Raw genomic sequence first — 56818 nt, forward strand, 5'->3', positions numbered from 1 at the left:
CCGGCCGGCCGCGTGGGCCGCCGCGTCGGTGACGCGGACCGTGCTGACGGAGATCATCGACGGCGCGAGAAGCGCGGCGGCCGAGGAGGCCAGGACGAGGCTGACTCCCAAGGACCTCATCTCGGCGATCGACCGGAACGTCGAGGTGGAGGTGGGATCGGCGTGGTACCTGCACAGCCCGACCTTCCACGGCCTGATGGGCGAGATGCGCAACGCCGATGGTGCGCTCGTGTCTCTTCGTGAGCGCCGCGGGGCGCGTACACCGAGTGGTGTGGCCGGCGCCCACCGGTTCGAGGCCGGGGTGAGAAGGCTGCTGGGGAGCCGGCGGGTGAGGGCCGTCCCGGCGATGGTCCGCGACCTGGACGGAATCGCGAGCGTGTTCCTGACGGCCCTGGCCCGGGACGCGGCCAAGGTCGTCCGCGAGGGCGGGGTCAAGCGGTTCGGGACGGTCAGTCTGGTGGTGCCGGGCGAGCCGGCCCCGGCCCCGCTGCTCAAGGATCCGCTCCTCGCCCTGTCCACCCGCTGCGGGGACGGGCGCACTGTTGGCGGGGGTGACGTCCTGGCCGCCGTCACGATGCAGCTGTTCGGCGATCTCAGACAACGCGCCATCACCGAGGCGGCCGAGATGACACGGAACACGTCGGCCAACTGATCGGGCCCGCCCCTGCGCTCTGTCCACTGCGCACGGTTCCCCCGTGTGCGGCTCCCGGAATCTGCCGCCCGCATTCGGCTCCGGCAGGCTCGCGAGAACGGGCTCGTCGCATGGGCGCGGACCGCCGGCCGCAGGCACCCCACGGGGAAGACCTCCCTTAAATGGCCGTGCGAGGACGCAGGATCAGTGCGCCGCCGAGGCCGGAGATCAGCTGCGCGGCGCTCACCACGGCGGTGGTGTCGGCGGTCGCGGCGAGCAGCCCTCCCGCGACCATGACCACCACACCGACGCAGAACATCCGCTTGCGGCCGAAGAGGTTGCCCAGCGTGCCGGCCGACAGCACCAGACTGGCCACCACCAGCGTGTGCGCGCTGGTGATCCAGATCAACGCACTCGGGCTGACGTACCCCTGGTTTCCCGAGGATGTGGTCGGAGTCGGTTGCTGGGCGCACCGCCGTTGGGGCGCCAGGGCGGTGCGCCGTCGGCCGCTATGCCTGCTGGTTGATGAGCCCGGCGTAATAGCCGAGGTTCCGCTCGATCTCATCGAGACCGACCTCGGCGATGGCCTTGCCCAGCTGCGGCACGCGCGCCTGGAATCCCGGCCAGTTGACCGACTCGGCGAACTCCGCCCAGGACGCGCGCAGGTCGGCCACCGGCGGCAGAGTCGACCGGTTGATCTGTGCCTTCGCGCCCAGGACGGACGCCCTGTCGAAGGACGCGATGCGCGCTGCCACGCCGTTGACGAGGTCATCGAGCTCGGCGTCGGGGACGGCCCGGGTCACCCATCCGTACTTCTCGGCGCGCTCGGCGTCGTAGTCCTCGCTGGTGAGGACCGCTTCGAGCGCGCGGTCCCGTCCCAGCAGCCGGGCCAGACGGTCACTGCCGCCACCGCCAGGGACAATGCCGATCGCGACCTCGGGCTGGCAGAAGACCGCCTCCTCGAGGCTGGCGTAGCGCAGGTCGAAGGCCAGGGTGATCTCGTCGCCCCCGCCCCGCGTACGCCCGCGGATGGAGGCGATGCTGATGAAGGGGGCGCTGCTCAGCCTGGTGACGAGTTCGACCCACGTCGGGGTCCCGTCCGCGGCGTTCAACGCCAGGAGTTCGGGCACCTGGCCGAGATCGGCGTGGTTGAAGAAATATCCGGGCGTACCGCTGTCGAAGACGACGACCTGGACCTTCTCGTCTCTGCTCAACTCATCGACGACAGTGATCAGTTGGATGACAGTGTCCGCGCCGACGACGTTCACGGGCGCATTCGTGAAAGTAACGCGGCGGATCTTCGGCGCCACGGTCTCGATGCTGAACATGCCGTGCTGCGTCATGGTGTGCTCCGGTTCTGAAGTGTTCGAGCGGGGTGGGAAGGGTTGCGTGGGCCGGCGTGAACGCGCGGTGCACGTACGCCGGGGGGAGATTCGGCCAGACGACCCGGCTGCGCTCCACGCTGGAGAACCGCGTCGCCGGCTCGGCCGCGAACCGGCGGGCCGGGGGAGTCCAGGCCGCGTGGACGTAGGCGAAGGTGCTGAACCGGCCGTCCGCGCGCAGTACGCCGGTCACCGCGTCGAGGATCCGACGCTGCCGCCGTGCGGCATGACGGTCCACGGCAGACCGGACACGACGGCGTCGACCGGATGGGGGACGAGCGCCGGCAGGTCCTCGGCGGAACCGTGGACCACCTCGACGGTGCTGTCCCGGCACCGGTCCGCGAGCCGGCGGGCGAAGACGGGGTTGAGCTCGACCGCGACCAGCCGTGTCCCCGGTGCCGGCCGTCGCCGTATCGCCTCGGTGATCGCACCGTGCCGGACCCCAACTCCACCACGGCGTCGCCGTGTTCCAGATCCAGGCCGGCGGTCATGGCCTGCGCCAGTGTCGCTGAACTGGGGGGCGACGGCGCCGGTGAGCCGGGGGCGGCGAAGGAACTCGCGCATGATCGACATGTCCGAAACCTAGGGAGCGTCTGGGTCGTCGGAAACCATCCCGAGCGCCCGACGGGGTCACCCGCCAGGACGAACCAGTCCGCTCTCGTAGGCCATGACGACGGCCTGAATCCGGTCGCGAAGGCGCAGCTTGGTGAGGATCCTGGCCACGTGGGTTTTGACCGTGGTCTCGCCGAGGAACAGCTTCCCGGCGATCTCCGCGTTGTTCAGCCCGCGGGCCACCAGGCTCAGCACCTCGCGCTCGCGGTCGGAGAGCACGTCGAGCGTTGCGTCGGTGAGCGGAGCGAGGGCACCTGTGATGTAGCGGTCGATCAGCCGCCGCGTCACCGAGGGGGCGATGACCTTGTCGCCGCGCAGGACGCTGCGGATGGCCACGAGCAGCTCGGCGGTCGGCGCGTCTTTGACGAGGAAGCCGCTCGCTCCCGCACGCAGCGAGGCGTAGACGTACTCGTCGCGGTCGCACATGGTGAGGGCCAGTACCTGCGTCCGGGGCAACGCGGCCCGAACCTGCTCGGTCGCCGAGATGCCGTCCAGGCAAGGCAGCCGTACCTCCATGAGGACGAGGTCCGGGCGCAGGGTGAGCGCCTGCGCCACTGCCGTCTCGCCGTCCCCGGCCTCGCCGACGACCGTGAGGTCCGGCTGGCCGTCCACGACCATGCGGAGGCCGGCCCGCATCAGCTCCTGATCGTCGCAGATCAGCACGCTGGCCTTCTGCGTCATGGCGCCCGGCCAAGACCCCGGCCGGCCCCGGTGACGAGGACGGTGTGAGTGGAAAGGTTCATGGAAGGCTCCGGTGAGTCGGTCGGTGAGCAAGCGCATCGGTGGAGGTCAGCGCGGTGGGATCGGCTTCGCACGCGCCCTCCCCGGCTGATGGCGGTCTTCGAACACGGCCAGCGCGACGACGATTGCGGCGGCGACGACGGCCGACAGCCAGGCCGGCACCGCTGTCGTGACCGCGCATCCGACGACCAGGGCGGACAGCGTGATCAGCCGTGCCGGGCTCAGTGCGTCGAACAGGGCCGCCCCGTGCCAGGTCTGCGCCCCGATGTAGAGGGCCGGCCCGCCGAAGAGGAGCAGGTTGGTGGTGATGCCGGCGTGCTCCACCGGAGGTGCGATGACCCGTTCGTCGCCCGCGGCGGCGGCGATGATCCCGGCGACGGAGGCCATGAGACTGAGGACGCCGCTGCGCCCGGCCCTGATGGGGTCCTCGGTCCGCTCGTAGTGGCGGACGACGTGTTCGGAGCGACTGAAGAACAGCCAGAACAACGCGACCGTTCCGGTGAGCGCCACACTGCTGGTCAGCAACGTCATCGGCGCGTACGGCGCCGTGGTGAGCGCGGTGCCGGTCGTCATGATCGTCTCGCCGAACGCGATGATCATGAACAGTCGGCCGCGTTCCAGCAGGTGGCCGCCGGCGAAGGCGACCTCTCGGGAGTCCAGCCTGCGGCCGGGCAGTGGATGCGCCGCCCAGGTGCCCGCCAGCTCGATCAGGATGGCGGCGGCCCACCAGGTCAGCCGCGCGCCGCCGTCGACCGCCGCGCCGATCAGCCACAGAGGTGCGGCCGCGACGAACCAGACCAGGACGCGGATGAAATGTTCCTGGTTGACCCGGTCGAGGCCGACGGTCAGCAGCCATACGGTCCGGCCGATGTGAATGAGCAGGAAGGTGGCGACGAAGACCCAGCCGGCGTCGCCGAAGGCTCGTGGGATCGCGGCGTTCATGAACAGCCCCGCGAGCATGACCCCCAGCAGCATCCGCCTGGTCCGCGGGTTCTCGGCCGGGACGAGGGTGACCGCCCAGGTGGTGTACGCCCACGCCGCATAGACGGCGAGGTAGAGCACGAGCGCCTGGGCGGCGCCGGTCCAGGTGGGATGTACGAGGAGCCGGTGCGACAACTGGCCGATCGCGAAGACGTAGACCAGGTCGAAGAACAGCTCCAGCGGCGTGACCTCCCGGCGCGCCGGGTCGCTGGTCACCTGCACGATGACTCTCCTCAGTGCGGGAGGCGTCCCGACTTTGTCGTGCCTCCTGTGGGGCCGGTGTCCGTGTGAACCGTCAGTCGGCGAGGAAGGCGCTCACCTGGCGGGCGAAGTCCTTGGCGTGCTGGAAGAGGAAGGCGTGCCCGGCGTCGCTGTAGGCGACGAGGGTGGCGTCGGGGACGTACTGGACAGCGGTGTAGGACGCCAGGGCGGGGATCATCGCGTCCTTGATGCCGGTGGCGTACAGGACCGGCTGCCGGATGGTCGCCAGGTCCGCGCGCACCTGCTCGAAGGGGATCGACGCATCCTTCTGGATCGCGGCGATCTGGCCCATGGCCGCCGCCTCGGACACGTCGGGGCGTCCGGTGGCCAGCCGGGTGGCGACCCGGGCGAGGTGTGCGTACCCGGCGGCGCGCCCGGTGTCCGTGTCGGGGAAGAAGAGGAACACCAGGTCGTCCCCGGTGACCTCGGGCTTGGTCATGGTGGCCCGCACCTTCGGGTCCGGGTCGGGAGCACCGGGCACCGTCCCGCCGGGGTTGGCGGCCGCCACGACCAGCTTGCGGACCAGGTGGGGCCGGGTGCGGGCGATGTGCTGGGCGACGGTGCCGCCCAGGGTCCAGCCGAGCAGGTCGACCTGCGTGAGGCCGAGGGCCTCGATGAACTCGACGGTGCCGTCGGCGAGTCCCTCGACGGAGTCGCGTGGGGTGCCGGTGGTGTAGCCGGTGCCGACGTTGTCGAACACGATCACGTCGTGGGCGGCGGCGAGGTGGTCCAGGAACTCCGGGTCCCACCAGTCGAGGGTCCCGCGGACCCGGTTCAGCAGGACCAGCGGGATGCCGCCCCGGGGGCCGACGCGCCGGTAAGTGAACGTCGTGGAGGGGCCTTCCACGGTGAGGTCCTTCGCCGCGTCTGCCAGATAGGTGCTCATGGCGGGCTTCGCTTTCCTGTCGCTGCGTTTCATGACGGTCTTGTGGGAGTGGTCAGGCGGGCAGGCGGTTGAGCTTGCGCAGCTGCTGATCGAACATGCGGGAAGGCACGATGCGGCGCATGGTGCGCACGCGCCCGGTCATGGCGCCGGCGGTGTAGCGCAGCTTCGGCTTGGCGTCGGTCGCCGCCGCGACGATCTCCTTGGCGACGACGGCGGGGTCGTCGCCGTCCTTGACCGCGCCGGCCATGTACTCCTCGAAGACGTGGCGCTGCTTGGCGTAGACGTCCAGGGGCTGGTCGGGTCGCACGCTGGCGGCGTCGAACGCGGTGTTGGTCCAGGCGGGTTCGACGAGCAGGGAGCGCACGCCGTACTCGCGGAGTTCGTGGTCGACGGACTCCGAGTAGCCCTCGACGGCGTGCTTGGAGGCGGCGTAGACCGCCATGTAAGGCTGCGGCATGAAGCCGACGATGGACGAGATGTTGATGATCCGTCCGCTGCGCTGGGCGCGCATGTGTGGCAGGACGGCGTTGGTCATGCGGATGACGCCGAAGACGTTGATGTCGAAGAGGCCCTGGGCCTGTGCGGCGGAGCTTTCCTCGGCGGCGCCCGCCGAGCCGATGCCGGCGTTGTTGACCAGGACGTCGATCCGCCCGAAGCGGTCGATCACCTCGCCGACCGCGGCGGTCACCGAAGCGTCGCTGGTCACGTCGAGGTCGAGGAAGGTCACGCCCTTGAGGGGGGTGACCTGCGCGGTGTTGCGGCTGGTGCCGACCACCTCGTGGCCCGCCGCCACCAGCGCGAGGGCGGCCGCCTTGCCGATGCCGGAGGACGCACCCGTCACGAGGGCTACCGGACGTGTTGTCGCCATTGTGGGCTCCTGACTCATGGACTGCTTCGTCTTTACGGGGGTGTGGGGGTCGCGGCGTCGGACGCGGACGCCCGTCATGCCGAGGTCCGTCGCCGTCGCCGCAACCTCCAATCGGTTTCACCAATGTATCAACTTCTCATTCAAAGGCAACATGACAGCATCAATTAAAAAGACATCCGTAGCGTTCACGTATCTCTTACGGAGGGTCACGACGTCAGCGGGTCCTCCCCCGGAGCGCCCGCACCGCACCCGAGGAGCGCCCGCTCGGGCACTGTGGGAGGCATGCCTCTGTGTCGGTGCCCGCCCCGCTGCTGCCCTCCGGATGGACCAGGTCGGCGGCCCGATGCACGGCGATGCCCCGCCGGGCTCGGCTCCGGCGGGGCATCGGGCATGAGGCCGGTCTGCGGTCACCGCTCCTGTCGGCGCCGGCGACCGTCTCAGAGGGAGGGGCTGTCAGCGGTCGAGGAAGGCGTTCACCTCGGTGCCGAACTTGACGGCGTACTGGTAGAGGAAGCCGTGACCGGCGTCCGGGTAAATGTGCAGTTGCGCGTTGGGGAGGTACTTGGCCAACAGGTGGGAGTTCTTGGCGGGCATCAGGATGTCGCTCTCGCCGTCGGCGACCAGAGTCGGCTGGAAGAGGGCGTTCAGGCGCACCAGCTTGGACTTGTCGGGGATGCCCCACTCGGACCACGCGGTGAGCTGGCGGTCGCGGGTGGCGAGGCTGGAGGGGGCGTCGGGGTCAGTGATGCGCTGCCCGAGGCGCTGGAGGAACTCGCCTCCCGCGGCCTGGCTGGAGGCGGTGTTCTTGAAGAAGAGGAAAAGGTAGTCCTCGGGGCCCGGGGTGTCCTTCAGGGTCCGACGCAGGATGTTCGGGTCGGATGCGCGCTGGTCCACTCCGCCCTGGGGGCCGGTGGCGGCCAGGACCACACGGCGGACCTGCCAGGGGCGGCGCAGGGCGACCTCCTGGGCGACCTCGCCGCCGAGGGAGAATCCGAACACGTCGTAGCGGGGCAGCTTGAGGGCGTCGATGAAGTCGATGGCGTCCAGGGCCATCTGCTGGACGGTGCTGGCGGTGGTGCCGGTGGAGCCGCCGACACCGACGTTGTCCACGAGGATGACCTCACGCTTGGCGGCGATGGTGTCGATGAGCTTGGGGTCCCAGCTGTCGAGAGTGCCGCGGAAGTGCTGGAAGAAGACCAGCGGCACGCTGCCCCCGCTGGGGTGGCCGAAGCGGCGGTACTGGTAGGTGACGCCGTTGGCGGCCTTGACGCGCAGGTTGGGGGCGGTGCTGGCCCTTTCCGCGTTCTGCGCCTGGGTGGCCGAGTGCCGCGTGCCGCCGGAGCTGCCGCTCACGGCATTGGCCATGCTCGGTGCCGTGACGACGACAGCCGCGACGACGGACATACTGGCCAGCGCCACCGCGGTCCGCCGGGAGATACGGGTACCTCGAGTGTTTGAGGACATGCCAATTCCTTGAGTCGGGCCGGAGATCTCCCCGGCGCGTTGAACCTGCCGTGCGCTCCGTGAATGCTCTGCGGGCGCACGGGAGTCGGGGCTATTCCTGACCCGGCGACTTCGTCGAACCGGGCTCGCCCCCGTACGCATGTGAAAGCCCCAACGGGTCCGGGGACCTCCCGCTTGGATGCAGACCAGAGGTCACGGACTGCGCGAGGGTGGGGGAACTGGGAGCGACGACGCCGGTGAGCCGGGGGCGGCGAAGAGACTCCCGCATGATCGACATGTGCTGAAGCTAGGGATCGGCAATGTCGTCGGGAGTCGTCCCGGGCGCTCGACTGCGTCATCCGCCAGGGTGAATCAGTCCGCTCCCTTGGATCACGACGACAGCCGCCGTCGGGTCGGGCTCGAAGCGTCGAGAGCATGACAATTGCGCGGGTCGTGACCGGAGGGTTTGCCCCGGAGTGGTGAGTGGTGAATCTGTCGTGCGCCGACATCGTGGGCTGCGCGAGCCGGTGCCGCCGGCTTCCGGCCGCTGTCGCGACGCACCTGTCGAGTGGGCGCCGGCGTGGAGGGCGAAAGCGTTGCCTGACCGGCGACTTCGTCGAGTCGTCGCCTGTCGGGCGGTGCGGCGCAAACTCCAATATGTATCATCTATGTATCAGATAGAGGCGCATGCGCGGCGGGAAAGAATCAGTTATCGGGATACCCGTAGCGTTCACGTATCCTCTACGTGGGGACGGAAGCGAACGAGACAGGGAGACCGCTATGGGCCGACCGCTGCGGGCAGATGCCGAGCGCAGTGTGCGTGCGATTTTGGAGGCGGCCGAGCGGGTCCTCGCCGACGACGCCGGTGCCTCCATGGAGCAGATCGCCGAGGCAGCGGGGCTGACCAGGATCACGGTGCACCGCCGGTTCGCGAATCGGCAGGCGCTGCTGGAGGCGCTCGCCGTCTCCGCGAAGCAGCAGCTCCTCGATGCCATCGGGGAAGCCCGGCCCGACTCCGCCCCCGCGCTCGTGGCCCTGTACCGCGTGACCGCGAACGTCCTGCGGGTCAAGGGCACCTGGCGCTTCACCCTCAGTCACGCCACGCCCCATACCAGCGCCGCAGCCGCCATCTGGGAAGAGATCGACACCTACACCCTCGAACTCCTCGCGCGAGCGCAGAACGAGGGACTCCTCGCCCCGGACGCGGACCTGGACTGGACGCGGCAGGTGTATTACGCCCTCCTGAGCGAAGCCCTCGACAGGCCGGGCGCCGACCAGGATCCAGCCGCGCAGGACCCGGACGCGCTGGCCGCACTCGTCATCGACACACTCCTGCACGGCGCGGGGCCACGCGGCTGAGCCGCGACTGCTCGACACGACGCCGGATCCACTGACCGACCGCCGACGCCGCCGAAGCGTGTCGGCGGCCCTCACTCACGCCTGGCGGCGCTGGTTGGCCCGCGTAGCCACGCGGACGCGCGGTGGGGCACCTCGGCCCCTTTTCCCTGTACCGAAACTTGTCTCCGCACGGTTATGAGTGGATCGACGAGCGTTTCCAACTGCCCGCCCCCGACCTGCCCTCACTCGGCAAACCCGACCCGGAGACGGCCGCCGAGATGGTCCGTACCCGATGGGAACTCGGAAACGCACCGGCGCCGAACATGGTGCACCTGCTCGAAGCCCACGGCGTCCGGGTCTTCTCCCTCCCACCGGATTCACTGGAGGTGGACGCCTTCGCGGTATGGCGGGGCAGCGTCCCGTTCGTCTTCCTGAACACGATGAAGACCGTCGAGCGCGGCAGGTTCGACGCCGCCCACGAACTGGGCCACCTGGTCATGCACGGCAGTGGCGAGCGCCTCTGCACCGGCCCGGACGCCGAACGTCAGGCGAACGACTTCGCCAGCGCGTTCCTCATGCCCGCCGCGGGTGTGGATTCGACGTCCGTTCCCGCAGTCCTGTCTGCGGGAACGGGCATGCCACGTTCAGGCATGCGGCAGGAGCTGCTCCACGCCGGCCTCCATCGCCGCTTCGTCCACCCAGGGCGGGTTCGCGCCGTGGACGGAACAGGTCACGGCGGCCACGCGAGCGGCGAAGGAGCAGGAGTCGGTGACGTCCTCGAGGCTCAGTGCGTCGAGTCGCCCGCCAAGGTGTCCGAGGGCGGCGAGGCGGTGGAGCAGGCCCGCGGTGAAGGAGTCCCCGGCGCCGACGGTGTCCACAACGTCCACGGCCGGGGCTGGGACGGTGACCCGCAGGCCGTCGAGGGAGGCAAGGGCGCCGCGCCCGCCCAAGGTGATGACGACGAGGCGCGCGCCAGCGGCATGCCAGGTGTCGCACGCCTCCTCGGGGTCGGCACCGGGAAGCAGCAGCGCGAGGTCGTCCTCGCTGAGGCGAAGGATGTCGGCGAGGGCGCACCAGCGGGGAAGCCGTTCGCGGTAGACGGAGGGCGGTACGAGCTGGGTCCGGACGTTGGGGTCGATGGACACGGTGACGTGCTCGCGCGCCCTGGCGAGATTGTCCTCGATGCGGCTGCCGCCGGGCTGCTGTATCAGCGCCAGAGAGCCGGTGTGCAGGCAGGCCGCATCGTCCAGCCGGGCGCCGGCGAGTTCGTCGTCGGTCCACTGCCAGTCGGCGGCGCTGTCGGCATAGAACGTGTAGGTGGCCTGGCCGGAGTCGTCGAGGTCGGCGACGGCGAGGGTGCTGGGCTCGGGGGCGGCGGTCACGCTGCCGGTCAGGTCGACGCCGGAGGCACTGAGGCGGGCACGGAAGAGGGTGCCGAAGACATCCGTGGAGAAGCGCCCGAGGAAGCGGGTGGGGGTGCCGAGGCGGGCGAGGGCGACGGCGGTGTTGGCGGGGCCGCCACCGGGCAGGGCGCGCAGCGCGAGTTCATCTGAGCTGGACCGGGCGGGGTCGGTGAAGCCGTCGGCGACGCACTCGCCGAGGACGGTGACGCTGCTGGGGGCCTGGGGTCGGGCCATGGTGGTTGCTTGCCTCTCTCGGGAAGAGCGGGGGGCGAAGGGCACCGGGCCGGTGGCCTGATGCGACCCATGCGCAGGTATTGACATGCCGCTCAAGACGCACGTAACTTCCCTGCCACACGGAAGTAACGCGCGTTATTAAAGCGCGAAACCGGAGGTGCTGTCTCACCTCCGGACGGCCGAAAGGGACTGGAAGTGGCCACGAACAAGACGCATCGCGTGACCATGAGCGATGTGGCGCTCTACGCGGGTGTCTCGCGGACCACCGTCTCCTTCGTCCTCAACGACAAGCCCGGCGCCGCCATCCCCGAGGAGACCCGTCGGCGGATCCTGGAGGCGATCGACGAGCTCGGCTACCGGCCCAACGCCGGGGCGCGGGCGTTGGCCGCGAACCGCAGCGGGTGGTTCGGGCTGATCACCGAGATCGTGACCGGTCCCTTCGCGGGGGAGTTGATCACGGGCGCGCAGAGCCGCGCCTGGGGTGACCGGAGGTTCCTGCTGATCGCCGCGAGCGAGGGCGACCCCGCCCAGGAGGCCGCCGCGCTCGACCAGATGCTGGAGCACCGCGTGGAAGGGCTCCTGTACGCCACGACCTGGCACCGCGCCGTCACGCTCCCCAAGGCCGCCCGGGAGGTGCCGACGGTGCTCGTCAACTGCTACGACGCCGAAGGGGAGCTGCCGTGCATCCTGCCCGACGAGGTGTCGGGCGGATACAAGGCGACCCGCCGGCTCCTGGACGCCGGTCACACCCGCATCGGGTTCATCAACCTCGACCCGGCCATCCCGGCCGCCATCGGCAGGCGCGAGGGGTACGAACGCGCCCTGCGCGAGGCCGGGATCACCCCCGACCCCTCCCTCGTTCTCCCTGGCTGGGCGACCGCCGACAGCGCCTATACCGCCGCCTGCGAACTGCTGGACCGCCCGGCCGGCGACCGGCCGACCGCGCTGTTCTGCGGAAACGACCGCATGGCGATGGGCGCGTACGACGCGATCAAGGAACGTGGGCTGCGCATCCCGCACGACGTGGCCGTGGTGGGGTTCGACAACCAGGAACTCATCGCCGCCTATCTGCGGCCGAAGCTGACGACGCTCGCCCTGCCCTTCGAGGCCATGGGCACCAAGGGCGTCGACATGCTCGCCGCCCTCGCAGCAGGGCAGCCGCTCGACACCCACCGGGTGACGATCGACTGCCCGCTGCTCGAACGCTCGTCGGTCTGACCACTAATCAGCCCGCCGAGGAATCCCATCCCGTCTTCGCCCTGTGTGTTGAAGAGAGGAAAAGAGTCTCCATTATGGCACCCTCCCGCATACCTTCACGGCGGCCACGAGCCGTCCTGAGAGCGGTCACCGCGACCGCCGCCGCGGCCCTGGTCCTGTCCGCCTGTACGGGTGGCTCGGGCGCCGCCGGCGCCGGTGACACTTCTGGCAACCAGCTGCTCACCATCCCGCGCGAGGATCTGGCGACGTTCACGCGCAACTTCAACCCACTCTCGCCGCAGGCCGCCCCCATGACCCTCCAGTCGGTCTACGAGCCGCTGGCGGTGCACAGCATGGCCGACGCCAAGGACACGCCGTGGCTGGCCACCAAGTGGGAGCAGGCCAAGGACGGCAAGTCCCTCACCTTCACGCTGCGCGACGGCGTCAAGTGGTCGGACGGCCAGTCGCTCACCGCCGACGACGTCGTCTACACCTTCGAGCTCCAGAAGAAGGTGCTCGGCGGCTTCGACTACCTCGACAAGGTCACCGCGGTCGACGCCCACACGGTGAAGTTCTCCTTCAACAAGGCGTTCTCGACCGCGTTCTACGAGATCAGCGGGCACTACATCCTGCCGAAGCACATCTGGTCCAAAGTGAAGGACCCGGCGAAGTTCACCAACCCGAACCCGGTCGGCACCGGCCCGTACACCAAGATCGAGAAGTTCCAGAGCCAGTCGTACGAGCTGCGGAAGAACCCCGACTACTGGCAGCCCGCGAAGCAGCAGATCGCCGGCATCCAGATGCTTGCCTTCTCCGGCAACGACAGCGCCAACATCGCCTTCACCAACGGCGAGGTGGACTGGACCCAGTCGTTCATCCCGGACATCGAGAAGTCCTTCGTCGCCAAGGACAAGAAGCACAACCACTACTGGTTCCCGGCCACCGGCGCCATGATCAACTGGCAGCTGAACACCACCAAGGCGCCGTTCAACGATCCGGCCGTGCGCAAGGCGCTCAGCATGGCCGTCGACCGTGACCAGATCACCAAGGTCGCGATGAACGGCTACGCCGAACCCGCCGACTGCACGGGCCTGGCCCGCACGTACGACAAGTGGCGCGACACATCGCTGGCAGCCTCCTGCACCTGGACGAAGTCCGACACCGACGCGGCGGCCAAGGCCCTCGACGCGGCCGGCTACAAGGAGAGCGGCGGCAAGCGGAAGCTGAAGAACGGCAAGAACTTCACCCTCGACATCTCCGTCGGCTCCGCCTCCTCCGACTGGATCTCGGTCGCCAACATCATCAAGCAGGACCTGGCGAAGGTCGGCATCACCGCCACCGTGAAGACGCCCGACTGGTCGGCGGTCTCGTCGTCGTACAACACCGGCACCTTCGACACCGGCATCGTGTGGAGCAACAACGGCGCCACCCCGTACGAGTACTTCCGCGGCGTGATGTCGACCAAGATGGTGCAGCCGGTCGGCAAGCAGGCCACCGAGAACTACCACCGCTTCGGCGACAAGAAGGCCGACGAACTCATCGACGCCTTCGCCGCCGCCACGGACGAGAAGACGCAGCGCGAGCAGATGAACGGTCTGCAAGAGCTGTACAACAAGGACGCACCCGTCGTCCCGCTGTTCACCGGCCCCGAGTGGGGCGCGTACACGGACGCCCGCTTCACCGGCTGGCCCACCGAGAAGAACCCGTACGCCACCCTCGGCAACCGCAACGGCAGCACGGTCCTCGTGCTCACCTCGCTGAAGCCCGTCAAGAGCTGACGCCGCCCGCGGACCGGCGGCCGCCCTCCTCCCCGGACGGCCGCCCCCGCGCACCGAGCCACACGTTCACCCCCCACCGACAGGGAGCACGACCCGTGCGTCTCATCCTGCGCAACCTGGGGTTCTATCTGCTCGCCTTCTGGGCCTCCATCACCCTGAACTTCGTTCTCCCGCGCTTCATGCCGGGCGACCCGGTCTCCCGGATGTTCGCGCAGGCCCAGGGCACCATGCAGCCCGACCAGATAGCCCAGCTGCGGAAACTCTTCGGCCTCGACAACCGCCCCCTCTGGGAGCAGTACGTCTCCTACGTCAAGAGCGTCTTCACCGGCGACCTCGGCATCTCCATCTCCCGCTTCCCCACCCCGGTCTCCGACGTGATCGGCTCGCAGATCGGCTGGACCCTGCTCCTCGGTGGCGTCGCGCTCGTCATCGCCGCCGTGCTCGGCAACCTGCTCGGCATCGTCGCCGCCTGGCGGCGCGGCGGCGTCCTCGACTCCGCCTTCCCGCCTCTGCTGATCTTCGTCGGCTCGTTCCCGTACTTCTGGCTGGCCATGGGCGCGCTGTACCTGTTCGGGGTGAGCCTGGGCTGGTTCCCCATGCGGCACGCCTACGACGTCGGACTGACCCCCGGCTTCAACGGCGAGTTCCTCTCCAACGTCGCCTCCCACCTGGTGCTGCCCGCGCTGACCATCGTGCTGGTCTCCATCGGCGGCTGGATGCTCGGCATGCGCAACACCATGATCGCCACAACGGCCGAGGACTACATCACCATGGCCGAGGCCAAGGGGCTCAGCCCCTCACGGATCATGTTCCGCTACGCCGCTCGCAACGCGATGCTGCCCTCCGTCACCAACTTCGGCATGGCCCTCGGCTTCGTCGTCGGCGGCGCCCTGCTCACCGAGGTCGTGTTCGCCTACCCCGGCATCGGCTACCAGCTGCTGATGGCCGTCCAGGGCCTGGACTACCCACTGATGCAGGGCATCTTCCTGACGATCACGGCGGCGGTACTGATCGCGAACTTCCTCGTCGACCTCGTCTACGTCCGCCTCGACCCGCGCGTCCGCGTCCGCTGAGGAGGCTGCCGACATGACCGCCATCGAAATCGCCACGGCCACCACGCCGACGGCCCCCGCACGTGCTTCCCGTCGGCGCGGACTGCTGCGCCAGCTCATCGACAGCAGGAAGGCACTGGCCGGGCTGATCCTGCTCGCCCTCTTCGCGCTCCTTGCCCTGCTCGCTCCCGTCCTCGTCCCGGGTGACCCGTCGCTCATCAACTCCACGGGCAGCCAGACCCCCTCGGCCGCACACTGGCTCGGTACGACCGCCAAGGGACAGGATGTACTCGCCCTCACCCTGTGGGGTGCGCGCAGCTCCCTCTTCGTAGGGTTCACCGTGGGGCTCGTGGCAACCGCGGTCGCCATCGTCGTCGGCTTGGCGTCCGCGTACTTCGACCGCGTCGTCGACGACGCGCTGACCCTGGTCACCAACATCTTCCTGCTGCTGCCCGGCCTCCCGCTGCTCATCATCCTGGCCGCGTTCCTGCCGCCCGGGACCTCCACCGTGATCCTGGTCCTCGTCGTCACCGGCTGGGCGGGCTCGGCCCGTGTCCTGCGCGCGCAGGCCAAGTCGATCCGCGGCAAGGACTTCGTGGCCGCCGCCGTCGTCACCGGAGAACGCCCCCTGCGGATCATGTTCCGCGAGATCCTGCCCAACATGGCGTCCGTGGTGATGACCACGCTGCTCGGCTGCGTGATCTTCGGCATCGGCGCCCAGGCCGGCCTGGAGTTCCTCGGCCTCGGCGACAGCAGCGTCGTCAGCTGGGGCACCAACCTGTACTGGGCCAGCAACGACGGCGCGCTGATGACCGGCGCATGGTGGGCCTTCGTCCCCTCCGGACTGTGCATCGCCCTCGTCGCCTTCGCCATCGCGCTGGTCAACTACGCGGTCGACGAGATCACCAACCCCAGGCTGCGCAACCGCCGTGCCCGCCGAGAGAGGAGGGGCTGAGCCATGGAACCCGTACTTGAGGTGAACGGGCTGCGCGTCGAATACCGCGGCGACGGACGAACCGTCGTCGGCGCCGACGACGTCTCCTTCTCCATCGGCGCCGGAGAGATCTTCGGCCTCGCCGGAGAATCCGGCTGCGGCAAGTCGACCATCGCCAACGCGGTGATGCGGCTGCTGAAGCCCCCGGCGGAGATCACCGCGGGCAGCATCCGCTTCCAGGGCAGGGACGTCCTCGCCCTGGACGCACGCGAGCTGCGCGCCTTCCGGTGGCGGGAGATCGCCATGGTCTTCCAGTCGGCGATGAACTCGCTCAACCCCGTCCTGACCATCGGCGAGCAGATCGTCGACATCTTCACCACCCACGAGCGGATGAAGAAGCGGGCCGCGCGGGAGCGGGCCGGCGAGCTGCTTCAGCTGGTCGGCATCGACCCGGGAAGGCTGAAGGCGTACCCGCACCAGCTCTCCGGCGGCATGCGCCAGCGCGTGGTCATCGCCATGGCCGTCGCACTCCGCCCCCGGCTGCTGATCATGGACGAGCCGACCACCGCGCTCGACGTGGTCGTGCAGCAGGAGATCATGGCGCAGATCCGCGACCTCCAGCGGGAGCTGGGCTTCTCCATCCTCTTCATCACCCACGACATGTCCCTGATGGTCGAGCTGTCGGACCGCATGGGTGTGATGTACGGCGGACGGATCGTCGAACTCGCCGACGCCAAGGACTTGTTCGCCCATCCGCTGCACCCCTACACCGAGGCGCTGATGAACGCCTTCCCGCCGCTGACCGGCCCGCGCCAGGAACTCACCGGCCTCTTCGACGCCCCGCGCACCGCCGACAGTTGCGGCTTCCACGTCCGCTGTCCCGAGGACCGCTCGGACTGCTCCATGAACATCCCCGACCTGCGCGAGATCGCGCCCGGCCGCTGGGTGGCCCGCAGCCTCGAAGGAGCCCCCCGATGACCGAACCCCTGCTGTCCGTACGCGGTCTGACCAAGGACTTCCAGGTCGGCACCGTCTTCTCCCGGCGCCGCGTCCGTGCCGTCAACGACGTCTCCTTCGACCTGCCGGCCGGCCGGATCACCGCCCTGGTCGGCGAGTCCGGCAGCGGCAAGTCCACCATCGCCCGCTGTCTCGCCCGCCTCGAACAGCCCTCCGCCGGACAGGTGCTGCTCGACGGCGAGGACATCCTGCGCACCGAGCGACGCCGGGCGTCACGGGCCTACCGCCGCAAGGTCCAGATGGTGTTCCAGGACCCCTTCGGCTCGCTCAACCCCGTCCACCGTATCGAGCACTTCCTCACCCGGGCGCTCGTCCTGCACGGCCACTCCGCCACTCCCGAGGCGCTGCGCGAGCTCATAAAAACGGTCGGCCTGACCGAGGACATGCTCCAGTCCTACCCGCACGAACTCTCCGGCGGCCAGCGTCAGCGCGTCTCCATCGCTCGCGCGTTGGCGGTGGAACCGCGCATCGTCCTGGCCGACGAACCGACGTCGATGCTGGACGTCTCCGTGCGCGTCGGCGTGCTCAACCTGATGCGGCGCCTGCGCGACGAGCGGAACATCGCCATGCTCTACATCACCCACGACCTGGGCTCCGCCCGCTACCTCGCGGACACCACGATGGTCATGTTCGCCGGCGAACTCGTCGAGGGCGGCGACGCGTTGGCGGTGATGGACGCCCCCGCCCACCCCTACACCCGCCTCCTTCTGTCCGCCGTGCCCGATCCCGAACGGGCCGGCAGCTACGACCCCGTCGAGCGCGCCCGCCTGCGCGAGGCGATCCTCAACCCCACGTCCTGCCCCTACGACGACGACGGCACGTGCAGCCGCACCGAGTCCGTCCGCCACATCGTCGGCGAAGACGACGGACAGCCCCACTGGGTGCGCTGCCACCTGCGCGCACCCGCCTCCGACATCGCCCGCCGCGTCCTCAAGGCCACCGACCGGCCGGACGGCGAGGCCACGGACGACACCGACGCCACCGAGAAAGCGGAGACCACCGCCGCATGACCCACGACCTCACCCTCCCCTCCGGCAGTCCCACCGCCGAGGGGCTGGCCGAACGCGCCCTGCGCGACCCCCACCGCCCCCGCTTCCACTTCACCTCGCCCGGCGGCTGGCTCAACGACCCCAACGGGCTGAGCCACTGGAACGGCGTCTACCACCTCTTCTACCAGTACAACCCGCTCGCCGCCGCCCACCACCGCATCCACTGGGGCCACGCCACAAGCACCGATCTCGTCCACTGGACCGACGAACCGGTCGCCCTCGTCCCCGGCACCACTGGCCCAGACCGCGACGGCTGCTGGTCCGGAGTCCTCGTCGACGACGGGGGAGTGCCCACGCTCGTCTACTCGGGCAGGCACGACGAGCATGAACTCCCCTGCGTGGCCAGGGGATCGGCGGACCTGAGGTACTGGACCAAGGACCCGGCCAACCCCGTCATCACCGCCCCGCCGGAGGGTGTCGACATCACGGCCTTCCGCGACCACTGCGTCTGGCGGGAGGGCTCGGGCGAGAACACGGTGTGGCGTCAGCTGGTGGGGTCGGGAATCCGGGGCGCCGGCGGAACGGCCTTCCTGTACGAATCCGACGACCTGCGCAGCTGGCGCTACGTCGGCCCCCTGCTGACCGGCGACGCCTCGCAGAACCAGGGCGAGCTCGACTGGACCGGCACGATGTGGGAGTGCGTCGACCTCTTCCGGCTCGGCGAGGACGAGGAGGCCGGCAGCACCGACGCGCTGGTCTTCTCCGCCTGGGACGAGGGCACCACCCACCACCCCCTGTACTGGACCGGCCGCTACCAGGGCGACACCTTCACGCCGACCGCCCTCCACCGCCTCGACTACGGCGGCCGCTACTTCTACGCCCCCCAGTCCACCCGTGACGAGCACGGCCGCCGCGTCATGTTCGGCTGGCTCCAGGAGGGACGGACGGACGAGGCGAACGCGCAGGCCGGCTGGTGCGGCGTGATGTCCCTGCCGAGGGTCGTCACGGTCGCCACGGACGGCGGCCTGCATCAGGCCCCGGTGCCGGAGCTGATCGAGCTGCGGCGGGAACGCGTAGAGGTGGCGGCGGGCCCGCTGGCCGACCCGTACACCTCGCTGCCCGCCGTGCGCGGGGACCAGCTGGACATCGAGACGACCCTGCGTCTCGCTCCCGGAGCGACCGCCCGGCTCGTGGTCCGGGAGACACCGGACGGCGTGGAACGCACGGTCGTGGAGGTGAGCCGGTCGCACGACGGAGCGAGCGGCACCCTCCGCCTGCACCGCGAGACCACCAGCCTCGACCCGACGGTCGACACCGAACCCCGGTACGGGCAGCTGCCGTTGGACCCCGACGGCCGGGTCGACCTGCGGGTCCTCGTCGACCACTCCGCACTGGAGATCTTCGCCAACGGGCGTGCCCTGACCGCCCGCATCTACCCCACCCGCCCGGACGAGGCCGTCGGCGTCGGTATCGGTGCCGACGGCGACGTGGCCCTGGAGCGGTTCGACGCCTGGCAGATGGCGTCGGCCTTCACCGACGGACCCCGGCCGCTGTGGCCGTGACGGTCTTACACACGGCCACGGCCCGCGGGGTGGACGTCCCCCCGGGCCGTGGCCCACCCCCTGTTCTCCCTCAGGAGCCGCCATGAGCGTGTCCCGCCGTTCCCTCCTGCTCGCCGGAGGAACCGCCGCCACCCTGCTGCCTCTCGGAACCATCCTCCCCGCAGCACAGGCCGCCGCCCCGAGCGCCGCCGGAGCGACCCCCGCCGCCACCCCGATTCCCGACCCCATCCCCGTCACCGGCACCTGGACCCGCACCTCCGACGGCGGCCAGAAGGCGACCGCCGACCGTCGCGGGCCCGCCCTCGCCCTGTCCGAGCAGCAACTCGCGACCAAGGGCACGTACGCGGCCCGCGTCACGCCCCAATCCTCCTCCTCCGTAGGCGCGTTGGTGATCCGGGCCGCCCTCGACGGCTCGACCGGATACGCGGTCGCCCTCGACCCCGGCCGCGCCCGCATACGGCTCTACGACCTGGCCGGCGGCGACACACTTGCCACCGCTCCGCTCCCGGGCGCGCAGGCCGAAAAGCCCTACGACCTCGAAGTGACGGTCGACGGACCCGAGCTGACGGTGCGTGTCGACGGCAAGCGGCTCCTCCACACCGAGGACCACCGCCACGACAGCGGCTCGTTGGGCCTGCTCGCCCAGGGCGGCAAGGTCACCTTCGGCCCGCCCTCCCTCTCCTCGGTCACCACCAACCTCACCGGCTGGACCACGAGCGGCGGCACCTGGACGGCGAGTCCGCTGGGCTGGCGCGCGGCACCGACCCAGGGAGCCACCGCCCGCGCCATCACCACGACCAAGACGTACGACACCACGCTCCAGGCCGACCTGCTCCTGCACGACGCCTCCGCCATCGCCTCACTGCTGGTGCGCACCGACGCCACGGCCACGCACGGCTACGGCGTCCAAGTCGACGCGGACCAGGGCAGGCTGAGGCTCTACCGCATCGACGGCGACGTCACCCTCGGCACCTGCGCGACCACCATCAAGGCCGACAAGGTCTACCGTCTGCGCGTCGAAGCCGAACACGACGAACTGCGCGTGCACTGGCAGACCGACTTCCTCTCTCCCGACGGCTACAGCCCCGTCATCACCGCCCAGGACTCCACCCACACGAAGGGCCGACTCGCCGTCACGGCTTCGGCCGGCGAGGTGTCCTTCGAGAACATCGCCGCAGCCGACCTCGCCACCGGCCTCCAGGGCTGGACGGCCCGCTCCGGCACCTGGACCCCCGACCTGCGCGGCATCCGTGGCGAGAACGGTCTGCGCACGGCCCCCTGCACCGACGGCGACCTGGTGGCGAGGGCCGACATCACACCCGGCGACCGCTCCTCCTCGGCCGGCCTCGTCCTGCGCGCGTCCGCGAACGGCTCCGGCGGCTACGAAGCCCGCCTGGAAGCCGGCCGTGACGCCGTCGTCCTGCTGGACCGCTCCTCCGGCACCCGCCTCGCATCCGCCTCCGGCCCGGTCCGGCGCATCGCGTCAGGCGGCACCTACCGCGTCGAGGCCCGCGCGACGGGCAGAACCATCGAGGTGTACGTGGACGGCGTACGGGCGCTGAAGACCCGCGTGTCCCGCACCAAGGGCGCCGCCTTCGGCACCGCGGCCGCGCACGGGACGTCGTACTTCCAGAACGTCGAAGTGCGCGGCACCGCCGACTACTTCACCGAGCCGTACCGCCCCACGTACCACTACTCCCAGCTCACCGGCCCCACCAGCGACCCCTGCGGCCTGCTGCACCACGACGGCGAGTACCACCTCTTCCACCAGGACGAGGGCCGCTGGGCGCACGCGGTCAGCACCGACCTCGTCCACTGGCAGCCCCTGCCGAGCGCCCTGCCCTGGAACGCCTACGGCCACTGCTGGACCGGCTGCGCGGTCGTGGACGCCGACGACACCTCCGGTCTCTTCGACGGCGGCTCGGGCCTGATCGCGTACTACACCAGCTACCACCCGGACAAGCCGGGCGGAAACGCCAGCGTGCGCATCGCCTACAGCAAGGACAAGGGCCGCTCGTGGCAGTGGCACGGCGAATCGACCCCGGCCGTGCAGAACCCGGGAGGCCCCGACGCCGGCTGGACCTTCCGCGACCCGAAGGTCATCCGCGACGAGGCTCACGACCAGTGGCTGATGGTCGTCTCCGGCGGCGACCACATCCGCTTCTTCACCTCCACCGACCTCCTCACCTGGACCCAGGTCAGCTCCTTCGGCTACGGCGACTGGGCCACACCCGGCGTCTGGGAGTGCCCCGACTTCTTCCCGCTCCCCGTCGACGGCGACAAGGACAAGGTGAAGTGGGTCCTCACCCTGAGCACCGGTGCCGTACGCGCCACGAACGGCTCAGCCGCCCAGTACTTCACGGGTGAGTGGAACGGCACCGGTTTCACTCCCGACCAGAAGGCCGGCTCGGTCCTGCGCGCCGACTCCGGCCGCGACTACTACGCCGCCATGTCCTTCTACGGCCTGCCCGACGACCGCCGCGTCTGGCTCGGCTGGATGAGCAACTGGGACTACCCCTTCAGCGGCCCGACCGGTGGCTGGAACGGCCAGCTGAGCACCCCCCGCGAACTGACCCTCACGGACACCGCCGACGGCGTACGCCTGGCGCAGCGCCCGGTCCGGGAGCTGACGGCCCTGCGCACGTCCACCACGACCCGCAAGGACCTCGCCGTCGACCCCACCTCCGCGAACCCGCTCGCTGGAGTCCGGGGGATCGCCTACGAGATCGAGGCCGAGGTCACCCTCGGCACCGCGACGGAGGTCGGCTTCCGGCTCCGGACCGACGACGACCAGCACACGGCAGTCGGATACGACGCCGAGGCGCAGGAGCTGTTCGTGGACCGCTCGGCATCGGGCCTGAGCGACTTCACGCAGTACTTCGCGGGCCGCACGACCGCGCCGATGAAGACGACCGGCGGCCGCGTGACCCTGCGCGTGTACGTCGACTCGTCCTCGGTCGAGGCATTCGGCGCGGACGGACAGGCCGTCGTGACCAGCCTGATCTTCCCCGGCCCGGACGCCGACGGCATGGCCTTCTACGCCAAGGGCGGCACCGCACACATCGACTCGCTCAAGGTGCACAGGCTCGACAGCACCTGCCGCTTGGTGGATCGGGTGAAGCCGCTGGTGGCCGCCCCGACCGGCGGTGAATTCCGCTCGGACGTCGGCAAGCTGACGATCACCCCCGCCGGCCGCTGGTCGACGGAGAGCGCGGGCCGCGCCGGAAGCTTCGACAAGGACTCCAACGCGATCTCGGCCCGCACGGCGACGGACCTGGACCTCACCACCCTGGTCCGGCTCGGCGGCCCCGACCCGGACACCGGCGGCGCCCTCTCCCTCCTATGGCGCGCCTCCTCCGACGGCACCGACGCCTACTGCCTCAACATCGACCCCGACCTGCGAGTGATCCGCCTGGTCGCCAAGGCCGACGGCTACTTCGACGACGCCAAAGCCCTCGCCCGCGTCCCAGCCCTGGTCCGCCGCGGCACGACGTACCCCGTCCGCGTCCTCACCGAGGGCGACCGCATCCAGGTGTTCCTCAACGGCACCCGGATCATCGACGTGACGGACACGACGTACACAAGCGGACACGTCGGCTTGAACGTGTTCGGGGGGAGGGCGGCGTACCAGGACACGTACGTGCGGGAGTAACCTGTGTGACCTGCAAAAACGTCATGAACGGACACTGATCGGCCAGGACCGCCAAGATCCTCAAAGGACTCACATCCGTCGGCCGTGGGTTCGAGTCCCACCCGCCCCACCTGTGCAGGCTTCTGACCTGCGGAAACGTGCATCTATGGGTGTCGGATCGTCAACTTTGCCTGAACGGACTGAAATCCGCTGCTCGCGACTTCGGAGCTGGGCGAGCCGGGTGATGGCCGCGCGGTAGGCGGTTGGGTCGGGGAGGACGGCGGGGCGGACGTTGAGGTCGACCGCGACCGCGTGCCCAGGGGCGTCGTGCACTCGGCGGCACGTCTCGACGACCCGGGTCGCCCCCGGCTCGACCACCCCTGCCAGCGAACCGGTGTGCAGCAGAGTCACGTCAGGGCCGAGGGCGAGGTCCTCGGGGTCCCAGCGGCCAGGAAGTCGTACGTGGCCGCCCCTGTGGCGGTGTCCACGTAGGCGAGGGCGACTGTGGTGCGGCGGGAGGCGCTGGGCAGGCGGTGGACCGGCACACCGGTGGTGGCGAGATGGGCGCCGATCAGGGCGCCGGGGGCGTCGTCGCCCCAGCAGCTCATCGAGGTCGCCGTCCTGCCCAGGCGGTGGAGGCCGACGGCAACGTTGGCCGGGCTTCCGCCGGGGTGCGGTGTGAGGTGGTCGGCGCCGGTGCGCCAGACCAAGTCGACGAGTACCTCACCTGTCACGGCGATGGTCAAGGCGGATGTCCTTTCTGATGGCTGCGGATCGTGCAAAGGGGGAGGGCGCGCCAGTAGCGGGGAGTTTGTTGACTGACGCGCCCGGTCTGTGTCCCGTCAGTCCTGCTGGAGCCAGACGGCGGTGTCCGCCGGCAGCAGGCCGCTGTCGAGCGGGCCAGACGCCAGCAGCACTGTGCAGGCTTCGGGAAGGGGGAGGGGCTGTTCGCTGAGGTTGACCGCGCAGGACACGCCGTCGCCTCGTTCGAAGAGCAGGGTGCCGTCCGGGCTGTCGAGCCAGCGGAAGTCCTCGCCCCGCAGGCCTGGGTGGGTGCGGCGCAGGCGCAGGGCGGAGCGGTAGAGCTGGAGCATGGAGGTGCGGTCGGCCTGGTTGGCCTCGGCGGTGTAGGACTTCCAGTTTTCGGGCTGGGGGAGCCAGGGGGCGGCTTCGGCGGTGCTGAAGCCGAAGGGTGGGGTGTCGCCGGTCCAGGGGAGGGGGACGCGGCAGCCGTCGCGGCCTCGGACGGTGTGGCCGGAGCGTTCCCAGGTGGGGTCCTGGAGCGCCGACTCGGGGAGGTCTTCGACCTCGTAGAGGCCGAGTTCCTCGCCCTGGTAGATGTACGCGCTGCCGGGCAGGGCCAGCATGAGCAGGGCGGCTGCGCGGGCGCGGCGGGTACCGAGGGCCAGGTCGGAGGGGTGGTGCCGGTCGCGCAGCGGGGTCGTCACGCCGGTGTGGGCGCGGCCGTAGCGGGTGACGTGGCGTGTCTCGTCGTGGTTGGAGAGGACCCAGGTGGCGGGGGCACCGACCTTCGCCAGATCGGTGATCGTGCGGTCGATCACCTCCCTCAACTTGTCGGCCTCCAAGGCGCACTTGAGGAAGTCGAAGTTGAAGGCGGTGTGGAGTTCGTCGGGGCGCAGGTAGTGGGCGAGGCGGCCGGGGCGGACGTGGGCCTCGGCGACGAAGACGAGGGGGTCGGGGTAGCCGTCGGCGACGGCGCGCCAGCTGCGGAAGATGTCGTGGACGCCGTCGCGGTCCCAGTGCGGGTGGTTCTCCTGGTCCTCGCCTGCGATGACGGAGAACTCCGTCAGGCCGAGGTCCGGGAGGGCCGGGTCCTTGACCATGCCGTGGGCGACGTCGATGCGGAAGCCGTCCACGCCCAGGTCGAACCAGAAGCGCAGGATGGACTCGAACTCGGCTCGGACCTCGGGGTTGTCCCAGTTGAGGTCGGGTTGTTCGGGGGCGAAGAGGTGGAGGTACCACTGTCCGTCCGGCGTGCGGGTCCAGGTGGGGCCGCCGAAGGCCGCGTGCCAGTCGTTGGGGGGCTCGCTGCCGTTCTCCCCTCTCCCGTCACGGAAGATGAACCGGTCTCGTTCCGGGGAGCCGGGCGCTGCCGCCAACGCCTTCTGGAACCAGGCGTGTTGGTCGGAGGTGTGGTTGGGGACGATGTCCAGGATGACGCGCAGGCCCAGCTCGTGGGCTTCGGTGATCAGCTTCCGGGCTTCGTCGAGGGTGCCGTACGTGGGGTGGATGTCGCGGAAGTTTGAGACGTCGTAGCCGCCGTCGGCCAGCGGGGACGGATACCAGGGGTTGATCCAGATCGCGTCGGCACCGAGGTAGGCCAGGTATTGCAGGCGGGAGCGGAGGCCGGCGATGTCGCCGGTTCCGTCACCGTCGCCGTCGGCGAAGCTGCGTATGTACACCTGGTAGATCACGGCGGAGCGCCACCAGGGGTCGTGTGCTGTGCTCACGTTGCCGGGTTCCTGACTGTGTTCGGTGTGCATGTGGGGGTTGGTGGGGTGCGTCGAGTCCCGGCGCGGCTCGTGTCAGCCTTTGACGGCTCCGCTGGTGAGGCCGCGGACGAAGTACCGCTGCAAGGTCAGGAAGACCAGGATGGGGACGAGTATGGAGAACAGGCCGCCTGCCGTGACGAGTTCCCAGCCGGCGCCCTGCTGTCCCAGCAGGCTGTTGGTCGCGACGGTGATGGGCTGCTTGTCGCCGGGGCCCACGAAGATGAGGGCGACCAGGAGGTCGTTCCAGACCCAGAGGAACTGGAAGATCGCGAAGGAGGCCAGTGCGGGGGTCGACATTGGCAGGATCAGTCGGTAGAAGGTTTGGAAGTGGCTGGCGCCGTCGATCTTGGCGGACTCGATGACGTCCTTGGGCAGGGTCGCCATGTAGCTGCGCAGGATGTAGACGGCCATCGACATGCCGAAGCCGATGTGCGCGAGCCAGGCGGCCGGGAAGGTGCCGTTGAGGTGCGCGGAGGCGTAGAGCTTGATGATCGGGACGAACGCGACGTAGTTCGGTACGACGAGCAGGCTCACGATGATGATGAAGAGGGTGTCGCGGCCTTTGAACGTCATGAAGGTGAAGGCGTAGGCGGCGAAGGCGGCGATGAGGATCGGCAGGAAGACTGCCGGGAGCGTGATGGCCACGCTGTTGAGGAAGGCCGAGCCGAGATCCGCCTGCTCGATGGCCTTGGAGTAGTTGCCGGTGGTCAGGTCGGTCAGTCCGCCGGGGTGGGCGAACAGCGTCCACCAGCCGCTGGAATTGGCGTCGTCGACGCTGCGGAAGGACGTGATGACCACCCCGAGGGTGGGCACGATCCACAGGGCGCAGACGAACAGCGCGCTCAGCCGTACCGGGAGCCGGCCGCGCGTCGTGCTGCGCCTGCCGCTCTCTGCGGGGGCGGCCTGGGTGCGGTTGCGGTGCTGTGCCGTCGAGGCGGTCTTCTGGATGGTCATGCCGACTCCTCCGCCCTGAAGTGGCGAATCTGGTAGATCATGATCGGCACGATGGCGATGAGCAGCATGACGACGATCGCTGACGCGTGGCCATAGTCGTAGTTCGTGTACAGCTGGTTGAAGAACTCCAGGCCGACGACATTGGTGTTGAAGGACCCGTTGGTCATCACGTAGATCACGTCGAAGATCTTCATGACGGTGATGAGGACGGTGACGAAGACCGTGATGAGCGTTCCCCGGATCTGCGGGATGATGATCCGCCAGAAGATCCGCATCTCGCCCGCGCCGTCCAGGCGGGCCGCCTCGAGGGTGTCCGCGGGGACGCCCTTGATGGCCGCGGACAGCAGCACCATGGAGAAGCCGGCCTGGCCCCACAGCAGCATGACCATGAGCAGCATGCTGTTGGAGTGCAGGGTGCTTTGCTGGAGCCAGGGGACAGGGTCGTGGCCGAAGGCGGTGACGACGCCGTTGAGCAGGCCGGTCTGCGGGGTGCCGGCCGGTTGGGTGGCGTACATGAAGCGCCATACCGTGGCGGAGCCCACGGCGCTGATGGCCATGGGCATGAAGATGATGGTCTTGGCCGCCTTCTCGGCGTTGGGCGACAGGCGGTCGGCGAGCGCGGCGACGAGTAGGCCCACCACGATGCAGGCGGCGGGGACGATGGCGATCCACAGCAGCGAGTTGAGCAGGGTCTGCCGGAAGGCCGGTGTTCCGAGGAGCTCGCTGAAGTTGTCCAGTCCGACGAAGCCCGAGCCGTCGCTGTTCTTGAAGCTGTCGACGATGGTGACGATGGTCGGGTAGACCAGGTAGACCCCGATCGCCGCGATGGCCGGCGCGATGTAGAGATAGGGCTTGATCCGGGTTTCCCAGCGGCCCGGCAGGGCTTCGGCGAGCTTGTTGAGCACCCAGTAGACGGCCAGGGCGGCGGTAACACCCGCCAGCACCGTGAGCACCGTCGAGAGTACTTGGCTGACCACTGCGGTCACCTTCCTCGAACGCTAGTTGGTGTCGGGTCTGTTCGGCGGCTGCCGAGGGCGGACGGGGGCGCTGCGGTCGCCCGTCCTCGGCAGCCCTGCCGCGCGGTCAGTTGGCGGGCCAGCCGGCATCGATGTTCTTCAGGGCCGTGTCCAGCGACTCCTCACCCGCGATCCAGGCCGTCATGTCCTTCCAGAAAGTTCCGGTGCCGACCGCGGTCGGCATGGCGTCGGAGGCGTCGAAGGCGAAGCCGGTGGAGTCGTAGGCGACCTTGGCGATCGTCTGGGTGGTCTTCAGCGGGTAGTTGCTGAGGGGGAAGTCCTTGTGCGGGGAGATGAAGGAGGAGCCGTTGCCCGCCGCGGTGGTGCCGAGGTCGGTGGCCGCGAGCAGCTTCATGACCTTGCGGGCGGCCGGGCTGTCCTTGTAGATGGAGGCGGTGTCGCCTCCGCCCTCCACGGGGTTGTCGCCGCCCGCCGTGGCCGGGGGCAGGCCGAACACGCCGACCTCGGTGTCCAGGTTCTTCTGGACGCTCTTGGGGAAGAACCCGGTGATGAAGCTGCCCTGCTGGTACATGTAACAGCCGGGCTTGCTGTTGAACATCGCGTTGCCGGCGGTGCCGAAGGCGTTGCTGGCAATCGACTTGCGGCCGCCGAGCACGTTGCCGTCGGTGAAGGCGATCTTTTCGAACTGGGCGGCGGCCTGGCGGACCAACGGCGAATCGAACTTGATCTTGTGTGAGATCCACTCGTTGTACTTGTCGATGCCGCCGTACTTCAGGACCAGGTTCTCGAACCAGTCCGTGGCCGGCCAGCCGGTCGCCGTACTGGACTCGATGCCCAGACACCAGGGCGTCTTCCCGTCGGCCTTGATCTTCGCCGTGAGGGTGTTGAGCTCGTCGAGGGTCTTCGGCGCGGCGTAGCCGGCGGTCTCGAACGCCTTCTTCGGGTAAAACACCAGGCCCTTGACGTTCATGCTGACCATCAGACCGTAGGTCTTGCCGTCGACCTTGGCGACGTCCAGCGTGCCCGCCGTCATGCTCTTCTGTAGCGCCGGGAGATCGAGGACGTCGTCCAGCGGGGTGACCTTGCCCTTGGATGCGAGGTCCTTGATGATGCCCGGCTGCGGCATGAGTGCGATGTCGGGTGCGTCGCCTGCCTGCACCTTCTGCACGAGCAGCTGGTTGATGTTGTCGACCTTGCGCCACTGGACGGTGATTCCCTCGGCCTTGGCCTGGGGGGCGAGCTTGGACTTGAGGCCGTCGATGATCGGCTGGTCCATGCCCGTCCAGATCGTGACGGTCTTCGTGCCGCCACCCGCGCTGCTGTCGGAGCCGGATGAGCAGCCGGTGGCGAGCAGCGTGAGGGCGCTGACGGCGCTCACCCCGAGAACCAGCTTCCGTGTGGGCATGTGTTCCTCCTTGGTCGGTGAGCCGGCGACGCAGGGGCCGACGTCTCGCACCTGAGGTGATCTCGCTGCTGGGGCGGGGGGCTTGCGCCGGGTCACCGCAGCGGTTACTAATTCGGGTTAGTTGCCGAAAGCTAGCCCTCACCTGTTTGTCGCGTCAATAAGCTGTTACGAGGGAGTTATCCGTGGATGTACGGGTGCGGCGGACCCGGCCCGGCTCAGCCCCTGGCGGGCCGCGCCGGGGCCGCAGTGGAGCCGCGTATCACGAGCGGGCAGTGCAGCAAGGTCCGTCCGGTCTGCACGGCGGGCCCGCCGGCGGCGAGTTGTTCGGCGGCCAGGCGGCCCATTGCCTCGTACGGCAGCCGTACGGTGCTCAGTGCCGGGTGTATCTCCGCGGCGAGCTGGAACTGGTCGTCGTAGCCCATCACCGACACGTCCTCGGGCACGCGGAGTCCCGCCTCCAGCAGGGCCAGGAGCACGCCGACGGCCATCCGGTCGTTGCCGCACATGATCGCCGTGGGCCTGGCGTCGCGCCGCAGCAGCCTGCGGGCCAGCTCGTAACCGGAGTCGGCATGGTAGTTGCCGGACAGCACGGTGTGATCCCGCGGATCGAGTCCGGCGCCGCGCAGTGCCTCGCGGAAGCCCCGCAGGCGGGCCTTGGTGGCCCAGGCGCTGGCCGTGCCGGTGAGGTAGGCGATGTCCCGGTGGCCGAGATCGAGCAGCGCCTGGGCGGCCTCCCGGCCGCCGCGCACCTCGTCGGGAAGGATCGACGGGGTGGAGTCGTCCGGGACGAAGCAGTTCACGAGGATCGTCGGGACCCGCCCGGCGCTCTCCGGGATCACCACCGACCTGGTGCCGGCCGCGGCGAAGATCAGGGCGTCGGTCTGCCGGTCGAGCAGTTCGCCGACCAGCTGAGCTGCCTGGCGGTTCGAACCGCCGGTGTTGACCAGGAGCAGCAGATTGCCCTGGCGTACCGACGCCTCGTGGGCCCCCTTGATCGCGGAGGCCGCGAACACGCCGAAGTCGGCGTCGTGGCTGACGAAGCCGATGGTGGCGCTGCGCCCCTGGCGAAGCCCCTGCGCGGCCCGGTTGGGGCGGTAGCCGAGTTCGGCGACCGCTTGCAGGACCCGCTGCCGGGTCTCGTCACTGATCGTCTGGCCGGCCGTCTTGTTGAGCACGAAGGAGACGGTCGCGGGGGAGACGCCCGCCAGGCGCGCGACATCGGTCCGGCGCGGTCTGCCCGCCCTCGGTCGGTGATCTTCATGGGTTGACACGCCGCCAGAGTACGAGACCACCCCGCACCTGAGAACCGGCTGTCACGCCGACCGGCCCTCGTGCGCTTCATCACATTTCGCCTGCAATGAGAGGAACCTCCGACATGCCCGCATGGCTCCACTACGCCCCCGCGAAGGGCTGGATGAACGACCCCAACGGGCTGATCCACTGGAAGGGGCGGCACCACCTCTTCTACCAGTACAACCCGGAGGGCACCGACTTCACCAACCAGCACTGGGGCCATGCCAGTTCCCCGGACCTGCTCACCTGGACCGAGCACGAGGTGGCGCTCCTCCCCGGCCCGCGGGAGACCGCGCCCTACGACGCGACCGCCTGCTTCTCGGGCTGCGCGGTCGAGCACGACGGCGGGGTCTCGATCCTCTACACGGGTGTCCTCGGCGACGCCCAGCTCCCGTGCCTGGCACGCGCCGCCGACGACGGGCTGTCGGGCTTCGTCAAGGACCCGGCCAACCCCCTCGTCCCTGCTCCACCCGCGGACGACATCACCGAATTCCGCGACCACAGCGTGTGGCGAGAGGACGGGCTGTGGCGGCAACTGGTCGCGGGCGCCCGCCGCGACCACGGGGGCTCGGTGTTCGCTCTGTCCTCGCCCGACCTGCGGACGTGGGACTACGACGGAGTCTTCGTCGACCGGGCCGGCTCGAAGGTGCCGGGCGCGGTCTGGGAGTGCCCGGACTACTTCGCCGTGGAGGGCACAGGAGCACTGCTGATCTCCGTCATCCACGAGGACGGCGAGGAGGGGCCCGCGGTGTGGTGGATGACCGGCACCACCTCGGGGGCCGACTTCGAGGTACGCAAGACCGGCGTCGCGGATGTGGGCGACCGCTTCTACGCCCCGCAGTCGTACTGGACGTCGGACGGCCGCAGGATCCAGTTCGGCTGGATACGCACCCACCAGGACCCAACCGGCCTCGGCGGCAAGGCGGTCGGCGCCATGACCCTGCCACGCGAACTCTCGGTACGGCACGGCCGCCTGCACTGCGAGCCGGCGGCCGAACTGACGCGGCTTCGGCTCGCCTCGACACCCATACCGGTGACCGGTACGGCTGACCTCGACGGCAGGAGGACCGCCGGTGAGCTGGTGCTCCACGCCACGGCGGCGGATGGCGTGCGGGCAGTCGCCCTGCGCTCCCTGGACGGAGCCGAGAAGGCCATCGACCTGGCGGCTTTCGCCGGACTCGACGGACCGCTGCGGCTGTTCTGGGACGCGGGCATCGTCGAGGTCTTCCGCGGCGGCGTGGCCGGGACATGGTCCGACCTTCGCATCACCGAGGTCGCCCAACTGCGGCTGGACGGTGACACGGATGCGGCGGGCGGGCGGGCCGAGGTCTGGGAACTTGCCCGACCGAAGCGCCTGACCGGCCCGGCGGCCGGGCACCACGCCATATGACGGTGCGTCTGACCTGGCCGGCCCCCGGCCCCACATCGATATGGCCTCCAGGGCTCACCGACCGACCACGAACCCGCGCCAAGAGCTCGCTGCCTCCAGGGGCGGTGATCAGAACAGATGTCTCTCGTCCGGCCCCGTGGCATCCCCGAGGAGATCCAGACGTGCACCGGGGCTTGATGCTCGGAGCGCCCGCCCGGTGACCTGCCTCATCCCTCGTGGCCCCCGACTTCGGGCCGCCACTCAGTGCGCGAAGCCCGAGGCGTCGCGGCGCCGAACGGATCGGGCCGCCACCGCACATCGCCCGAGAGGACAGGCGCCGTCGGAACAGGCCGGTGCTCCGCGGCCGGGGCCTCCCCGAGTGGAGGTGACAGGTGCCCGAACGGAAGGCCGAGGAGCAGGAACCCGCAGCCGGTGAGGTCGACCAGCAGGGCCAGCATCGGTGGCGGGTGGTGCAGGCGCAGGGTCCCGCCCGTCTCGGTGGTCTGCTGGGAGGCGTGGAGGAAGGCGTTGAGGCCGCTGCAGTCGCAGAACGTGACAGGCGTGAGGTCGACATCGATGGTCCGGATACCGTCGCCAAGACACCGCTCCAGTGCCGTGCGCACCAGTGGGGTCGATTCCAGGTCGATTTCACCGGTCAGGGTGAGCAGCGCCCTCTTCCTTCGGTCACGGCGGTAGACGGTGAGCTGTGGGAGGGGCATGATGCCTCGGTTCTCACGACCATCCGGCAGCGCACGCGGTGACGCAGGGATTCCCTGTCCCTTGGCCCGCTCCCGGCAGGGGCGTACGTTCGGCGGAGGTGGAGCAACGGCCGGTCCGACAGGACATGAGGACCCACCCGGTTCCCTCCAGGGATGCGCCGGGTGACGAACGAAAAGGTCCGCTTCCCCGCACCATCTGTATCGAGCAACGACAAGCCGCCGGGGTCTGGGACGTCAGTACGGAGCATAGCCCTCTACCCGGTCCGACGGACGGCCGGAAGCCGCCCATTCCCCGCGACGCGGTCGGCGCGGTGGCGGACTTCCCGGAGTCGGACCGTCGACGGGAGACGGTCCAGGCCGGCCGAGTCCCGCGCGTGCGCGAGCGTTTTCCCAGGCGGCGGAGCTGCCTGTCCGGAATCGGAGGGAAGGTCGCTGTCACCGGTCGGCTGCCGCCGGGTGTTCGCGCTCATCTCACCCTCTCCTGGCCCGTGTGCCGCGCATGTACCGAGTGGAGCCTCTCGACCGACACCGCGAGGTCGGACACCTCCATGCCCGCCCATGTCCTGAGCCGTTCGGTAACCTCCCGGCGCACTGCGGCGCACTGCGCCCCGATGTCGGACGGGTAGCCGAGCTCGACTGTGATGCGCAGCCGTGCCTCGCCGAGCACCGCCTGCCGTCTCGCGGGAGACTCGGCGTCTCGTCCTGCGGTGTTCCGCTCCGGTGCCCGCCGCACGGATGTGGTCACGCGTGGCGTCCGGCGGCCGGGTGGCACGTGGCCGGCCGACTCGGTGAACCGGCTCAGCGCATCGCGCGCCACGTGGGAAGCGATCTTCGCGACGACCCGGTCGGCAACAGTGGTCGCACCCCGCTCCCCGCGGGGAATGCCGGGACGCCGATCGTCTTCACCAGTCACTGCCGCCAGTCTCCCCGAGCCCGTCGCCGGTCATCGCGGAACCGCTCCTGCCGGTCTCGGCGGCGGACGAAGTCGCCCGGTTCGAGATCACCTTCCGTGAACCGCCCGATCAAGAGACCGACGACACCCAGCCCCAGCACCAGCAGGAAAGCCCAGAAGTCACCGAAATACGCGGCGAAACCCAGCGCCATTCCGGCCATCAAGCCCACCACGGCCCTGCTCATGACGCGCTCCTTCACTCAAGCGGGCTGCTCCGCCCCGGCTACTGGATACGCTGCCGATCTTCGCTTTCGTCCTCGTCCTCGGGCAGCTTCACGTCGCTGACCGTGATGTTGACTTCCACGACTTCCCGACCCGCCATCCGCTCCACCGCGGAGATCACGTTCTCCCGCACCGCACCGGCCACGTCCGTGATCGAGACGCCGTACTCGACGACGATCTCCAGATCGATGGCCGCCTGTAGCTCTCCGACCTCGACACTGACCCCTCGGGTGGCGGATTTGCCACTGCCGGCGCCGGGCATCCGCTCCCGCATGGACCCCATCGAGCGGGCGAATCCGCTGCCGAGGGCATAGACGCCGAGCACGTCCCGTGCCGCCATTCCGGCGATCTTCTCCACCACCACATCGGCGACGGTCGTCCGGCCTCGAGAACCGGGCGCACCACCGTGCCTTACGCCGGTGTTCTCAGTCATCGGGATATTCCTTCCTTGAGGGGACCACCTGCGCACTCACCGTTCAGATCGTAGTCTTTTTAGTGAGTTATGACCGAATTGCGGACCGTGGGTGGGGGGTGACCGGCCGAGTGGCTCCTGTTCCGAAGACTGCCTGGCCTTGGGTCGACACCGCCCAGTACGAACTGACCCGGCGAGGCCGGCATCGCGCGGCAGGAGGGACCGACCTGTCGGTGTGTGCGACCGCGGTCCACCACGGACACACCGTCCTCCACGTGGACAACGACTTCGCGACGGTGGCCGGAGTGCTCAAGGAGGTTCAGCAGCGAGACCGCGCGGCGCGCGACCCCGCCGTCGGAGGTCGCGCGGCCGCCCCGGCTGCCGGCGGGGACCACGGGCGCTGCCCACGGGGGGTCCGGGCCCGCGGACCTGGTCGGTCCGCGTGCCCGTCGGCATGCGGTACTTGCGGGGTCCGGAGGGGAGTACGGTTGCGGCACCGAGCGCACCTCGCACGCCGTCATCGGTTTCGGCGTCGCCCTCGGGGAACGGCACAGGCCGGCCCACATCGGATCCGGCCGGAAATGAGCCGCCTCATGCCTCCAGGCTCGTACTCTCCCGCCGTCTTCCGTATCCGGACCCGCGCAGAGCGGTAGCGGATCACCGGCTTCCGGGATGCCCCCCGGGGCATTCCGGCATCTCGCCGACGGCCCTGGACCCATCAGCACGTCCGAACCGGTCAGCACGTCCGAACCGGTCAGCACGTCCGAACCGCTCAAGAGGATGCGAGACGCATGTATTCACAGGATTCGATCTCCGGCCGCCGGCGTGGCCGTCCCGAACCGAGCGCGGAGGTGCTCTCAGGACTGGCCTGCCTCATCTGCGGCACCGACTACCGGAACGCAGCCGACCCCCAGGCGGTGGTGGTCTCCCACCGCGACGACAAGCAGCTCCTCGCCTGCCACGGGACGTGCGCACGCATGGCGAGCGGGTCGGCCGACGGCCTGGACGAGACGCCGCTCCCGCTGGCCGAGCGCGTCCGCAGGCACCGGGCCGAGGGCTCCTGAGCCTGATGCCGGGCAGCCGCGACGAGCATGCCGAGAACGAAGCCAACGAAATACTGGGGAAGCCATGAGCCTGATGAGTCTCGGAGTACTTGCCTCCTCCCGCAAGGAGAACGAGTTCCGCCTGCCGTTGCACCCCGCCCACCTCGGCCGGATCGCCCCGGACGTACGCGAGAAGATCTTCCTCGAACAGGGATACGGCGAACGCTTCGGCGTCGCCGACGACGCGCTGCGACCCCTCGTGGCCGGACTGCGCCCGCGCGAGCGGATCCTCGCCGAGTGCGACATCGTGCTGCTGCCCAAACCGATGCACGACGACATCGCCGAGCTCCGCGAGGGCCAGGTGCTGTGGGGGTGGCCGCACTGCGTGCAGGACGAGAAGATGACCCAGATCGGCATCGATCGACGGCTGACCCTGATCGCCTGGGAAGCCATGAACCACTGGACCTCCACGGGCGCCTTCAGCGTCCATGTGTTCCACAAGAACAACGAGCTCGCCGGATACTGCTCGGTGCTGCACGCCCTCCAGCTCGGCGGGCTGACCGGCAGCTACGGGCGCCGCCTGCGCGCGGTGGTCATCAGCTTCGGCGCCACGGCGCGTGGAGCCGTCACGGGCCTCGGCGCCATGGGGGTCTCCGACGTCACCGTGCTCACCCAGCGTGCCGCAGCGGCGGTGGCCTCGCCGATGCCCTCGGTCGTGATGGGCCACTTCGAGGAGCAGGCGGACGATCCGTCGCGGCTACAGGCGGTCACCGCGGCCGGCGCCGTGCCGCTGGCGGAGTACCTGGCCGGGTTCGACATCATCGTCAACTGCGTCCTGCAAGACACCGACGCGCCGCTCATGTTCGTCACCGACGAGGAACTCGCCCTGTTCCGGCCGGGGACCTTCTTCGTCGACGTCGCCTGCGACGAGGGGATGGGCTTCGCATGGGCCCGTCCGACCACCTTCGGTGAGCCCATGCCCGCGGTGGGAGCGGGGTGCCACTACTACGCGGTGGATCACAGCCCGTCCCACCTGTGGAACTCCGCCAGCTGGGAGATCAGCGAGGCGCTCCTTCCCTACCTGCGCAAGGTCATGAGCGGTCCCGGGGCATGGGACACCGACGTCACGGTGAGGAAGGCCATCGAGATCCGCGACGGCGTCGTCCAGAACCCGAAGATCCTCTCCTTCCAGCACCGGTCAGCCGCCTACCCCCACCCGCCGGAGGCCCCGGCGTCCGCTCCCACCCCGCTGCTGCACCCCGCCGCGCAGCCGGCCTGACACATCCCGGACCGGGCGTGTCACTTCCTCTGCGGGGTGTCACGCGACGGCCGGGCCGGTGGCGTCGCACCGTCAGTTGCCGCCGGCCGCCTTGAACATGTAGTTCTCGGACTTCTCGCGGCTGACGTTCCAGTACGAGACCAGGGGGTTGTCGTCGATGTTGAGGAAGTCGGCCTCGTCAGGCAGCGGGACCTCGATCGGCCCGCTGTCCGCATCGGCGTTGGAGACGCGGCCCTGGAGGCTGACGGTCATCGTCTCCACGGCCTCGGTCGGCGCGCCGACCCGGAAGAGGAGCATGCCCGCGTACGCCTTCTCGCCCGGCCCGATCGTGGCTCCCTTCATCTCGGACTCCATCGGGCCGACCTGCTCCTCCCGCCCGTCGCCGAAGCGGACGATCGGGTAGCGGTACAGGGCGCATTTCTTGCCGCCGGTGTTGGTGGCCGTGAGGAGGAGGTGGCGGACCGAGTCATGTGCGTAGAGCGTGGTGGCGATCGAGATGTTCGCGTCGGTGCAGGCGGCGGTCGCCGTTTTACCGCCACCGGCGTTCCCCGACCCACCGGCGTTCCCAGACCCACCGCCCGAGTCCTGCGAACCGGCGCCCGAGTCCTGCGAGCCGGCGCCCTTGCTGCCGGACTGAGTGGAGATGGTCGCGCTCGGGGTGGCGGACGGGGTGGTGCCTGTGCCGTTGTTCGTGCCGTCCGGCTCACAGGCCGTGGCGGAGAGGAGGGCGGTGAGGGCCGCGGCTCCCAGGGCGTAGTTCTTCCAGCTCTTGTGTGCAGTACACATGTGATCCCCCGTGTGCAGCCATGTGGTGCGAATTTCGACCAACCAGGTTGAATGACGCAGCGAGGAGATCGCTGAACTCCCGTTCCCGCGTAACCGTGAGGGAACGCAGGTATGGAGGTCGTACTTCCCTTTCGCCGCTTCAGGGACTGCCCTGAGATTTCTTCGGCCGGACGGTGGCGGGCGGGTAGCGCCGATGACCGGAGTCAGCCCCGTGTGCGGGCCCTACCCGTACCTTCCGGCTTACCAGGATTGCGGCCCGCAGCCGCCTCACCCTCACGTCATGCCGGCAGCAGCGAACGAACGGCGATCGGCCACCTCGACCGCCGGCTCGCACAGGCCAGGGGGGACTCGGCCGAGCTCCCCCGTGATGTTCAGATTTGGACCCGGTTCCCGTTTGCGATACCGCCCCCGCTTCGAGTCTCCTGGATGTACCACTCGTAGATCGATTCGTTCTGGGTCCAGGAAAGGCCGCCGAAGGTCTTGTACGTGCCGCACGTAGTGGTCGTGTGCCAGGCGCCGTACTGATAACCGGTGGTGACCGCATGGGTGACAAGGCGGATACGCGCAGAGGTCACTCCGATACCGCAGGGGAATCGCACCGACATGGCGCCGGTGAGGTTTTTTCTGGAGGCGGAGAGGGTGAACGTTCCGCTTCCACACACGTAGCTGTCGCAGAAATCGCTGCGCCCGGCTGCCGCGACAGCGCCGGCCCGCGCGCTGTCCGGCGCCGCCGGGGCTGCGGAAGCCGGAGCGGCTGTGGCAATACCGATCAGGGCGATCGCGCAGCCGGCTGCCGCGGCCGCAGTTCGAATCTTCGATATGGGCACTGTGAGTTTCCTTCCGTCGATGTTGCGGACCTCGTGACCGATCGCCGTCCACCACAGGGCGGCGAACAGCGCCGTCGTGGCCGTCGGGACACAGGGGAGTCCGGTCTCCTCGAAACCAGGACGGAGTACACGACAGGGCGGGGGCCCAAGGGCCCTGTCGCCTGCCGAAGAACTTTCCCGGGCGTTGCTGCCCGGGTGTATGGAAGTTAGTTGGAGGGGCCGATGCTTCTCGACCAACCGTGGGTTGAACTGTGCTTGCAACCAGGGTGGTTGCTGGTCTACCCCCAGGGTTGTAGCTGTGGTGGAAAACTGGCTGTAGCGGTCGCCTGGGGCCTACGCTCGGACGATGTTCGCGCAGCGCATATGGAGCGGGGCGGCTCGCCGGGCCTTCCCACAGGTGGCGGACATCGTCTATGCGGTTGTGTCGGTCTGGATCTCGAGCACCGCGCTGCGCAACCTGCCCGACCCGCACGGCTACTGGCGGCACACCGATGTATGGGCCTACGTGCTGATCGCCCTGGTCTATCTTCCGCTGGCCGTGCGCCGCCGGGCTCCCCTGACCGTGCTCATCTGCACGGCGGCCCTCGTGTTCTTCTACTTCACCCTGGCCTACTACCACGTGGTCGTGGTCAGCGGCCTGGGCTTGGCCCTCTACACCGTCGCGGCGCAGTGCCCGCGCAGGGTTGCTGCGAAGTGCGCCGCCGCATCGCTGCTCGTGCTGCTCTGGGGCGCGCGGCTCGCCGAGCCCGGGAGCGGCCCGTTCAGTGTGGCCTTCGTGACCGTGATGGTCGCCGTCACGTGGGTGACCGGCGACCGGTCCCGCCGGCTCGCGGAGCGCGGCGAGCGCCTCGCGGTGCTCACCGAGCAACTGCGCCTGGAGCAGGAGGAGAAGGCGCAGCGGGCCGTCATGGCCGAGCGCATGAAGATAGCCCGTGAACTGCACGACGTCATCGCCCATCACGTGTCGGTGATCTCCGTGCAGACGGGCCTGGCCGGATACGTCTTCACCTCCGATCCGGGGACGGCTCGCGAGGCGCTGGAGACCATCGCGGACAGCGCCCACGAGGCCATGGCGGAGATGCGCCGCATGCTGGTCGTGCTCAGGGAAGGGACCGCGCGCGCCCAGGACGCGGCGCGCGACCACACCGCGACCCCCGGGCTCGGACGGCTGGACCAACTGGCCCGGCGCGTCGAAGCCGCGGGTGTCCCCGTCGACGTCCGGATCACGGGTGCCCCGTTCGCCCTGCCGCCGGGCGCCGACCTGTGTGTCTTCCGGGTCATCCAGGAAGCTCTCACCAACGTCATGAAGCACGCGCCGACAGCGAACGCGAGCGTCACGGTGCACTACGACGAGGCCGCGGTCCGCGTCCGGGTGACCGACGACGGACAGGAGGCGGTCATGGCCGGCACCACCGAGGGGGCCGCCGGCCATGGTTTGATCGGCATGCGTGAGCGGGCCGGTATCTACGGTGGGACGGTGACCGCTGGTCCCGGCCCGCAGGGCGGGTTCGAAGTCGCACTGACCGTCCCCGTGCCACGCGACAGGTGAACGGGCGTCTCTGCGGTGGAAAGCCGGGTGGAGCGGTCGCTTGGGGCCTACGCTCGGACGATGTTCGCGCAGCGCACGTGGGGCGGGGCTGTTCGCCGGGCCTTCCCACAGGTGGCAGACACCGTCTACGCGGTGGTGTCGCTCGGCATCATGAGCACCATGCTGCACAACTGGCCGAACTCGGATGGCTATTGGCGGCACACCGATGTATGGGCCTACGTGCTGATCGCCCTGGTCTATCTTCCGCTGGCCGTGCGTCGCCGGGCTCCCCTGACCGTACTCGTCAGCACGGCGGCCTGCACGCTGTGCTATATGACCCTGGCCTACTACCACGTGGTCGTCGTCTGCGGACTGGGCCTGGCGTTCTACACCGTCGCGGCGCAGTGCCCGCGCAGGGTCGCTGCGAGGTGCGCAGTGGGGTCGCTGCTCGTGCTGCTGTGGGGCACGCGGCTCGCCGAGCCCGGGATCGGCCCGCTCAGTGTGGTCTTCGTGACCGTGACGGTCGCCGTTCTGTGGGTGACCGGCGACCGGGCCCGCAGGCTCGCGGAGCGCGGCGAGCGGCTCGCGGTGCTCAGCGAGCAACTGCGCCTGGAGCAGGAGGAGAAGGAGCAGCAGGCCGTCATGGCCGAGCGCATGAGCATAGCCCGTGAACTGCACGACGTGGTCGCCCACCACGTATCCGCGATCTCCGTGCAGACGGGCCTTGCCGGATACGTATTCACCTCGGACCCGAAGACGGCCCGCGAGGCGCTGGAGACCATTGAGGGCAGCGCCCACGAGGCCATGGCGGAGATGCGCCGCATGCTGGTCGTGCTCAGGGAAGGGACCGAGCGAGCACAGGAGGGGGTGGGCGACCACGACGCGTCCCCCGGTCTCGGGCGGCTGGACCAGCTGGCCCGGCGTGTCGAAGCCGCGGGTGTCCCCGTCGACGTCCGGATCACGGGTGCCCCGTTCGCGCTGCCGCCGGGCGTCGATCTGTGCGTCTACCGAATGATCCAGGAAGCTCTCACGAACGTCATGAAGCACGCGCCGACGGCGAGCGCGAGCGTCTCGGTGCACTTCGACGAGGCCGCGGTCCGCGTCCGGGTGACCGACGACGGACAGGAGGCAATTCCCGTCGGCACCACTGCGGGGCCTGCCGGCCATGGTTTGATCGGCATGCGCGAGCGGGCCGGTATGTACGGCGGCACGGTGACCGCTGGTCCCGGCCCGCAGGGCGGGTTCGAAGTCGCACTGACCGTCCCCGTGCCACGCGACAGGTGACAAGCGTCTCGGCTCCCGGCCGGGCAGCCGCGAGGAAGGCGGAAACCACGCATGCCCACAGTGCTCGTCGCAGACGATCAGATCCTCATCCGCTCGGGACTCGTCGCACTCCTGCGGGCCGCACCGGGAATCGAGGTCATCGGCGAGGCGCGGGACGGCGAGGAGGCCATCGAGATCGCCAAGCGGACCGGACCCGACGTCATCCTGATGGACATTCGGATGCCGGGCATCAGCGGGATCACCGCCACCGAGCGCATCCTTGCCCAGGCCGCGCCCCCGCCCCCCAAGATCCTTGTCCTGACCACTTTCGACCTCGACGAGTACGTCTACGGCGCGCTGAAGGTCGGCGCCTGTGGCTTCCTGCTCAAAGACACCCCACCGGACCGGCTGCTCGCCGCCATCGACACCGTGCACGCCGGCGACATGCTGTTCAGCGCCTCCGTGATCAAAGGGCTCATCGAGACCTACACCCCCCGCCCGGCCGCGCCCGAGCCGCACTTCGGGCTGGACACGCTGACCCCCAGGGAGTTAGAGGTCCTCGGGCTGGTCGGGGCGGGCATGTCCAACTCCGACATCGCCCAGAGACTCGTGCTCAGCACGGCGACCATCAAGACACACGTCCACCGCTGCATGAGCAAGCTCACGCTGAACAGCCGGGCCCAGGCGGTGGTCTTCGCGTACGAGACCGGACTGACCTCCCGCGGCGCCGCAGCCCGGGGCACGGACAACACCTGAGGTGTGGGAACTGCCATGTCGTCAAAGGTGCCCGGGATGGACAAAGGAGCGCGACCGCCGCCGGGCCCGCGCGGTCTGGCGCGGTGAGACGGGAGATGATCCTCGACGCCATCGCAGCGGGGCCCGACGCCTTCTCATGGACGGCGTCCCGTACGCCAGTGCCCCTTCCCGGATTCGAGCCGCCGGGAAGGGGCACTTCGTATCCTCCCCGACCGGGGCTTCGGCAGAGCTCCGGGCGTCCCCGGCCGTCAGCGCCGGGCGGTGTCTGACGCTCGGGCCGGCACGCAATCGGCTGCCCTACTGCTGGCCCACATCTACGCCGGCGATCCGCCCCAGACGCGCGGGCTGGCGAGTGAGGAGTTGTAGCTCGTGCAGTATGCGTAGGACGTCGTACCGGAAGCCGCAGTGGCGCCCACCGCGTATGTGCCGTTTTTGCACTTCGCGAACCCGTTGAAGGGGGCGCCGGTGCACTTGATCCCCGCCGTGTTGCCGTCGTCGAACACCTTCGCGCACGTGAACGCGGACGGGGCGGCGGAGGCGCTGTTCGCCATGGCCACGAGGCCGGAGCCGGCCAGGGTCAGGATGGCGAACGTACTCATGAGCTGTCGCTTCAATCCAAGGTCCCTTCGGTTCCCGGATACGGGGGAGTCCGTCCCCAGCGGTGGTGCGGTCGCCCGCCCGGGGCGATGTTGTCCGGGTACCTGGAAAGCTAGCTGGCAGGACTGTTCCCTCTCGCCCAACCAGGGGTTGAACTGCGCCTGCAACCAGGGTGGTTGCCGGGGTACCACCAGAGGCGTAACTGTGGTCGTAAGCCGGGTGGAGTGATTGCTCCCGGCCTACGTTCGCCAAGAACTAACGGCACGAAGATCACCGACGATCGGGAGGAGCCGCTGGCGTTTACGACTTCCCGGCAGAGCATGGGATCGTCCTCGACGCGGCACCGGCCTTCGGCTACCGCCTGCCGGAACTGTGGGGCGGCGACGCACGGGCGCCCTCCAGGCCGGAACCGGGGTACAGGCCGAGGGGAGTTACTCGGACTCTCCCGCCGCAACGGCACGGCTGTTGATCGCGTCGGCGATGGAGTAGGCGATACGGACGAAGGACTCCACCTGCTGCGCCGACAGGTCCCGCGCGGAGGTCTCCTCCAGGGCCCGCCACATGGCTGCCAGGGGCTCGCGCATGGCACGGCCCTTGTCGGTGAGGTGGACGACCATGACGCGCCGGTCGTATTCGGCCGGCTCGCGGACGAGCAGGCCGGCATCCTGCATGCGACGTAGGGACTTGGAGACGGTGGAGTGGTCCAGGCCGACGCTTTCGAGCAGTTCGGACTGGGTCTGGCCGTCCCGGTCCAGGAGTTGCATCAGCAGCAGTTCCTGTCCGGGATGCAGGTCCATCTCGCGGAGCATGGCGGCGGCGCGGGCGCGGTGAGCGCGGGCGAGCTGGAAGATCGCGTAGCTCATCGGCCCCTCGCCGGCCGTGCTGGGGATGCGGGGTGTGGGGACGGACATGTGGTTCCTCAGACGGTGTGGGTGGGGTAGTCGGTGTAGCCGGCCACTCCGCCGCCGTAGAAGGTCGCCGGGTCGGGGGTGTTCAGCGGCGCGTCAGAGCGTAGCCGCTCGACCAGGTCCGGGTTGGCGAGCGCGAGGGCGCCGACGGAGACAAGGTCGGCCGTGCCGTGGTCGACGTCTTTGGCGCGGGTGGGCAGGTCGGTGCCGGCCCGGTTGAGGATGAGCGTGGTCGGCCACAGCGCGCGCAGGGTGCCCAGCAGCTTCTCGTCGCCCGTGTGGAGGATGTGGAGGTAGGCGAGGCCGAGCGGGTCGAGGGCGCGTAGGAGCGCCGGATACAGGTCGGCGGTGTCGGACTCGGCGATGTCGTTGTAGGGGTTGCCGGGGGAGATACGGATGCCGGTGCGGTCGGCGCCGATCTCGTCGGCCACCGCGGCTGCGACCTCGACGGCGAAGCGGATGCGGCCCTCGACGGACCCGCCGTAGCGGTCGGTGCGCTGGTTGGTGTTATCGGCGAGGAACTGGTGCACGAGGTAGCCGTTGGCGCCGTGGATCTCCACGCCGTCGGCGCCTGCTGCGACGGCGGCCGCTGCGGCGCGGCGGAAGTCGTCGACGGTCGCCGCGACCTCCTGCGTCGACAGAGCCCGGGGTGTCGGCATCTCCTGGGGCCCGGACGCGGTGAACATCGCGCCCTGCGGCCGGATCGGCGAAGGGGCGACCGGCCGGCGCCCGTGGGGGGTGTTGTCGGGGTGGGCGATGCGTCCGGTGTGCATCAGCTGGATGACGATCCGGCCGTCGGCCGCGTGCACGGCGTCGGTGACCTTGCGCCACCCGGCGATCTGATCGTCGTTGTGGATGCCGGGAGTGAGGAGATAGCCCTGGCCGTCGGCGTTCGGCTGGGTGCCCTCGGTGATGATGAGCGCGTGCGAGGCCCGCTGGGCGTAGTACTCGGCGTTCAGCTCGGTGGGGACGCCTTCAGGGGTGGAGCGGTCACGGGTCATGGGGGCCATGACCAGGCGGTGCGGGAGGGAGATGTCACCGACGGTGGTCGGTGTCCACAGGGCGTTCAGCATGAATGGGTCCTTCGGCGCGGTGGCGAACAGGTGGTGATCGGTGAAGCGGAGGGCGTGACGGAAGGAGGGGCGTGATCAGTCGAGGGTGAGGACGAGCTTGCCCCGGACATGCCCGGCGTCGCTGACCTGCTGGGCCGTGGCGGCCTGGTCGAGCGGGTAGGCGGTGACGGTCGTGACGAGCCTGCCGGTCGCGGCGTCCTGGGCCAGCGCGGCCAGGTCGGCGGCGGAGCGTTCCAGACTGCTGGAGAAGGTGATGCCGAGCTGGTGTGCGCGGAAGTCGGCGATGGTGACGATGCGCTCGGTGCCGCCGCGCAGGGTGATGGAGTCCTCCAGGGCTCCCTTGCCGGCCAGGTCCAACACCGCGTCCACGCCATCTGGGGCGAGCGCCCGGACCCGCTCGACCAGGCCCTCGCCGTAGAGGGTCGCGGTGGCGCCGAGCGAGGTGAGGTAGTCCTGGTTGGCGGGGCCGGCGGTGCCGATGACACGTGCTCCGCGGGCGGTGGCGAGCTGGACCGCCAGGGTTCCGACGGCTCCGGCCGCGCCGTGCATCAGCACGGTCTCCCCGGAGACGACGCCGAGCAGGTTCAGGACCCGCTCGGCCGTCGCGCCCGCCACCGGCAGCGCGGCCGCGTGCTGCCAGTCGAGGCCGGCGGGCTTGGGGGCCACGGTGGTGGCCAGCGCGTACTCGGCGTACGAGCCGGTGTCCGACCAGCCCTGCACCTCGTCCCCCACCTTCACGTCCGTCACGCCCTCACCCAGGGCGTCCACCACGCCGGCGAGTTCGCCGCCGGGGACGGAGGGCAGCGGCGTGGGGAACATGTCCTCCATCGCCCCGGAGCGGATCTTGCCGTCCAGCGCGTTCAGTCCGGCCGCCTTGACGCGGACGCGGATCTGCCCAGGGCCGGGCTGCGGGACCTCTGTGTTCGCCTCGTGCAGCACTTCCGTGCCTCCGAAACGGTCGAACAGGATCGCCCTCATGACTACTCCTCTCGCGCCCCCACCCATTTAGGTGGCTGGACACATAATTACCGTAACAGCAAACATGTGGCTAGCCAAGTATTTGCTGTCGCTCGCGCTGGCAAGAGCGGTCGTGGTCGCGTCGGCCTCTTCGGGGCGGCGGTCGAAGCGGGACCCGCGTCCAGGCGGGCCCGGTGAGCCGGAGGTCCCGCCCCCGGTCGGCTCCTTCAAGCCCTGCGCCCGGCCCGGTTCGGCGGGCGGACGCGGATCTTCCCGCCCGGGGTGCCGCAGTCGCCTCCGCTCCAGGGGCACCCGCCAGGGGCGAGGTCGCCGACCGACTCGGCGTACCGGCCCGACGAGATGAACAGACGACGCTCTTCGGGTCGACCGCGACGGCCAGGGAAAGCGGCGGCGAACGCTCCAGCGGCAAGCCACGGAGCGGACACGTCCAGGCAGCTCGGCTCTCGCAGACAACCCCGAAGAGTGCTGCTCCCTCATACCAGTTGCACCGGGATACTCGGAGAGGAGCGTTCCTTGGCCCGTCAGTGGTCCCGCAGGAAGTTCGTGGTCTACTCGCTCGCCGCATCCACGCTGACCGTCGCCGCGCCGCTCGGCTGTGACACGGCGCCGGCCGAAGACGCCGGGCCCACCGCGGCCACGACGCGCCGGCCGGCCGACGTTCTGGTGACCGGCGCCGACGAGGAGATGCTGGTCCTCGAAGTCACCGAAGCCAACAGGATCGTCGTACGACTGCCGCGCGTCGAGGTCGGCCAGGGCGTCACCACCGCGGTCGCCATGATGATCGCCGAGGAGCTGGACGCCCGGCTCGCCGACGTCGACATCCCGCTCGCCGACGCCCGTGCCAAGGGCAACCAGTCCACGGGCGGTTCGAGCTCGGTGAGGTCGCTGTACGGTCCGGCCCGTGAGCTCGCCGCCTTGGCGCGCGCCAAGCTGGTGACCGCGGCGGCCAGGCGCTGGAACCTTCCCGCGCCGTCCTTGCACACCCGGAACACGAAGGTGATCGCACCGGACGGGCGTTCGGCCACCTTCGGTTCACTGACCGCGAGCGCCGCCCGGATCACCCGGCCGGCCGTGTCGAGCGGCCCCAAGCCCGCGTCCCGGCACCGGGTGATCGGGCGGCCGACGACCCGGATCGACGCCCGGGACATCATCACCGGCAAGGCCGAGTACGCCGGGGACCTGGCGGTGGCCGGAGCGAATCCGACCGTGGTGGCCCGGCCGCCGACGCTCGGCGGGAAGCTCGTCTCGGTCGACTCACGGGTCGCACGCGCGATGCCGGGCGTCCACGCCGTCGTCAGGGTCGCCGGTGGGGTCGCCGTGGTGGCAGAGTCCTTCCACCACGCTTTCAAGGCGAGGGACGCCCTGCGGATCACCTGGGATCCGGGGCCGCTCGCGTCGCTCTCCGATGCCGCGATCCGCTCGCGGTTGCGGGCCGCCGTCCCACGGCTCGGCAACCCGCCGCGTGGATCGGCGCAGACGGAGGGCGAGTTCGAGTTCGCCTTCGTCAGCCACGCTCCCATGGAGGTGCTGACAGCGGTGGCGGACGTTCGTGCGGGCCGCGCCGAGATCTGGTTCTCCTCCCAGACGCCGATGGACGCGCGCGACAGCATCGCCTCGGCGGTCGGGCTGCCTGGTTCGAAGGTGACGGTTCACGTCATACGAGGCGGCGGCTCCTTCGGCCGGCGGCTGAACTACGACGCCGCGATCGAGGCGGCCCTCATCTCGAAGGCGGCACGCCGGCCGGTCAAGCTGATGTGGAGCCGCGCCGACGACATCCGGCACGGCCGGATGCGCCCGGCCAGCCATCACCGGATCCGCGCCAGCCACGCACAGGGCAGGGTGGTGGCGTTCACCCACGCGATGGCCTCGGTGAGCGAGTCGTACGAAGGGCAGGGCCTTTCCGCTCAGGGGTACGCCGGCAACGGGGTGACGCCGGCCGTCGCACCTGCTTCCGGCCCGCTGCCCAGCGACAGCGGCCTGTACAACTTCGGGCGTGTGTCCGGGAACTCGGGATCGGTCGAACTGGCGATACCCCTCGGCGCCTGGCGGTCGGTGGACTCGGGGACGATGCGGACCGCGGAGGAGATCGTCGTCGACGAGGTCGCGAGAAGCCTGGGAAAGGACCCGATCGCCTTCCGGCGCACCACACTCAGGAACAAGGCCGTCAGAGCCGTGCTCGACAAGGTCGCGGACGCCGGTGCCTGGGGCCGGACCCTGCCGGCGGGCCAGGCACAGGGCGTCGCCGTCCACGAGGAGTACGGCTCCTGCGTGGCCTGCCTGGTCGAAATCGACGCCACCGACCCGAAAGACCCTCGGGTGACCAGGGTGGTGATGGCGGCCGACGTCGGAACGGCCGTCAACCCGCGCGGCCTTGAGGCCCAGCTCATGGGTACCGCGATCGACGGCATCTCCACCGTCCTGCGGGCCGGTCTGCACATCGACCGGGGTGCCGTCCGCGAGAGCAGCTACGCCGATTTCCACTACGCCCGTCAGCGGCACGCCCCGTTGCGTTTCGAGGCACACGTCATGCCCTCCCGGCGGGAACCGGGCGGGGCGGGCGAACTCGGCGTCCCGGCCGCGGCCGGCGCCGTCGCCAACGCCTATGCCCGGGCGACCGGTTCCAGGCCCCGCCGCTTCCCGCTCAATTTCTGACCCGACCTCCGAGAAGGTGCTGATGCCCTCCTACTCCTTCGTCCTCAACGGGAAGCCGGTCACTGTCGAGGCCCCGTCCGACATGCCGCTGCTGTGGGTCCTGCGGGACATGCTGAACGTCACGGGACCCAAGTACGGCTGCGGCGTGGGCGTCTGCCGTGCCTGTACGAGCCACCTCGACGGCGAGGAGATCCAGCCCTGTGTCGTGCGGGTCGCGGACTGTGCGGACCGCGAGGTCACCACGATCGAAGGCCTGGCCGACGGCGACGATCTGCACCCCGTGCAGCAGGCGTGGCTCGACAGCGATGTCGCGCAGTGCGGCTTCTGCCAGCCGGGCCAGATCATGGCCGCGGTGGCCCTGCTGAAGAAGACGCCCCACCCGACGGACGCCGACATCGACAACATCGAGAACGTCTGCCGCTGCGGTACTTACTCCCGGATCCGCGAAGCGATCAAGAAGGCCGCGGCGAACGGCTGACGGTCGGCCACGGGGGCCAGGGCGTCGGCGGGTGCGGCGTTCCGCGTGACGGTCTGGGTGCCTCGATGGCCTCGGTGGCCCGCGAGGCGGGGGTGGGGATCGCCACCATGTTCCGCCGCTTCCCCACGAAGGAGGAGCTGGTCGACGCCGTCTTCATCGACCGCATGGACGCCTACGCCGATGCCGTCGCCGTCGGCCTCGAGGACCCCGACCCCTGGAACGGGTTCGTCGGCTGCATCGAGGCCGCCTGTGCGATGCAGGCCGCCGACAGCGGCTTCGCCGACGTCCAGTCTCGCGGTGCTCGACTCCGCGCAGCGCTCGCACTGACGGGCGGGCCGCCCGATCGGCACCCCGTCGCAGCGTGAGGAGCGGCCGGGCGGACCGGTCCCAGCCGTCAACTGTGCATCGGGCGCCGGACAACATGCCTGGCGAAGGCCGCGACGCCCAGCAGAACAACCGCCGGACGGGTCTGCCACGGTGTCTCGTCGACCCGGGGCGTTCATCGACGCGGGCGTGCCCGACACGGGGCCGCGACCCCCTCGATGCCGAAGTGACGGGCCTCACAACGAAGGGAAAACCCGTCGCCCGCTCCCGGCGTCTAGCGGGTGTGAGACGAGTGAGGAAAGCACTGGACGAGCCGGACGAGGAACGTCTCGTCCGGCTGGTGGCCAAGGGCGACCGTGCGGCCTTCGAGGAGCTGTACCAGCGCACCGCGCCATGGCTGGCAGTCCGCCTGCGACGCCGCTGCGCCGACGAACAGATCGTCGCCGAGGTCATGCAGGAGACGTATCTGGCGGTGTGGCGTGCGGCGGGCGCGTTCGCCGGGGCCGCCGTCGGAGGGACCGCCGTCGGCTGGCTGTGGACGATCGCGGCACGCCGCCTCGTCGACGCGTTCCGGCGACGAGCCCACCACGCGCACCCGCCGCTCGCGGCGGCCCCGCGGACCACGGCGCCGGCCGCCGAGGAGGAGGCACTCGCGGCGAGTACCGACGGCGACGTCGGCGACGCGCTACGGCGCCTCGCGCCGGAGCTCAGACAGGTTCTGCAGGCCATGGTGCTCGACGGACTGTCCGTCAGGGAGACCTCGGTCCTGCTCGGCGTGCCCGAGGGCACGGTCAAAACGCGGGCCCGCCGGGCCCGGACCGAGATGCGGAGGGCCCTGACATGAGCGTGGAACACGCGTCGGCACATCTCATCGACGCCTACGCGCGCGGCGACGGCGATATCGCCGCCGACGAGGTGTGGGCCCTGGAAGCCCACCTGGAGGCGTGCCGGGTCTGCCGCGACCGGCTGTCGGCCGCCGTCACGACGGGAGTGCCGGCCGTCACGGCGCTGGTCCGCGCCGTCCGGTCCGACCTCGAACCCCTGCTGTCCGCCACCGCAACGATGCCGCGCGGACCGCGACGCCCCACCTGGTTGTCCAGGTGGGCGGCGCCCACGACGGCACCTTGGCTGGCCATGGTCATGAGCGTGACGCTGCTCGCCCTTCTGCTCGACGTGGCCGGATACGGCACCGGCATGGCACCGGTGCCGCTCGTGCTGCTGTTCGCCCCCGTCCTGCCCGTGCTGGGTGTCGCGGCGTCCTGGTCACGGGGCCTGGACCCGGCGTACGAACTGACCGCCTCCTCGCCCCGGGCCGGGCTGCCCCTGGTCCTGCGGCGCACCGCCTCCGTGCTCGCCGTCGTCGTCCCCGTACTGCTGGCGGGCGGCTGGACGACCGGAGTGACAGCCGCACAGTGGCTGCTGCCCTGCCTGGCGTTCACCTCCACGACCCTGGCGCTGGGCGGCGTGATCGGCGTGACCCGCGCCGCCGCCGCACTCGTCACGGTATGGGCCGCCGTGGTCCTGGCTCCGGCCCTGGCCACCAGCCGCACCCCCGTCGCCCTGGACAGGGACGGCCTGCCCGTGTGGGCGCTGATCCTCACGCTCGCCACCGGTGTCGTCATCGCCCGCAGGGGCGCGTACGCCGTGCTGGGAGCCCATCGATGACCTACCGGAAGGAACACCACGCGATGTCCGCAGTGAGCGGAGCCGACCTGGCGCCGACACGCCACGCCTGGGCGGTCCGGGCCTCGGGCCTGAGAGTGCGGGTGGGCCGCACACGGATGGCCGTCGACGGGCTCGATCTCTCCCTGGGCACCGGCGTGCACGGCCTGCTCGGACCCAACGGGGCCGGCAAGACCACCCTCATCCGCGCGCTGGCCACGGTCCTGCGCCCCAGCGGGGGCACCCTGGAACTGCTCGGTGAGCCCGCCGCGGGAGGCCGGGGGGACCAGCGTGCGCTGCGTCGCCGAATCGGCTATCTGCCGCAGGAGTTCGGCTACTACAAGCGATTCACGGCGCGTGAGTTCGTCGAGTACATGGCGTGGCTGAAGGAGGTTCCCAAGGCGGACATACCCGCCGCCGTACAGCGCGCCGTGGAGAGGGTGGGGCTGGCGGACCGCGCCGACGAGCGGATGAAGGCCCTGTCGGGCGGCATGGTCCGCAGGGTGGGCATCGCCCAGGCCATCGTCAACGACCCGGAGATCCTTCTCCTGGACGAGCCCACGGTCGGTCTCGACCCGGCTCAACGGCTGCGGTTCCGCGAGCTGTTGCAGCAACTGGGCACGGACACCTGCGTCGTGGTCTCCACCCATCTGGTGGAGGACGTCGCGGCCGCCTGCACGGACGTGGTGCTCTTCGCCGAAGGACGCCTGGTCTTCCAGGGCACCCCCGACCGGCTGGCCGCGGCGGGCGGACCCGAGCACGTGGGCGACAGCCCGCTCGAGCGCGGCTACTCCGCCCTGCTGCTCGACCCCGAACAGACGAGGGGCAACTGGTGAACGTCCGAGTCCTGCGTACCGAGCTGAAGCGCTCCCTGGCCCCGTGGGCCGGCGTCGTGGCCCTGACGTCGGCGTCGGCGCTGCTGTACCTGATCTCCGAACCGTGGTCGCAGACCACCACGGCGTGGACGGGCCAGTGGACGTCCATGGCCCTGTGGACCCGCAGCCTGCTGTTCTACCTGTGGCCGCTCGCCGTAGGACTCGGAGCACTGCGGGGCCTGCGCGACCACCGCTCGAAGATCTCCGATCTGCTGACGAGCACACCGCGTCCCCCCTGGCACCGCGCCGCCACGTCGGCGGGCACGACGGCGTTCACCCTGGTCGCGGCGTTCGTGTCGCTGATCCTGGCGGGCGCGGTCCAGGTGGTCGCCCACACCGGGTACACCCACCTGGGGTGGCTGCCCATCTCGCTGGTGGGCGTACTCGCCCTCGTCGCGGGGGCGGTGCTGGGCATGGGGGCCGCGCGGGCCCTGCCCTCCGTGCTCACCCCGCCCGCGCTCGCCATGGGCGCCTTCGTCTTCACGGCCTTCCTGGCCCGGACGGAGACGGCCGCGGCGCCGGGAGCCCCCGGCGCGGAGCCGAACCGGCTCGTCCTGCTGTCGCCCGCCGTGGAGGAGGTACCGAACACGTTCGTGACGCTCTCCGCCTCCGTGCACCTCGGGCAGACGATCTGGATGCTGGGCGTGGTGTCGACCGGTTTCGCGCTGCTGGTCGCCGCGACCCCGCGCACCCGGCTGCTTGCACTGGCGCCCGTCCTGGCGGGCGCGGCGCTCGCTCTGCTCGTCCTGCCCTCCGATCCGCGCCGGATGTTCGTCGTCGACGAGGCCGCCGCGAAGCAGGTGTGCGACGGCTCCGTCTGCGTGAGCAGGACGCAGCAGGCACGGCTCGCCGGCCTGACGGGTCCCGGCAAGGAGGCGCTGCGTCTGCTGCACGGCGCGCTGGGCGGCCGGGCACCGGAGACGGTCCGGGAGAACACCGCCGTGCTGCCGGACGGCGCCACGCCGCGGTGGTCCCGCACGACCGTGCTCTTCGACTTCGACGACGACATGTTCGCCGCCGCGAAGGGCGAGGAGGTGACCAGGGCTCTGATCGCTCAGGGCATGGTGCCGGGATGCAGTCCCGTCGGCTGGAGCACGTTCGGAGGCGACCAGTTCGCGCAGACCGTCGCGGTGGGCTGGCTGCTGGGGGATCTCGAACCGTTGCCCGGCAGCGGGTCGGCAGCATTTGACCGCGCCGTCGTCGCCAGGGTCCGCCCGGTGTGGGATGAGCTCATGGCGCTGCCACGGGCACAACAGCTCGCACGCATCAACGCGATGCGCGCCGCCGCTCTCTCCTGCGAGGGCGACGCGTTCGAGGTGCTCAAAGGCGGTCCGTCCCGGTGAGATGGCTGATGCTGTACGCATACTCGCGTCAGGTGCCCGCGTCGCTCGCCACGGTGCTGATCAGCGCCGCGGCCGTGTGGGTGCTCACCCGGGACGGCAGCGCCGCGCCCGGTGGTGCGCAACTGCCCGCGGTCGTCCTCACCGCGGGCGCCATGGCTCTCTCGACCGGACTCGGCGGGCAGGACCTCGACCTGGACCGCAGTGCCGCGATCCGCTGGGCGCCCCGCAGAGCGGCGCACGTGCTGCTCGGCGGCGCGATCGTCGGCGCCGTGCTCCTGACCGTGCAGGCGGTGGGCCGGGACCTGGCCACCACCGCGTTCGTCGCCCGGGACTGCGCGGGACTGGCGGGGCTGGCCGCCCTCGGTGCGGTCGTCGCGGGCGGGCGGTACGCGTGGGCGTTCCCCTTCACCTGGCTCGCGTTCGCGGTCCTCGTTCCGCCCCTGGCGACCAGTGTGCCCATGAAGGTGGCGACCTGGATGCTGCTGCCGACCGGCACGCCTGCGGCGACCTGGACGGCACTGTGCCTCGCGGTGGCCGGTACGGCGCTCTACGCCCTCGCGGGACCGGAAGCAGTGTCTCGGTGCCCAGCGCGAAGTCGGTGTCCAGGACGAACCGCGGGCCGGTCAGCGGGGTCGCGGTCGTCGAGCGTCGACGTCCCGGACTGAAGTTCAATGCCGGTGGCGGTCGGCTGATCGCCGGGGCCTGATGAACCCCGCCCGTGACACGGAAGCGGGCCCTGCCGTGAACGCCACCCCTGAATCCTGGTCGTCTATGTCGTCGAATCCACCGTTTCGGCCTGGTCGGCCGGCTATCTTCGCCAGACTCTCACCGCCTCCCTCACGGTCGCGCCGCTGGCGTACGCGGCCTACCAGGCCGGCACGGTCATCGGCCGAGCCGCCGCCGATCGGCTCGTTCAGACCCTCGGAGCGGTCTCCGTCGTCCGCATGGCGGCCCTGCTGGCCGCGGGCGCTCTGGCAGCTCTGGCCGCCGCGCCGAACTGGCCGTTCGCTGTTCTCGCGGCCGGGGCGGTGGGCCTGGGCGCGTCCGTCCTGGCTCCGCTGTGGCTTGCCTCCGCCGCCCGGCTGAGTCCCACGGCCTCGGAGGCGGTCCTGGCACGGCTGAACCTCTTCAACTACGCCGGCGTCGTCACCGGGGGCGCCCTGAGCGGACTGCTCGGTTCCACCGGTCACTTCCGCCTCGCCTACGCGGTACCGGCCGCCCTCGTGGTCCTTGTCCCGGCCTCCGCCCGCCATTTCACCCGGCCTTCGAGCTCGGCCCGAAGGGAGAGCCTCCCCCGAACGCCCTGAAGCGGCCATCGAGGCGCCGCCGCGGCACAGGGGTGGAGCCTCTGCACAGGGGGCCCGCTGCGCAGGGTTGGGGACTCGGTCCCCAGCTGGTGTGTGAGGACACCGCGGACGAGTGAGTCCTATCAGCCGGGCGGACGTCGCCGCCTTCCTGCACCGGGCGGCGCACGAACCGCTCCGGGGGCGGCGAAAGGGGTCTGTCGCGTTTCCGAACCGTCACGGGACTTGTCACGAGGACGGGCGGCGTGCCAGTGTCCGGCCATGGTTACGTAACCATGGCCGGTTTACAGGGGTCCGAGCGTCTGTATCCGGACCTTGGTTCATCACTGCCTGGCGGCTCAGGTGACGAACCCGCACTCCGCCCTCCGCGATTTCCGTCACTGGAGACGACTATGACCAAGACCCTGACGAGGTCGAGAACACTGGCCGGTGTGATCATGACCGGCTTCGGCGCGGCCCTCATGCTCCTGACCGCCCCCGCCCCTGCCCTCGCCCAGGCGGCCGCCGAGGCGCCGGCCGCCTCGCACGCGCCGGTGACGCCCGCGTCGAAGGGTGGTACCAGTGACTTCCGCGGGGTGAACTGGGCGGACCCGCGGGACAACTACGCCAGTGACGCCGTGGTGCCCAGCGGACTGTCGGTGAACGACAACTACCGCACCGTGTACCGCACCGCGGACAAGATGGTGCGCGGCTTCAAGAAGAACCTGGGTGCCAACACCCTGCGGCTGCCGATCAACCCGGCGAGCGTGGGCACCACCTGGTGGAAGTCGTACCGGGCGACGATCGACGCGGCCACGGCCTACGGTGACAAGGTCATCGTCAGCTACTGGGAGGCCGACACCAGCAAGGACGGCCTGGTCGACGACACGGCCGCCTGGAAGAAGATGTGGAACACCGTGGTGCGGGAGTACAAGCACAACCCGCGGGTCTACTTCGAGCCCATGAACGAGCCGCACGGCTACACCCTGGACCAGTGGGTGTCCGTCACCAGTGGCTGGCTGGCCCAGCACAAGGACGTCCCGCGCGGCCGGGTCGTGATCAGCGGCACCGGCTACAACGACAACGTCACCGGTGTCGGCGCTGCCCGCGAGCTGCGGGGAACGCTGCTGTCGCTGCACTTCTACGGGTTCTGGGCCGACCACACCCAGCAGTCCGAGTGGGTCGCCGACCTCGAAGCGCGCCTCGGCAAGTACGCCGGCCGGACGATCATCGACGAGGCAGGCGCCCCGATGACCATCGGCCTGAACTACGGCGCGTGGAACGGCAACATCTACACCTCGTACCTCGCGGCCGTGGCCGACACCGCCCGCAGCAAGGGGATGGGGCTGGTGTACTGGCCGGGGCTGCGGTTCGGTGACGCCTACTCGATCGAGTCGCTGGACTCCAAGGGCAACCTGGTGGACAACAGCGCCACCGGAGTCGCGCTGCTGCGCTGGGGTTACGGCTTCGGCAAGACCCCGCCCGTCAACAACCTGCCGCCCGCGCCTCCCGGTGAGGTCCTGCGTGGAGTGGGCTCAGGCCGCTGCGTCGACGTGCCCGGCTTCAGCACGGCCAACGGCACCCAGCTCGACCTCTGGGACTGCAACGCCGGCGGCAACCAGTCCTGGAACTGGAACGCGGACAAACAGCTCACCGTCTACGGCAACAAGTGCATGACGGTGGGAGGCACCGGAGCCGCTGCGGGAGATCCCGTGGTCATCACCGACTGCACCGGCGCGGCGGCACAGCAGTGGAACGTGAACGCGGACCTCTCGGTGACCAGCGTCGCCAACCCGGCGCTCTGCCTGGACGCGGCCGGAGCGGGCACCGGCAACGGCACGGCCGTCGATGTCTGGTACTGCAACGGCAGCAACAACCAGCAGTGGGCCAGGAGCTGACACGTCGCCACCGGTCGCCCCTCGACCACTGATCCGCATCGTACGGGCCCGGCGAGTACCCTCGCCGGGCCCGTACGGGTCAGCGCGGCCGCGCTTCGCCCTCCGGTGACGGCGGTGGCGCTCCGGTGCTCGCGCGGACCACCAGCCGGGTCGGGACCAGGGTCTTGTCGATCATGTCGGGCCCGGTGCGGCCGATCTTGCTCAGCAGCCTCTGGAGGCTGAGCCGGCCGACCGCGGCGAAGTCCTGCCGCACGGTGGTCAGCGGTGGCCAGAAGGCATGGGTCTCCTCCATGTCGTCGAACCCCACCACGCTGACGTCGTCGGGGATCCGGCGGCCGAGCTCGTGCAGGGCACGCATGACACCGAGCGCCATGTGGTCGTTCGCGGCGAAGATCGCCGTCACCTCGGGCCTGCGCCCCAGGGTCAACCCGTGCCGGTATCCGGATCGGGTGGTCCAGTCGCCGTACAGCACCGGGGGCGGGACGATGCCGGCACGGCGCAGCGTCTGCTGCCAGGACTCGACCCGATGGGCCGCGGAGAACGAGGTCGGGGGCCCCGCGATGTGCCATACCTGCTGGTGGCCGAGTTCCAGCAGGTGTTCCGTCGCCTGCCGGGCGCCCAGTGCCTGATCGGTGTCCACCACGGTGTAACCGGGGCCGGTGTCGGAGTCGACCACCACCATCGGAACCCCCGGCGGGAGGCTGAACTCCGTATCGTCCAGGAGGTGCGCCTCGAAGACGAGGATCACTCCGTCGACGGCGGCCTCGCTGAGTCGGTCGTAGGCGCCGGAAACCCTGCCCATGGTCGGGTCCGGCACGGGGATGAGGGTGACGGCGTACTTGGCGCGTGCGGCTTCCCGGGTGATGGCGTCGAGCGTGCGCGCGTTTCCGAACGTCTTGAGCGTGAAGGTGATGACACCGATCGTGTTGAACCGCCCGCTCTTGAGCGCGCGTGCGGCTCCGTTCGGCCGGTAGCCCAGCGCCTGCATCGACTCCACGACCCGCTGCCGGGTCGCCGGGTCGACATTGGTGTGGCCGTTGGACACGCGCGAAACCGTCTGCGGCGCGACACCGGCGTGACGGGCGACATCCGCCATCGACGGCCGGGGCCGTCCGGACACGGGTTTGTCCCCCATCACCATGATCCCCTGTTCCCTGTTTCTCCGGCCCTGACGACAGCCTAAGGGCTGTCCCGTAATCCCTGGTGGATCAGTGCGTGGCGTCAGATGCGGTGCATCGCAAGGCGGAGGCACGTCCGCATACCGGATGTATTCGGGCGTTCCGACAACGCGGCGAGGTGCCGTAGCTGTCGTCGCGCGCCCGCCAGGGATTGCGGGACAGCCCTTAGGCCCACTCGCGGGGCGCCGGCGGTGCGAGATGCCTCGGCAGTACGCACCGCCCCAGCGGCTCGTGCTCCGGAGGATCATGATGTCGGCGGCCCTGGTCGCGGTCCCGCACGGGCCGGTGGTCCTGGCTGGTCACAGCTCCGTGTGCGGCCGGGCCCGGCGTG

The 56818-nt window shown here is 70.0% G+C and carries 52 protein-coding genes and 2 pseudogenes (1 of these 54 running past the window's edge); 28 read left to right on the plus strand and 26 right to left on the minus strand.

Annotated elements, in window-relative coordinates:
• Window positions 1-652 carry the 3' portion of a hypothetical protein gene (locus tag OHS71_RS27765; RefSeq protein ID WP_328482041.1) on the plus strand. It extends 125 nt beyond the left edge of the window, so 652 of the gene's 777 nt are visible here — the last part of the coding sequence; its start codon lies off the left edge, out of view; it ends in the stop codon at window positions 650-652.
• Window positions 653-809: 157 nt separating this feature from the next.
• Here OHS71_RS27765 and OHS71_RS27770 read toward each other — a convergent pair whose 3' ends face one another.
• From OHS71_RS27770 to OHS71_RS27805, 8 genes are all read right to left on the minus strand, one after another.
• The gene (locus OHS71_RS27770) at window positions 810-1196 is read right to left on the minus strand and encodes an MFS transporter (protein WP_328482042.1); all 387 of its coding nucleotides are present in this window, start codon (window positions 1194-1196) and stop codon (window positions 810-812) included.
• Window positions 1141-1974, minus strand: a complete 834-nt coding sequence (locus OHS71_RS27775; RefSeq protein ID WP_328482043.1) for an enoyl-CoA hydratase/isomerase family protein — start codon at window positions 1972-1974, stop codon at window positions 1141-1143. Before OHS71_RS27775 ends, OHS71_RS27770 begins: the two co-directional genes overlap by 56 nt.
• Before the next feature lie 228 nt (window positions 1975-2202).
• Entirely contained in the window at window positions 2203-2586 is a 384-nt protein-coding gene (locus tag OHS71_RS27780) for a class I SAM-dependent methyltransferase (protein ID WP_328482044.1), read from the minus strand.
• Between the two features lie 57 nt (window positions 2587-2643).
• Window positions 2644-3306, minus strand: coding sequence for a response regulator transcription factor (locus OHS71_RS27785; RefSeq protein WP_328482045.1), 663 nt, complete (start codon window positions 3304-3306; stop codon window positions 2644-2646).
• Between the two features lie 108 nt (window positions 3307-3414).
• Entirely contained in the window at window positions 3415-4569 is a 1155-nt protein-coding gene (locus tag OHS71_RS27790; protein WP_328482046.1) for a low temperature requirement protein A, read from the minus strand.
• A gap of 73 nt (window positions 4570-4642) precedes the next feature.
• Entirely contained in the window at window positions 4643-5494 is an 852-nt protein-coding gene (locus OHS71_RS27795) for an alpha/beta fold hydrolase (RefSeq protein ID WP_328482047.1), read from the minus strand.
• Between the two features lie 52 nt (window positions 5495-5546).
• Window positions 5547-6362, minus strand: a complete 816-nt coding sequence (locus OHS71_RS27800) for an oxidoreductase (protein ID WP_328482048.1) — start codon at window positions 6360-6362, stop codon at window positions 5547-5549.
• Between the two features lie 453 nt (window positions 6363-6815).
• On the minus strand, window positions 6816-7826 hold the full coding sequence (locus tag OHS71_RS27805) for an alpha/beta fold hydrolase (RefSeq protein WP_328482049.1): 1011 nt from the start codon (window positions 7824-7826) through the stop codon (window positions 6816-6818).
• 759 nt (window positions 7827-8585) lie between these two features.
• On the opposite strand from OHS71_RS27805, the gene OHS71_RS27810 reads away from it, so the two are divergent.
• Window positions 8586-9164 carry a TetR/AcrR family transcriptional regulator gene (locus OHS71_RS27810; RefSeq protein ID WP_328482050.1) on the plus strand — a complete coding sequence of 193 codons (579 nt, stop codon included), beginning with the start codon at window positions 8586-8588 and terminating at the stop codon, window positions 9162-9164.
• 302 nt (window positions 9165-9466) lie between these two features.
• Window positions 9467-9718, plus strand: a pseudogene (locus OHS71_RS27815) (ImmA/IrrE family metallo-endopeptidase); the annotation flags it as partial.
• Between the two features lie 69 nt (window positions 9719-9787).
• On the opposite strand, the gene OHS71_RS27820 reads toward OHS71_RS27815, so the two are convergent.
• Window positions 9788-10780, minus strand: a complete 993-nt coding sequence (locus tag OHS71_RS27820) for a carbohydrate kinase family protein (RefSeq protein ID WP_328482051.1) — start codon at window positions 10778-10780, stop codon at window positions 9788-9790.
• A gap of 195 nt (window positions 10781-10975) precedes the next feature.
• Between OHS71_RS27820 and OHS71_RS27825 the strand changes: the two genes are divergently transcribed.
• From OHS71_RS27825 to OHS71_RS27860, 8 genes are all read left to right on the plus strand, one after another.
• Window positions 10976-11998 carry a LacI family DNA-binding transcriptional regulator gene (locus OHS71_RS27825; RefSeq protein ID WP_328482052.1) on the plus strand — a complete coding sequence of 341 codons (1023 nt, stop codon included), beginning with the start codon at window positions 10976-10978 and terminating at the stop codon, window positions 11996-11998.
• A 74-nt stretch (window positions 11999-12072) separates the two neighbouring features.
• Window positions 12073-13755, plus strand: a complete 1683-nt coding sequence (locus tag OHS71_RS27830) for an ABC transporter substrate-binding protein (protein WP_328482053.1) — start codon at window positions 12073-12075, stop codon at window positions 13753-13755.
• Window positions 13756-13850: 95 nt separating this feature from the next.
• On the plus strand, window positions 13851-14828 hold the full coding sequence (locus tag OHS71_RS27835) for an ABC transporter permease (RefSeq protein WP_328482054.1): 978 nt from the start codon (window positions 13851-13853) through the stop codon (window positions 14826-14828).
• Window positions 14829-14841: 13 nt separating this feature from the next.
• Window positions 14842-15762 (plus strand): ABC transporter permease, encoded by a 921-nt coding sequence (locus OHS71_RS27840; RefSeq protein ID WP_328482055.1) that lies wholly within the window; start codon window positions 14842-14844, stop codon window positions 15760-15762.
• 3 nt (window positions 15763-15765) lie between these two features.
• Window positions 15766-16719, plus strand: coding sequence for an ABC transporter ATP-binding protein (locus tag OHS71_RS27845; protein ID WP_328482056.1), 954 nt, complete (start codon window positions 15766-15768; stop codon window positions 16717-16719).
• The gene (locus tag OHS71_RS27850; RefSeq protein ID WP_328482057.1) at window positions 16716-17768 is read left to right on the plus strand and encodes an ATP-binding cassette domain-containing protein; all 1053 of its coding nucleotides are present in this window, start codon (window positions 16716-16718) and stop codon (window positions 17766-17768) included. Before OHS71_RS27845 ends, OHS71_RS27850 begins: the two co-directional genes overlap by 4 nt.
• On the plus strand, window positions 17765-19309 hold the full coding sequence (locus OHS71_RS27855; RefSeq protein WP_328482058.1) for a glycoside hydrolase family 32 protein: 1545 nt from the start codon (window positions 17765-17767) through the stop codon (window positions 19307-19309). The genes OHS71_RS27850 and OHS71_RS27855 overlap by 4 nt, the downstream gene beginning before the upstream one ends.
• A gap of 82 nt (window positions 19310-19391) precedes the next feature.
• Window positions 19392-22961 (plus strand): glycoside hydrolase family 32 protein, encoded by a 3570-nt coding sequence (locus OHS71_RS27860; protein ID WP_328482059.1) that lies wholly within the window; start codon window positions 19392-19394, stop codon window positions 22959-22961.
• A 386-nt stretch (window positions 22962-23347) separates the two neighbouring features.
• On the opposite strand, the gene OHS71_RS27865 is transcribed toward OHS71_RS27860, so the two are convergent.
• The 6 genes from OHS71_RS27865 to OHS71_RS27890 all read right to left on the minus strand — a co-directional run bounded on the left by OHS71_RS27865 (window position 23348) and on the right by OHS71_RS27890 (window position 30060).
• A complete protein-coding gene (locus OHS71_RS27865) occupies window positions 23348-23686 on the minus strand; it encodes a PfkB family carbohydrate kinase (protein ID WP_328482060.1) in 339 nt (112 codons plus the stop codon).
• Between the two features lie 96 nt (window positions 23687-23782).
• Window positions 23783-25444 (minus strand): glycoside hydrolase family 13 protein, encoded by a 1662-nt coding sequence (locus tag OHS71_RS27870; RefSeq protein WP_443047070.1) that lies wholly within the window; start codon window positions 25442-25444, stop codon window positions 23783-23785.
• A 42-nt stretch (window positions 25445-25486) separates the two neighbouring features.
• Window positions 25487-26407 (minus strand): carbohydrate ABC transporter permease, encoded by a 921-nt coding sequence (locus OHS71_RS27875; RefSeq protein WP_328482062.1) that lies wholly within the window; start codon window positions 26405-26407, stop codon window positions 25487-25489.
• Window positions 26404-27384, minus strand: a complete 981-nt coding sequence (locus OHS71_RS27880; protein ID WP_328482063.1) for a carbohydrate ABC transporter permease — start codon at window positions 27382-27384, stop codon at window positions 26404-26406. Before OHS71_RS27880 ends, OHS71_RS27875 begins: the two co-directional genes overlap by 4 nt.
• 106 nt (window positions 27385-27490) lie before the next feature.
• Window positions 27491-28789: an ABC transporter substrate-binding protein gene (locus OHS71_RS27885; protein WP_328482064.1), complete on the minus strand. Its 1299-nt coding sequence runs from the start codon at window positions 28787-28789 to the stop codon at window positions 27491-27493.
• 215 nt (window positions 28790-29004) lie between these two features.
• Entirely contained in the window at window positions 29005-30060 is a 1056-nt protein-coding gene (locus OHS71_RS27890; RefSeq protein ID WP_328482065.1) for a LacI family DNA-binding transcriptional regulator, read from the minus strand.
• Window positions 30061-30164: 104 nt separating this feature from the next.
• Here OHS71_RS27890 and OHS71_RS27895 point away from each other — a divergent pair, with 104 nt between their 5' ends.
• Window positions 30165-31472, plus strand: a complete 1308-nt coding sequence (locus tag OHS71_RS27895; RefSeq protein WP_328482066.1) for a glycoside hydrolase family 32 protein — start codon at window positions 30165-30167, stop codon at window positions 31470-31472.
• A 206-nt stretch (window positions 31473-31678) separates the two neighbouring features.
• On the opposite strand, the gene OHS71_RS27900 is transcribed toward OHS71_RS27895, so the two are convergent.
• The 4 genes from OHS71_RS27900 to OHS71_RS27910 form a co-directional block, all read right to left on the minus strand.
• Window positions 31679-32170, minus strand: a complete 492-nt coding sequence (locus tag OHS71_RS27900) for an STAS domain-containing protein (protein WP_328482067.1) — start codon at window positions 32168-32170, stop codon at window positions 31679-31681.
• Between the two features lie 466 nt (window positions 32171-32636).
• Entirely contained in the window at window positions 32637-33083 is a 447-nt protein-coding gene (locus tag OHS71_RS41390; RefSeq protein ID WP_443047071.1) for an Asp23/Gls24 family envelope stress response protein, read from the minus strand.
• Entirely contained in the window at window positions 33080-33307 is a 228-nt protein-coding gene (locus tag OHS71_RS27905; protein ID WP_328482068.1) for a hypothetical protein, read from the minus strand. Before OHS71_RS27905 ends, OHS71_RS41390 begins: the two co-directional genes overlap by 4 nt.
• 38 nt (window positions 33308-33345) lie before the next feature.
• Window positions 33346-33777 carry an Asp23/Gls24 family envelope stress response protein gene (locus OHS71_RS27910; RefSeq protein WP_328482069.1) on the minus strand — a complete coding sequence of 144 codons (432 nt, stop codon included), beginning with the start codon at window positions 33775-33777 and terminating at the stop codon, window positions 33346-33348.
• Between the two features lie 110 nt (window positions 33778-33887).
• Between OHS71_RS27910 and OHS71_RS27915 the strand changes: the two are divergent.
• The 3 genes and pseudogenes from OHS71_RS27915 to OHS71_RS27925 all read left to right on the plus strand — a co-directional run.
• Window positions 33888-34088: pseudogene (locus OHS71_RS27915) on the plus strand (VapC toxin family PIN domain ribonuclease); the annotation flags it as partial.
• 459 nt (window positions 34089-34547) lie between these two features.
• The gene (locus tag OHS71_RS27920) at window positions 34548-34820 is read left to right on the plus strand and encodes a hypothetical protein (protein WP_328482070.1); all 273 of its coding nucleotides are present in this window, start codon (window positions 34548-34550) and stop codon (window positions 34818-34820) included.
• A 64-nt stretch (window positions 34821-34884) separates the two neighbouring features.
• The gene (locus OHS71_RS27925) at window positions 34885-36078 is read left to right on the plus strand and encodes a N(5)-(carboxyethyl)ornithine synthase (protein WP_328482071.1); all 1194 of its coding nucleotides are present in this window, start codon (window positions 34885-34887) and stop codon (window positions 36076-36078) included.
• Between the two features lie 72 nt (window positions 36079-36150).
• On the opposite strand, the gene OHS71_RS27930 is transcribed toward OHS71_RS27925, so the two are convergent.
• Window positions 36151-36864, minus strand: coding sequence for a DUF4232 domain-containing protein (locus OHS71_RS27930; protein WP_328482072.1), 714 nt, complete (start codon window positions 36862-36864; stop codon window positions 36151-36153).
• Window positions 36865-37235: 371 nt separating this feature from the next.
• Window positions 37236-37691, minus strand: coding sequence for a hypothetical protein (locus OHS71_RS27935; RefSeq protein WP_328482073.1), 456 nt, complete (start codon window positions 37689-37691; stop codon window positions 37236-37238).
• A gap of 346 nt (window positions 37692-38037) precedes the next feature.
• Between OHS71_RS27935 and OHS71_RS27940 the strand changes: the two genes are divergently transcribed.
• Genes OHS71_RS27940 through OHS71_RS27950 form a run of 3 tightly spaced genes read left to right on the plus strand, consistent with a single transcriptional unit; the run spans window position 38038 to window position 41238 of the window.
• Window positions 38038-39240: a sensor histidine kinase gene (locus OHS71_RS27940; RefSeq protein WP_328482074.1), complete on the plus strand. Its 1203-nt coding sequence runs from the start codon at window positions 38038-38040 to the stop codon at window positions 39238-39240.
• Window positions 39241-39300: 60 nt separating this feature from the next.
• Window positions 39301-40503: a sensor histidine kinase gene (locus OHS71_RS27945; protein ID WP_328482075.1), complete on the plus strand. Its 1203-nt coding sequence runs from the start codon at window positions 39301-39303 to the stop codon at window positions 40501-40503.
• Window positions 40504-40554: 51 nt separating this feature from the next.
• Entirely contained in the window at window positions 40555-41238 is a 684-nt protein-coding gene (locus OHS71_RS27950; RefSeq protein ID WP_328482076.1) for a response regulator transcription factor, read from the plus strand.
• Between the two features lie 314 nt (window positions 41239-41552).
• Here the strand turns inward: OHS71_RS27950 and OHS71_RS27955 are convergent, their stop codons facing one another.
• The 4 genes from OHS71_RS27955 to OHS71_RS27970 form a co-directional block, all read right to left on the minus strand.
• Window positions 41553-41837: a hypothetical protein gene (locus OHS71_RS27955; RefSeq protein WP_328482077.1), complete on the minus strand. Its 285-nt coding sequence runs from the start codon at window positions 41835-41837 to the stop codon at window positions 41553-41555.
• A gap of 429 nt (window positions 41838-42266) precedes the next feature.
• Window positions 42267-42746 carry a MarR family winged helix-turn-helix transcriptional regulator gene (locus OHS71_RS27960; RefSeq protein ID WP_328482078.1) on the minus strand — a complete coding sequence of 160 codons (480 nt, stop codon included), beginning with the start codon at window positions 42744-42746 and terminating at the stop codon, window positions 42267-42269.
• Between the two features lie 8 nt (window positions 42747-42754).
• Entirely contained in the window at window positions 42755-43816 is a 1062-nt protein-coding gene (locus OHS71_RS27965) for an alkene reductase (RefSeq protein WP_328482079.1), read from the minus strand.
• A 75-nt stretch (window positions 43817-43891) separates the two neighbouring features.
• A complete protein-coding gene (locus tag OHS71_RS27970; RefSeq protein ID WP_328482080.1) occupies window positions 43892-44794 on the minus strand; it encodes an NADP-dependent oxidoreductase in 903 nt (300 codons plus the stop codon).
• Window positions 44795-45337: 543 nt separating this feature from the next.
• Here OHS71_RS27970 and OHS71_RS27975 point away from each other — a divergent pair.
• The 10 genes from OHS71_RS27975 (at window position 45338) to OHS71_RS28020 (ending at window position 55309) form a co-directional block, all read left to right on the plus strand.
• Window positions 45338-47446 carry a xanthine dehydrogenase family protein molybdopterin-binding subunit gene (locus OHS71_RS27975; RefSeq protein ID WP_328484668.1) on the plus strand — a complete coding sequence of 703 codons (2109 nt, stop codon included), beginning with the start codon at window positions 45338-45340 and terminating at the stop codon, window positions 47444-47446.
• Window positions 47447-47468: 22 nt separating this feature from the next.
• Window positions 47469-47924 (plus strand): (2Fe-2S)-binding protein, encoded by a 456-nt coding sequence (locus OHS71_RS27980; RefSeq protein ID WP_328482081.1) that lies wholly within the window; start codon window positions 47469-47471, stop codon window positions 47922-47924.
• A 65-nt stretch (window positions 47925-47989) separates the two neighbouring features.
• Window positions 47990-48289: a TetR/AcrR family transcriptional regulator gene (locus OHS71_RS27985; protein WP_328482082.1), complete on the plus strand. Its 300-nt coding sequence runs from the start codon at window positions 47990-47992 to the stop codon at window positions 48287-48289.
• A 251-nt stretch (window positions 48290-48540) separates the two neighbouring features.
• On the plus strand, window positions 48541-49092 hold the full coding sequence (locus OHS71_RS27990) for an RNA polymerase sigma factor (RefSeq protein ID WP_398148818.1): 552 nt from the start codon (window positions 48541-48543) through the stop codon (window positions 49090-49092).
• On the plus strand, window positions 49089-49913 hold the full coding sequence (locus OHS71_RS27995; RefSeq protein WP_328482084.1) for a zf-HC2 domain-containing protein: 825 nt from the start codon (window positions 49089-49091) through the stop codon (window positions 49911-49913). The genes OHS71_RS27990 and OHS71_RS27995 overlap by 4 nt, the downstream gene beginning before the upstream one ends.
• Window positions 49910-50746, plus strand: a complete 837-nt coding sequence (locus OHS71_RS28000) for an ABC transporter ATP-binding protein (protein ID WP_328482085.1) — start codon at window positions 49910-49912, stop codon at window positions 50744-50746. Before OHS71_RS27995 ends, OHS71_RS28000 begins: the two co-directional genes overlap by 4 nt.
• On the plus strand, window positions 50743-52128 hold the full coding sequence (locus OHS71_RS28005; protein WP_328482086.1) for a hypothetical protein: 1386 nt from the start codon (window positions 50743-50745) through the stop codon (window positions 52126-52128). Before OHS71_RS28000 ends, OHS71_RS28005 begins: the two co-directional genes overlap by 4 nt.
• Complete coding sequence (locus OHS71_RS28010) at window positions 52125-52793, plus strand: hypothetical protein (protein ID WP_328482087.1); 669 nt, start codon at window positions 52125-52127, stop codon at window positions 52791-52793. The genes OHS71_RS28005 and OHS71_RS28010 overlap by 4 nt, the downstream gene beginning before the upstream one ends.
• Before the next feature lie 96 nt (window positions 52794-52889).
• On the plus strand, window positions 52890-53435 hold the full coding sequence (locus OHS71_RS28015; protein WP_328484669.1) for an MFS transporter: 546 nt from the start codon (window positions 52890-52892) through the stop codon (window positions 53433-53435).
• Between the two features lie 389 nt (window positions 53436-53824).
• Complete coding sequence (locus tag OHS71_RS28020) at window positions 53825-55309, plus strand: ricin-type beta-trefoil lectin domain protein (protein WP_328482088.1); 1485 nt, start codon at window positions 53825-53827, stop codon at window positions 55307-55309.
• Between the two features lie 79 nt (window positions 55310-55388).
• Here OHS71_RS28020 and OHS71_RS28025 read toward each other — a convergent pair whose 3' ends face one another.
• Complete coding sequence (locus OHS71_RS28025) at window positions 55389-56450, minus strand: LacI family DNA-binding transcriptional regulator (RefSeq protein ID WP_328482089.1); 1062 nt, start codon at window positions 56448-56450, stop codon at window positions 55389-55391.
• Window positions 56451-56818: the final 368 nt, after the last annotated feature.

Source organism: Streptomyces sp. NBC_00377 (assembly GCF_036075115.1).
Classification (GTDB): domain Bacteria; phylum Actinomycetota; class Actinomycetes; order Streptomycetales; family Streptomycetaceae; genus Streptomyces.

Bases quoted from the DNA above. Each gene is read 5' to 3' on its own strand.
- OHS71_RS27925 (WP_328482071.1), top strand. From the start codon at position 34,885: ATGAGCCTGATGAGTCTCGGAGTACTTGCCTCCTCCCGCAAGGAGAAC.
- OHS71_RS27940 (WP_328482074.1), top strand. From the start codon at position 38,038: ATGTTCGCGCAGCGCATATGGAGCGGGGCGGCTCGCCGGGCCTTCCCA.
- OHS71_RS27955 (WP_328482077.1), bottom strand. From the start codon at position 41,837: ATGAGTACGTTCGCCATCCTGACCCTGGCCGGCTCCGGCCTCGTGGCC.
- OHS71_RS27820 (WP_328482051.1), bottom strand. From the start codon at position 10,780: ATGGCCCGACCCCAGGCCCCCAGCAGCGTCACCGTCCTCGGCGAGTGC.
- OHS71_RS27805 (WP_328482049.1), bottom strand. From the start codon at position 7,826: ATGTCCTCAAACACTCGAGGTACCCGTATCTCCCGGCGGACCGCGGTG.
- OHS71_RS27965 (WP_328482079.1), bottom strand. From the start codon at position 43,816: ATGCTGAACGCCCTGTGGACACCGACCACCGTCGGTGACATCTCCCTC.
- OHS71_RS27930 (WP_328482072.1), bottom strand. From the start codon at position 36,864: ATGTGTACTGCACACAAGAGCTGGAAGAACTACGCCCTGGGAGCCGCG.
- OHS71_RS27830 (WP_328482053.1), top strand. From the start codon at position 12,073: ATGGCACCCTCCCGCATACCTTCACGGCGGCCACGAGCCGTCCTGAGA.
- OHS71_RS27845 (WP_328482056.1), top strand. From the start codon at position 15,766: ATGGAACCCGTACTTGAGGTGAACGGGCTGCGCGTCGAATACCGCGGC.
- OHS71_RS28000 (WP_328482085.1), top strand. From the start codon at position 49,910: ATGACCTACCGGAAGGAACACCACGCGATGTCCGCAGTGAGCGGAGCC.
- OHS71_RS27780 (WP_328482044.1), bottom strand. From the start codon at position 2,586: ATGTCGATCATGCGCGAGTTCCTTCGCCGCCCCCGGCTCACCGGCGCC.
- OHS71_RS27870 (WP_443047070.1), bottom strand. From the start codon at position 25,444: ATGCACACCGAACACAGTCAGGAACCCGGCAACGTGAGCACAGCACAC.
- OHS71_RS27950 (WP_328482076.1), top strand. From the start codon at position 40,555: ATGCCCACAGTGCTCGTCGCAGACGATCAGATCCTCATCCGCTCGGGA.
- OHS71_RS27800 (WP_328482048.1), bottom strand. From the start codon at position 6,362: ATGGCGACAACACGTCCGGTAGCCCTCGTGACGGGTGCGTCCTCCGGC.
- OHS71_RS27920 (WP_328482070.1), top strand. From the start codon at position 34,548: ATGTATTCACAGGATTCGATCTCCGGCCGCCGGCGTGGCCGTCCCGAA.
- OHS71_RS28020 (WP_328482088.1), top strand. From the start codon at position 53,825: ATGACCAAGACCCTGACGAGGTCGAGAACACTGGCCGGTGTGATCATG.
- OHS71_RS27985 (WP_328482082.1), top strand. From the start codon at position 47,990: ATGGCCTCGGTGGCCCGCGAGGCGGGGGTGGGGATCGCCACCATGTTC.
- OHS71_RS27810 (WP_328482050.1), top strand. From the start codon at position 8,586: ATGGGCCGACCGCTGCGGGCAGATGCCGAGCGCAGTGTGCGTGCGATT.
- OHS71_RS27855 (WP_328482058.1), top strand. From the start codon at position 17,765: ATGACCCACGACCTCACCCTCCCCTCCGGCAGTCCCACCGCCGAGGGG.
- OHS71_RS27910 (WP_328482069.1), bottom strand. From the start codon at position 33,777: ATGACTGAGAACACCGGCGTAAGGCACGGTGGTGCGCCCGGTTCTCGA.
- OHS71_RS27795 (WP_328482047.1), bottom strand. From the start codon at position 5,494: ATGAGCACCTATCTGGCAGACGCGGCGAAGGACCTCACCGTGGAAGGC.
- OHS71_RS27980 (WP_328482081.1), top strand. From the start codon at position 47,469: ATGCCCTCCTACTCCTTCGTCCTCAACGGGAAGCCGGTCACTGTCGAG.
- OHS71_RS27970 (WP_328482080.1), bottom strand. From the start codon at position 44,794: ATGAGGGCGATCCTGTTCGACCGTTTCGGAGGCACGGAAGTGCTGCAC.
- OHS71_RS27995 (WP_328482084.1), top strand. From the start codon at position 49,089: ATGAGCGTGGAACACGCGTCGGCACATCTCATCGACGCCTACGCGCGC.
- OHS71_RS27775 (WP_328482043.1), bottom strand. From the start codon at position 1,974: ATGACGCAGCACGGCATGTTCAGCATCGAGACCGTGGCGCCGAAGATC.
- OHS71_RS27895 (WP_328482066.1), top strand. From the start codon at position 30,165: ATGCCCGCATGGCTCCACTACGCCCCCGCGAAGGGCTGGATGAACGAC.
- OHS71_RS27770 (WP_328482042.1), bottom strand. From the start codon at position 1,196: ATGAGATCGAGCGGAACCTCGGCTATTACGCCGGGCTCATCAACCAGC.
- OHS71_RS27860 (WP_328482059.1), top strand. From the start codon at position 19,392: ATGAGCGTGTCCCGCCGTTCCCTCCTGCTCGCCGGAGGAACCGCCGCC.
- OHS71_RS27885 (WP_328482064.1), bottom strand. From the start codon at position 28,789: ATGCCCACACGGAAGCTGGTTCTCGGGGTGAGCGCCGTCAGCGCCCTC.
- OHS71_RS27850 (WP_328482057.1), top strand. From the start codon at position 16,716: ATGACCGAACCCCTGCTGTCCGTACGCGGTCTGACCAAGGACTTCCAG.
- OHS71_RS27900 (WP_328482067.1), bottom strand. From the start codon at position 32,170: ATGCCCCTCCCACAGCTCACCGTCTACCGCCGTGACCGAAGGAAGAGG.
- OHS71_RS27875 (WP_328482062.1), bottom strand. From the start codon at position 26,407: ATGACCATCCAGAAGACCGCCTCGACGGCACAGCACCGCAACCGCACC.
- OHS71_RS27905 (WP_328482068.1), bottom strand. From the start codon at position 33,307: ATGAGCAGGGCCGTGGTGGGCTTGATGGCCGGAATGGCGCTGGGTTTC.
- OHS71_RS27785 (WP_328482045.1), bottom strand. From the start codon at position 3,306: ATGACGCAGAAGGCCAGCGTGCTGATCTGCGACGATCAGGAGCTGATG.
- OHS71_RS27840 (WP_328482055.1), top strand. From the start codon at position 14,842: ATGACCGCCATCGAAATCGCCACGGCCACCACGCCGACGGCCCCCGCA.
- OHS71_RS27960 (WP_328482078.1), bottom strand. From the start codon at position 42,746: ATGTCCGTCCCCACACCCCGCATCCCCAGCACGGCCGGCGAGGGGCCG.
- OHS71_RS27945 (WP_328482075.1), top strand. From the start codon at position 39,301: ATGTTCGCGCAGCGCACGTGGGGCGGGGCTGTTCGCCGGGCCTTCCCA.
- OHS71_RS28025 (WP_328482089.1), bottom strand. From the start codon at position 56,450: ATGGTGATGGGGGACAAACCCGTGTCCGGACGGCCCCGGCCGTCGATG.